This window comes from Lederbergia citrea, from assembly GCF_018343525.1.
In the GTDB taxonomy this organism is placed as follows: Bacteria; Bacillota; Bacilli; order Bacillales; family Bacillaceae_C; genus Lederbergia; species Lederbergia citrea.
The window spans coordinates 346,027-403,697 of the sequence record NZ_JAGYPH010000004.1 but is presented as its reverse complement, the minus strand read 5'-3'; the positions used below and the strand labels follow the sequence as shown (position 1 = coordinate 403,697).

At 38.8% G+C, this 57,671-nt stretch carries 56 protein-coding genes (2 of these 56 only partly in view); 44 read left to right on the top strand and 12 right to left on the bottom strand.

Features of this window, described 5'->3' with window-relative positions; all coding sequences use genetic code 11:
- From purN to KHA88_RS19000, 15 genes are all read left to right on the top strand, one after another.
- Positions 1–106 carry the final stretch of a phosphoribosylglycinamide formyltransferase gene (gene purN, locus KHA88_RS19070; protein WP_213099477.1) on the top strand. It extends 461 nt beyond the left edge of the window, so the window shows 106 of its 567 coding nt (coding positions 462–567); the start codon falls outside the window, past its left edge; the stop codon is at positions 104–106.
- Positions 107–132: 26 nt separating this feature from the next.
- A complete protein-coding gene (gene purH, locus KHA88_RS19065) occupies positions 133–1,665 on the top strand; it encodes a bifunctional phosphoribosylaminoimidazolecarboxamide formyltransferase/IMP cyclohydrolase (protein ID WP_213122635.1) in 1,533 nt (510 codons plus the stop codon).
- Positions 1,666–1,781: 116 nt separating this feature from the next.
- Positions 1,782–3,041 (top strand): phosphoribosylamine--glycine ligase, encoded by a 1,260-nt coding sequence (gene purD / locus KHA88_RS19060; RefSeq protein ID WP_213122634.1) that lies wholly within the window; start codon positions 1,782–1,784, stop codon positions 3,039–3,041.
- 177 nt (positions 3,042–3,218) lie between these two features.
- The gene (locus KHA88_RS19055; protein WP_213122633.1) at positions 3,219–4,961 is read left to right on the top strand and encodes an adenine deaminase C-terminal domain-containing protein; all 1,743 of its coding nucleotides are present in this window, start codon (positions 3,219–3,221) and stop codon (positions 4,959–4,961) included.
- Positions 4,962–5,024: 63 nt separating this feature from the next.
- On the top strand, positions 5,025–6,047 hold the full coding sequence (locus KHA88_RS19050) for a DUF3048 domain-containing protein (protein WP_213122643.1): 1,023 nt from the start codon (positions 5,025–5,027) through the stop codon (positions 6,045–6,047).
- A gap of 37 nt (positions 6,048–6,084) precedes the next feature.
- Positions 6,085–6,381, top strand: a complete 297-nt coding sequence (locus KHA88_RS19045) for a YerC/YecD family TrpR-related protein (RefSeq protein WP_213099481.1) — start codon at positions 6,085–6,087, stop codon at positions 6,379–6,381.
- A 125-nt stretch (positions 6,382–6,506) separates the two neighbouring features.
- Positions 6,507–7,190, top strand: coding sequence for a heptaprenylglyceryl phosphate synthase (gene pcrB, locus KHA88_RS19040; protein WP_213122632.1), 684 nt, complete (start codon positions 6,507–6,509; stop codon positions 7,188–7,190).
- 58 nt (positions 7,191–7,248) lie between these two features.
- Complete coding sequence (gene pcrA, locus KHA88_RS19035; RefSeq protein ID WP_213099483.1) at positions 7,249–9,459, top strand: DNA helicase PcrA; 2,211 nt, start codon at positions 7,249–7,251, stop codon at positions 9,457–9,459.
- A 43-nt stretch (positions 9,460–9,502) separates the two neighbouring features.
- A complete protein-coding gene (gene ligA, locus KHA88_RS19030) occupies positions 9,503–11,509 on the top strand; it encodes an NAD-dependent DNA ligase LigA (protein ID WP_213122631.1) in 2,007 nt (668 codons plus the stop codon).
- A gap of 15 nt (positions 11,510–11,524) precedes the next feature.
- Complete coding sequence (locus KHA88_RS19025) at positions 11,525–12,688, top strand: CamS family sex pheromone protein (RefSeq protein ID WP_213099485.1); 1,164 nt, start codon at positions 11,525–11,527, stop codon at positions 12,686–12,688.
- 187 nt (positions 12,689–12,875) lie between these two features.
- Positions 12,876–13,166, top strand: coding sequence for an Asp-tRNA(Asn)/Glu-tRNA(Gln) amidotransferase subunit GatC (gene gatC, locus KHA88_RS19020; protein ID WP_213122630.1), 291 nt, complete (start codon positions 12,876–12,878; stop codon positions 13,164–13,166).
- Between the two features lie 17 nt (positions 13,167–13,183).
- On the top strand, positions 13,184–14,629 hold the full coding sequence (gatA, locus tag KHA88_RS19015) for an Asp-tRNA(Asn)/Glu-tRNA(Gln) amidotransferase subunit GatA (protein ID WP_213122629.1): 1,446 nt from the start codon (positions 13,184–13,186) through the stop codon (positions 14,627–14,629).
- A gap of 14 nt (positions 14,630–14,643) precedes the next feature.
- Positions 14,644–16,071 (top strand): Asp-tRNA(Asn)/Glu-tRNA(Gln) amidotransferase subunit GatB, encoded by a 1,428-nt coding sequence (gatB, locus tag KHA88_RS19010; RefSeq protein WP_213122628.1) that lies wholly within the window; start codon positions 14,644–14,646, stop codon positions 16,069–16,071.
- 195 nt (positions 16,072–16,266) lie between these two features.
- The gene (locus KHA88_RS19005; RefSeq protein WP_213099489.1) at positions 16,267–16,818 is read left to right on the top strand and encodes a thioredoxin family protein; all 552 of its coding nucleotides are present in this window, start codon (positions 16,267–16,269) and stop codon (positions 16,816–16,818) included.
- Positions 16,819–16,845: 27 nt separating this feature from the next.
- Positions 16,846–17,646, top strand: a complete 801-nt coding sequence (locus tag KHA88_RS19000; RefSeq protein WP_249313322.1) for an arylamine N-acetyltransferase — start codon at positions 16,846–16,848, stop codon at positions 17,644–17,646.
- 219 nt (positions 17,647–17,865) lie between these two features.
- Here the strand turns inward: KHA88_RS19000 and KHA88_RS18995 are convergent, their stop codons facing one another.
- Both KHA88_RS18995 and KHA88_RS18990 read right to left on the bottom strand, forming a co-directional pair.
- The gene (locus KHA88_RS18995; protein ID WP_213122627.1) at positions 17,866–19,206 is read right to left on the bottom strand and encodes an ABC transporter permease; all 1,341 of its coding nucleotides are present in this window, start codon (positions 19,204–19,206) and stop codon (positions 17,866–17,868) included.
- A complete protein-coding gene (locus KHA88_RS18990; protein ID WP_213122626.1) occupies positions 19,203–19,892 on the bottom strand; it encodes an ABC transporter ATP-binding protein in 690 nt (229 codons plus the stop codon). The genes KHA88_RS18995 and KHA88_RS18990 overlap by 4 nt, the downstream gene beginning before the upstream one ends.
- A 155-nt stretch (positions 19,893–20,047) precedes the next feature.
- Between KHA88_RS18990 and KHA88_RS18985 the strand changes: the two genes are divergently transcribed.
- The 7 genes from KHA88_RS18985 (at position 20,048) to KHA88_RS18955 (ending at position 25,944) form a co-directional block, all read left to right on the top strand.
- Positions 20,048–20,839 (top strand): endonuclease/exonuclease/phosphatase family protein, encoded by a 792-nt coding sequence (locus KHA88_RS18985; protein WP_249306246.1) that lies wholly within the window; start codon positions 20,048–20,050, stop codon positions 20,837–20,839.
- 149 nt (positions 20,840–20,988) lie between these two features.
- Positions 20,989–21,531: an RNA polymerase sigma factor gene (locus KHA88_RS18980; protein ID WP_213099493.1), complete on the top strand. Its 543-nt coding sequence runs from the start codon at positions 20,989–20,991 to the stop codon at positions 21,529–21,531.
- The gene (locus KHA88_RS18975; RefSeq protein ID WP_213099494.1) at positions 21,528–22,028 is read left to right on the top strand and encodes an anti-sigma factor; all 501 of its coding nucleotides are present in this window, start codon (positions 21,528–21,530) and stop codon (positions 22,026–22,028) included. Before KHA88_RS18980 ends, KHA88_RS18975 begins: the two co-directional genes overlap by 4 nt.
- On the top strand, positions 22,021–23,112 hold the full coding sequence (locus KHA88_RS18970; RefSeq protein ID WP_213108678.1) for a hypothetical protein: 1,092 nt from the start codon (positions 22,021–22,023) through the stop codon (positions 23,110–23,112). The genes KHA88_RS18975 and KHA88_RS18970 overlap by 8 nt, the downstream gene beginning before the upstream one ends.
- Positions 23,109–23,999, top strand: coding sequence for a hypothetical protein (locus KHA88_RS18965; RefSeq protein ID WP_213099496.1), 891 nt, complete (start codon positions 23,109–23,111; stop codon positions 23,997–23,999). Before KHA88_RS18970 ends, KHA88_RS18965 begins: the two co-directional genes overlap by 4 nt.
- 115 nt (positions 24,000–24,114) lie before the next feature.
- Positions 24,115–25,029, top strand: a complete 915-nt coding sequence (locus tag KHA88_RS18960; RefSeq protein ID WP_213099497.1) for a diacylglycerol kinase — start codon at positions 24,115–24,117, stop codon at positions 25,027–25,029.
- Positions 25,030–25,224: 195 nt separating this feature from the next.
- A complete protein-coding gene (locus KHA88_RS18955) occupies positions 25,225–25,944 on the top strand; it encodes a ThuA domain-containing protein (RefSeq protein WP_213099498.1) in 720 nt (239 codons plus the stop codon).
- Positions 25,945–26,059: 115 nt separating this feature from the next.
- Here KHA88_RS18955 and KHA88_RS18950 read toward each other — a convergent pair whose 3' ends face one another.
- Complete coding sequence (locus KHA88_RS18950) at positions 26,060–27,649, bottom strand: DUF2339 domain-containing protein (protein ID WP_213099499.1); 1,590 nt, start codon at positions 27,647–27,649, stop codon at positions 26,060–26,062.
- A gap of 162 nt (positions 27,650–27,811) precedes the next feature.
- On the opposite strand from KHA88_RS18950, the gene KHA88_RS18945 reads away from it, so the two are divergent.
- Entirely contained in the window at positions 27,812–28,534 is a 723-nt protein-coding gene (locus KHA88_RS18945) for an NAD-dependent protein deacylase (protein WP_213099500.1), read from the top strand.
- Positions 28,535–28,738: 204 nt separating this feature from the next.
- On the opposite strand, the gene KHA88_RS18940 is transcribed toward KHA88_RS18945, so the two are convergent.
- Positions 28,739–29,479, bottom strand: a complete 741-nt coding sequence (locus tag KHA88_RS18940; RefSeq protein WP_213099501.1) for a YqcI/YcgG family protein — start codon at positions 29,477–29,479, stop codon at positions 28,739–28,741.
- 214 nt (positions 29,480–29,693) lie between these two features.
- On the opposite strand from KHA88_RS18940, the gene KHA88_RS18935 reads away from it, so the two are divergent.
- Complete coding sequence (locus KHA88_RS18935; RefSeq protein ID WP_213099502.1) at positions 29,694–30,713, top strand: Gfo/Idh/MocA family protein; 1,020 nt, start codon at positions 29,694–29,696, stop codon at positions 30,711–30,713.
- A gap of 44 nt (positions 30,714–30,757) precedes the next feature.
- On the opposite strand, the gene KHA88_RS18930 is transcribed toward KHA88_RS18935, so the two are convergent.
- The 3 genes from KHA88_RS18930 to KHA88_RS18920 are packed head-to-tail and all read right to left on the bottom strand — an operon-like array spanning position 30,758 to position 33,787.
- A complete protein-coding gene (locus KHA88_RS18930) occupies positions 30,758–31,564 on the bottom strand; it encodes a MurR/RpiR family transcriptional regulator (protein ID WP_213099503.1) in 807 nt (268 codons plus the stop codon).
- Positions 31,565–31,567: 3 nt separating this feature from the next.
- Positions 31,568–32,251, bottom strand: a complete 684-nt coding sequence (locus KHA88_RS18925; RefSeq protein WP_213099504.1) for an N-acetylmannosamine-6-phosphate 2-epimerase — start codon at positions 32,249–32,251, stop codon at positions 31,568–31,570.
- Positions 32,252–32,254: 3 nt separating this feature from the next.
- Positions 32,255–33,787, bottom strand: coding sequence for a PTS transporter subunit EIIC (locus KHA88_RS18920; protein ID WP_213099505.1), 1,533 nt, complete (start codon positions 33,785–33,787; stop codon positions 32,255–32,257).
- Positions 33,788–34,111: 324 nt separating this feature from the next.
- Here KHA88_RS18920 and rlmD point away from each other — a divergent pair, with 324 nt between their 5' ends.
- Entirely contained in the window at positions 34,112–35,485 is a 1,374-nt protein-coding gene (rlmD, locus tag KHA88_RS18915) for a 23S rRNA (uracil(1939)-C(5))-methyltransferase RlmD (protein WP_213099506.1), read from the top strand.
- A 239-nt stretch (positions 35,486–35,724) separates the two neighbouring features.
- Positions 35,725–36,735 carry a tRNA dihydrouridine synthase gene (locus KHA88_RS18910; RefSeq protein WP_346729012.1) on the top strand — a complete coding sequence of 337 codons (1,011 nt, stop codon included), beginning with the start codon at positions 35,725–35,727 and terminating at the stop codon, positions 36,733–36,735.
- 256 nt (positions 36,736–36,991) lie between these two features.
- On the opposite strand, the gene KHA88_RS18905 is transcribed toward KHA88_RS18910, so the two are convergent.
- Positions 36,992–38,083: a carbohydrate kinase gene (locus KHA88_RS18905; RefSeq protein ID WP_213099507.1), complete on the bottom strand. Its 1,092-nt coding sequence runs from the start codon at positions 38,081–38,083 to the stop codon at positions 36,992–36,994.
- A 326-nt stretch (positions 38,084–38,409) separates the two neighbouring features.
- Here KHA88_RS18905 and KHA88_RS18900 point away from each other — a divergent pair, with 326 nt between their 5' ends.
- The 8 genes from KHA88_RS18900 to KHA88_RS18865 all read left to right on the top strand — a co-directional run bounded on the left by KHA88_RS18900 (position 38,410) and on the right by KHA88_RS18865 (position 45,720).
- Positions 38,410–39,348, top strand: coding sequence for an EamA family transporter (locus KHA88_RS18900; protein ID WP_213099818.1), 939 nt, complete (start codon positions 38,410–38,412; stop codon positions 39,346–39,348).
- Positions 39,349–39,447: 99 nt separating this feature from the next.
- Complete coding sequence (locus KHA88_RS18895) at positions 39,448–40,542, top strand: PfkB family carbohydrate kinase (RefSeq protein WP_213099819.1); 1,095 nt, start codon at positions 39,448–39,450, stop codon at positions 40,540–40,542.
- The gene (locus KHA88_RS18890; RefSeq protein ID WP_213099508.1) at positions 40,543–41,460 is read left to right on the top strand and encodes a pseudouridine-5'-phosphate glycosidase; all 918 of its coding nucleotides are present in this window, start codon (positions 40,543–40,545) and stop codon (positions 41,458–41,460) included. It abuts the gene before it with no gap.
- 129 nt (positions 41,461–41,589) lie between these two features.
- Positions 41,590–42,771, top strand: coding sequence for a NupC/NupG family nucleoside CNT transporter (locus tag KHA88_RS18885; protein ID WP_213099509.1), 1,182 nt, complete (start codon positions 41,590–41,592; stop codon positions 42,769–42,771).
- A 23-nt stretch (positions 42,772–42,794) separates the two neighbouring features.
- Complete coding sequence (locus KHA88_RS18880) at positions 42,795–43,724, top strand: nucleoside hydrolase (RefSeq protein WP_213099510.1); 930 nt, start codon at positions 42,795–42,797, stop codon at positions 43,722–43,724.
- A 31-nt stretch (positions 43,725–43,755) separates the two neighbouring features.
- Positions 43,756–44,637, top strand: a complete 882-nt coding sequence (gene rbsK, locus KHA88_RS18875; protein WP_213099511.1) for a ribokinase — start codon at positions 43,756–43,758, stop codon at positions 44,635–44,637.
- 217 nt (positions 44,638–44,854) lie between these two features.
- Positions 44,855–45,148 (top strand): RNA polymerase alpha subunit C-terminal domain-containing protein, encoded by a 294-nt coding sequence (locus KHA88_RS18870; RefSeq protein ID WP_213099512.1) that lies wholly within the window; start codon positions 44,855–44,857, stop codon positions 45,146–45,148.
- Positions 45,149–45,423: 275 nt separating this feature from the next.
- The gene (locus KHA88_RS18865; RefSeq protein ID WP_213099513.1) at positions 45,424–45,720 is read left to right on the top strand and encodes an LSm family protein; all 297 of its coding nucleotides are present in this window, start codon (positions 45,424–45,426) and stop codon (positions 45,718–45,720) included.
- A gap of 59 nt (positions 45,721–45,779) precedes the next feature.
- Here KHA88_RS18865 and KHA88_RS18860 read toward each other — a convergent pair whose 3' ends face one another.
- Positions 45,780–46,418 (bottom strand): class I SAM-dependent methyltransferase, encoded by a 639-nt coding sequence (locus KHA88_RS18860; RefSeq protein WP_249306291.1) that lies wholly within the window; start codon positions 46,416–46,418, stop codon positions 45,780–45,782.
- A 194-nt stretch (positions 46,419–46,612) separates the two neighbouring features.
- On the opposite strand from KHA88_RS18860, the gene KHA88_RS18855 reads away from it, so the two are divergent.
- A complete protein-coding gene (locus KHA88_RS18855; protein WP_213099515.1) occupies positions 46,613–46,906 on the top strand; it encodes a hypothetical protein in 294 nt (97 codons plus the stop codon).
- A 214-nt stretch (positions 46,907–47,120) separates the two neighbouring features.
- Here the strand turns inward: KHA88_RS18855 and KHA88_RS18850 are convergent, their stop codons facing one another.
- Both KHA88_RS18850 and KHA88_RS18845 read right to left on the bottom strand, forming a co-directional pair.
- On the bottom strand, positions 47,121–47,261 hold the full coding sequence (locus KHA88_RS18850) for a hypothetical protein (RefSeq protein WP_430413720.1): 141 nt from the start codon (positions 47,259–47,261) through the stop codon (positions 47,121–47,123).
- A gap of 18 nt (positions 47,262–47,279) precedes the next feature.
- Entirely contained in the window at positions 47,280–48,437 is a 1,158-nt protein-coding gene (locus tag KHA88_RS18845) for an acyl-CoA dehydrogenase family protein (protein ID WP_213099516.1), read from the bottom strand.
- Between the two features lie 344 nt (positions 48,438–48,781).
- On the opposite strand from KHA88_RS18845, the gene KHA88_RS18840 reads away from it, so the two are divergent.
- The 9 genes from KHA88_RS18840 (at position 48,782) to KHA88_RS18805 (ending at position 57,343) form a co-directional block, all read left to right on the top strand.
- Positions 48,782–49,309 carry an RNA polymerase sigma factor gene (locus KHA88_RS18840; protein WP_213099517.1) on the top strand — a complete coding sequence of 176 codons (528 nt, stop codon included), beginning with the start codon at positions 48,782–48,784 and terminating at the stop codon, positions 49,307–49,309.
- Positions 49,299–50,336: a DUF4179 domain-containing protein gene (locus KHA88_RS18835; RefSeq protein WP_213099518.1), complete on the top strand. Its 1,038-nt coding sequence runs from the start codon at positions 49,299–49,301 to the stop codon at positions 50,334–50,336. The genes KHA88_RS18840 and KHA88_RS18835 overlap by 11 nt, the downstream gene beginning before the upstream one ends.
- A 343-nt stretch (positions 50,337–50,679) precedes the next feature.
- Positions 50,680–50,823 (top strand): hypothetical protein, encoded by a 144-nt coding sequence (locus tag KHA88_RS21080; protein WP_249313332.1) that lies wholly within the window; start codon positions 50,680–50,682, stop codon positions 50,821–50,823.
- Positions 50,781–51,476 carry a DUF1835 domain-containing protein gene (locus tag KHA88_RS18830; protein WP_249313330.1) on the top strand — a complete coding sequence of 232 codons (696 nt, stop codon included), beginning with the start codon at positions 50,781–50,783 and terminating at the stop codon, positions 51,474–51,476. Before KHA88_RS21080 ends, KHA88_RS18830 begins: the two co-directional genes overlap by 43 nt.
- 20 nt (positions 51,477–51,496) lie before the next feature.
- On the top strand, positions 51,497–51,922 hold the full coding sequence (locus KHA88_RS18825; RefSeq protein ID WP_249308727.1) for a YhfM domain-containing protein: 426 nt from the start codon (positions 51,497–51,499) through the stop codon (positions 51,920–51,922).
- A gap of 158 nt (positions 51,923–52,080) precedes the next feature.
- Positions 52,081–53,454 (top strand): MDR family MFS transporter, encoded by a 1,374-nt coding sequence (locus KHA88_RS18820; protein WP_213099519.1) that lies wholly within the window; start codon positions 52,081–52,083, stop codon positions 53,452–53,454.
- Between the two features lie 565 nt (positions 53,455–54,019).
- Positions 54,020–55,333 carry a branched-chain amino acid transport system II carrier protein gene (gene brnQ / locus KHA88_RS18815; RefSeq protein ID WP_213099520.1) on the top strand — a complete coding sequence of 438 codons (1,314 nt, stop codon included), beginning with the start codon at positions 54,020–54,022 and terminating at the stop codon, positions 55,331–55,333.
- A 221-nt stretch (positions 55,334–55,554) separates the two neighbouring features.
- A complete protein-coding gene (locus tag KHA88_RS18810; protein ID WP_213099521.1) occupies positions 55,555–56,151 on the top strand; it encodes a hypothetical protein in 597 nt (198 codons plus the stop codon).
- A 478-nt stretch (positions 56,152–56,629) separates the two neighbouring features.
- Positions 56,630–57,343 carry a GDSL-type esterase/lipase family protein gene (locus KHA88_RS18805; RefSeq protein WP_213099522.1) on the top strand — a complete coding sequence of 238 codons (714 nt, stop codon included), beginning with the start codon at positions 56,630–56,632 and terminating at the stop codon, positions 57,341–57,343.
- Between the two features lie 105 nt (positions 57,344–57,448).
- Here KHA88_RS18805 and KHA88_RS18800 read toward each other — a convergent pair whose 3' ends face one another.
- A protein-coding gene (locus KHA88_RS18800; RefSeq protein ID WP_249306240.1) for a hypothetical protein crosses the window boundary here: on the bottom strand, positions 57,449–57,671 show its 3' portion. It continues 182 nt past the right edge of the window; 223 of the gene's 405 nt are visible here — the last part of the coding sequence; its start codon lies beyond the right edge, outside the window; the stop codon is at positions 57,449–57,451.

Sequence of the window (57,671 nt, the reverse complement as noted above, 5' to 3'; positions counted from 1 at the left end):
GATCGAATTGACAGAGGAAGATTTGCTCGAAGATGTAGAACGAAAAATTCATGAAATTGAGCATGTTTTTTATCCCGAAACATTGCAAAAATTGCTGGGAAAATAGTGAAATCAAAAGGGGGAACCTTCAAGATGAAAAGAGCGCTAATCAGCGTATCCGATAAAACGGGTGTTGTTGAATTTACGAAAGAGCTTGTTAAGCTTGGCTTTGAAGTTTTGTCGACGGGCGGCACGAAAAAAGCATTAGAAGATAGCGGGGTTCCGGTAAAAGGCGTGGAAGAAATAACGGGCTTCCCTGAAATATTGGAAGGGCGTGTCAAAACACTTCACCCATTCATTCACGGCGGACTATTAGCGAAACGTAATGAATCCAGCCACTTGAAACAGCTTGAAGAACAAGGAATTCAACCAATTGATCTTGTATGCGTGAATTTATATCCATTCCAGCAAACAATTTCAAAGCCTGATGTGACACCTGAAAACGCAATAGAAAACATTGATATTGGCGGCCCTGCAATGCTAAGGGCATCCGCAAAGAATCACGACCATCTTACTGTAGTGGTAGATGCAGCTGATTACGAAAATGTGCTTGCTGAATTGCGTGAAAGCGGCGAAGTGCGTAAAGAAACGAAGCGCAAGCTTGCTGCAAAGGTTTTTCGTCATACTGCGGCATATGATGCTCAAATTGCAGAATATATGACCGAGCTTGCTGGTGAAGAGCAGCCCGAACGACTAACATTTACATATGAGCTAAAACAAAGCTTACGATATGGAGAAAATCCACATCAACAAGCAGCTTTTTATAAACGTCCGTTAGGTTCAGAGTTTTCGATTGCCCATGCAACTCAGCTTCATGGCAAAGAACTTTCCTACAATAATATTCATGATGCAGATGCTGCTTTGCAGCTGGTAAAGGATTTTGATGAGCCGGCAGCTGTAGCTGTAAAGCATATGAATCCTTGTGGTGCAGGAATAGGTGAGAGTGCTTCAGATGCTTTTAGAAAAGCGTATGAGGCAGATCCAACATCTATTTTTGGCGGAATTGTTGCTTTCAATAGGGAAGTGGACGGTGAAACAGCTCGTCAATTGAATGAAATCTTCCTTGAAATCGTCATCGCTCCAGCTTTTACAGAAGAAGCATTGGGGATTTTGACTGCAAAGAAAAATATTCGTTTATTGACGATTCCGTTTAATCAAGGAAACAAGCGTGAAAAAATGCTCACGTCGGTTGAAGGCGGATTGCTCATCCAAGATCAGGATTCTTACACGTATGAGAATGCAGACATTACCATTCCAACAAAACGTGAGCCGACGGAAGAAGAGTTGGCAGCACTAAAATTGGCATGGAAAGTTGTTAAACATGTGAAATCTAATGCGATTGTTGTCGCAGACAGCAATATGACACTTGGCGTTGGCGCTGGACAAATGAACAGGGTTGGGGCAGCAAAAATTGCGCTTGAACAAGCAGGTGAACGTGCTAAAGGTGCAGTGCTTGCATCTGATGCATTCTTCCCGATGAACGACACAGTTGAAGCAGCAGCACGTGCAGGCATTACAGCAATCATCCAACCGGGCGGTTCAATCCGTGATGAGGATTCGATTAAAATGGCGGACGAACATGGCATTGCGATGGTCTTTACGGGTGTAAGGCATTTTAGGCATTAATAAAAAAGCGGAAGCGCCTGTTCAGCGGTGTAGCATGACATTAATTTGATTGACTGTCCTCCTGAGGTCTGACTTCAGGAGGATCGTTTCATTACGAGAAATGGGCGGTGGATTTTATGAAAATATTAGTTGTTGGCGGAGGCGGCAGAGAGCACGCGATTTGTAAAAAAGTGAAGGAAAGCGAACTCGTCACCGAAGTATATTGTGCTCCTGGTAATGGCGGAATTGCAGCAGATGCAATCATCGTGCCAATCGCAGAAACGAATTTTGCAGATTTAATCAGTTTTGCTAGAGAAAACCGAATAGATTTAACAATCGTTGGTCCGGAAGTTCCACTTTCTGCAGGAATTGTTGATGAATTTGAAGCGGCAGGCTTAAAAATATTCGGTCCGAGGAAAAATGCTGCCATCATTGAAGGCAGTAAATCATTCGCGAAGGATTTAATGAAAAAATATCATATTCCTACGGCTGCCTACGAAACCTTCCATTCTTATGATGGTGCAAAAGCGTATATCGAAGAAAAAGGAGCGCCAATCGTCATTAAAGCGGATGGATTAGCTGCCGGAAAAGGCGTTGTCGTTGCAATGACGAAAGAAGAAGCACTAGCTGCCATAAAAGATATGCTGTTAGATGCTAAATTTGGTAAATCATCTGCAAGTGTCGTGATAGAAGAATTTTTAGATGGTGAAGAGTTTTCGCTCATGGCATTTGTGAATGGGGAAAATGTGTATCCAATGGTGATTGCACAAGATCATAAGCGTGCCTTTGACGGTGATCAAGGTCCAAACACTGGTGGTATGGGAGCTTATACACCCGTTCCGCATATTTCGGATGCTGAAGTTCAACGTGGAGTGGAAGAAATTCTGATTCCAACGGCAAAAGCAATGATCCAAGAAGGAAGACCGTTTACGGGAATCTTATACGCCGGGTTAATTCAAACCGAGCAAGGTCCAAAAGTGATTGAATTTAATGCCCGCTTCGGAGATCCAGAAACGCAAGTGGTCCTTGCTAGATTAGAAAGTGACTTGGTAAAGCTATTAAGTGACTTAATGGATGGAAGAAACCCTGAAATAACATGGTCGGACGATGCAGTCGTCGGCGTTGTCCTTGCTGCAAAAGGCTATCCTGGTGAATATAAAAAAGGTATCGCTTTGCCGAACCTTGAAATAATAGACCCGGATGTTTCGATTTTTCACGCAGGTACTACCCGCAGAGAAGAAGATGGAGCATATCTGTCTAATGGCGGTAGACTTCTCTTGACAACAGCCAAAGGCGATACAATTAAATCAGCCGTCGAAAAAGTATATAAAGAAATGAAAAAGATCGACGATAAAGAATTTTTCTATCGTAATGATATCGGACATAAAGCACTTTAATTTTTAAGAAAAACCATATGGGATGGGTTTAGATGAACCCCTATCCCATATGGTTTTTCTTTGTTTTTAAGCGTTTTCACAATTTGTTAATAATTTGCTGTAAACCTTTACTGCGTTAAATTAAATAATATGTTAGAATAATAACATGCAGAAAGTAGCTCCTCAGGAGGAATGGGTATGTTAAATCAAAAATATAGATGGAAGAATAAACAAATACGCGAGCAAGTAGCCGTTATGAACGGTAAAAAGTCGCCTACAATTCTATTAAAAAATGCACGTTTTTTACATTCAGTTTTAAAGAAATGGTTGATCGCGAATATTTGGATATATAATGATCGGATTATTTATGTTGGAGAGGAACTGCCGGAAAGCACAAAAAACTGTGAAGTGGTTGACTGCACTGGATTAACGCTTGTCCCTGGTTATATCGAGCCACATGTTCATCCGTTTCAGTTGTACAATCCACAATCGTTTTCCCGCTATGCAGCACAAACAGGTACTACGACAATTATTAATGATAACTTAGTCATGTTCTTACATTTAAACAAAAAGAAAGCGTTTTCCTTGTTACGGAAATTTAATGAATCTCCCGTAACAATGTATTGGTGGAGCCGATATGATTCCCAAACGGAATTGGAAAGCGAAGAAACGGTTTTTTCAAACGGAGATGTAAAATCATGGCTCGAGCATGATGCCGTTGTGCAAGGCGGAGAATTAACTGCCTGGCCGAGATTGCTCGCTGGCGATGATCTATTGCTTCACTGGATACAAGAAACGAAGCGACTTGGTAAAAAGGTAGAAGGGCATTTTCCAGGCGCATCTGAGAAAACACTGGCAAAAATGATGCTTTTTGGTGTCGATTGTGATCATGAATCAATGACAGGGAATGATGTGTATAACCGTTTAATGCACGGCTATACAGTCTCATTACGCCATTCATCGATCAGGCCTGATTTGCCTAATTTACTAAATGAAATGAAGGATCTTGGTCTTAATCAATATGAATCAATGGTTTTTACAACAGATGGCTCTACTCCAGCCTTTTATAAGCAAGGCATTGCCGACATGATGATCCGCATTGCAATTGAAAGCGGTGTCCCGCTGATTGACGCTTACCATATGGCTTCATATAATATAGCACGTCATTATAATATTTCGCACCACCATGGCATGATTGCAACGGGAAGAGTCGCTAACATCAATTTCCTTTCTAGCGAAAACGAACCAACCCCTATTTCTGTACTTGCAAAAGGACAATGGGTGAAAAAAGATGGTGTTGAAAAAATTGCTGATGAAGATATTAATTGGAGTGAGTATGGGCTTGAACCATTAAAATTAGAATGGGATTTAAATAAGTCTGATTTGCAGTTTTCCATGCCATTTGGGATTGAGATGGTGAATGATGTGATTACGAAGCCTTATTCAATCTCGATTGATTTGGCTACGGATGAGCTTCCGCAAAATCATGATGAATGCTTTTTTATGCTATTGGACCGTCACGGGAAATGGAGAATTAACACAATTGTCAAAGGATTCGCAAAAAGTGTAAGCGGTTTCGCCTCATCGTTTTCTAGTACGGGAGATTTTATTTTAATTGGAAAAAATAAAAAAGATATGATGCTAGCCTTCGAGCGGATGAAAGAAATTGGCGGTGGAATCGTTCTCACTGAAAGTGGTGAAATCATCCATGAAATGCAGCTTTCTTTATTAGGACTAATGTCTAATAAAAAATTGGAAGATCTTATTCAAGAAGAGGAAAGGTTAAAAGAATTGCTTGTGGAAAGGGGATATCCATTTGGGGATCCGATCTACTCTTTGCTTTTCTTTTCATCTACTCACCTACCATATATCCGGGTTACACAAAAAGGAATGTATGATGTAATGAATAAAACAGTACTTTTTCCAACGTTAATGCGTTAAAATAGTAGAGGAACAACATTTAGACTTAATAATCTAGGGGATGGGAATGTGTCAAAGGTAAGAATGCCGCTTCTATTTGCGGCCATGTTTATATTGTTTTTATCCGCTTGCAGCAAAAATCCACCAGAGGAAGCGAAGAAGAAAAATCCGCCTCCTACAGATCAGGTATCTGAAGATGAGGAAAATAAGGATTCTTTTCAATTTCCGCTTACTGGCATAGAGACCGATAAAGAGTCAGACCGAAGAGCGGTAGCGGCGATGATTAATAATCATCCTACGGCCCGACCGCAAAGTGGCCTTTCAAAAGCAGATATTGTATATGAAGTACTTGCCGAAGGATCGATAACTAGATTTTTAGCTATCTTTCAAAGTGAAATTCCAGATAATATTGGACCAATACGCAGCGCCCGGGATTATTTTATTGAACTGGCCGAAGGATATAACAGCCTCTATATTGCACACGGTTATAGCCCCGAGGCGAAACAGATTCTTTTATCGGGAAGCATCGATCATTTGAACGGCATGAATTATGACGGCACTTTATTTAAAAGAGCCACTTTCCGAAAAGCACCACATAATTCTTATATTACTTATGATAATATTGAAAAAGGTGCGGAAGCCCAAGAGTATGATATGGCAAAACCTCCTGCAAAATTGGAGTTTCTGAATGAAGATGAAGTGGATAAAATAAATGGTGAAAAAGCCGAAAGTGTAACTATCACTTATAACCCTAATTCTCGGCCTTCGGCAAAATATGAATTCGATCAAAAATCCGGGAAATACTTCCGTTATTCTGATGGCGAACAAACAGTAGAGTACGAAACCGAACAACCGGTGCAATTGGATAATGTGATTGTCATCGAAACGACTCACAGTGTCATTGATTCAGCGGGAAGACGGTCGATAGATTTGACGTCAGGTGGAAAAGCTTATTTATTCCAAAAAGGAATAATGAAAAATATAGAATGGAAAAATCAGGACGGCCGTGTTCTTCCATTCGAGGATGGCCAACTTGCAAAACTTGTTCCAGGGAAAACTTGGATTAACATCGTCCCAAAAATGGAAAATGTTTCATACAGCGAATAAACATTCGTTCTATGAAAATAAAGGAGACAGTAGAAACATGCAAATCGAAAAGTTAAGAGGAAAAGGACTTGATCAGCTTTTTGAAGCAATCTTATCGTTAAAAGATGTAGAAGAATGCTATCGCTTCTTTGACGATTTATGCACAATTAATGAAATTCAATCGTTATCACAGCGTTTGGAAGTGGCCAGAATGCTACGAGAAGGTAAGACCTATCATAAAATTGAGACTGAAACTGGAGCAAGTACAGCAACGATTTCCCGAGTAAAGCGTTGCCTTAACTATGGAAATGACACTTATGAAATGGTGCTCGAAAGAATTCAGAAAGAAAAATAGTATATACGAAGAAACAATAGATTATTTTGTTAAGCCGCGGAATTTTATTCTGCGGTTTTTCTTCGGTGTAGTCATGCTAAATGTTATAATGGAAAATGGACAAGAAAAAATGGAGGATTTCAAGTATGTACGATGTAAAAGATTGGCGCCATGCTTTTAAGCTTGATCCGAACAAGGTGATTTCAGATGAAGAGCTTGAACTTGTTTGTGAATCGGGGACAGATGCCATTATTGTTGGTGGAACTGATGGGGTCACTTTGGAGAAAGTGCTTGATCTGATGGCGAGAATTAGAAGATACACAGTTCCTTGTGTACTGGAAGTAAGCAATATTGAATCCATTACGCCAGGATTTGACTTATATTTTATTCCTTCCATATTAAACAGCCGTGATATCCGCTGGCTGTCTGGCCTGCATCATGAAGCTGTTAAAGAATATGGGGAAATCATGGACTGGGATGAAATCCTTGTGGAAGGTTATTGTATATTAAACGAGCAATGTAAGGCAGCAGAGCAGACAAATGCGAATACGAATTTGGATGCTGATGATGTGGCAGCCTATGCGATGATGGCAGAAAAAATGTTCCATATGCCGATTTTTTATATGGAATATAGCGGCACGTATGGGGATCCACAGCTTGTTAGTCGAGTAAAAGATCAGCTATCAGAAACAAAGCTCTTTTACGGGGGCGGTATTAAAACTGCTGAACAAGCAAAAGAAATGGGCCAATTTGCAGATGTCATTATTGTTGGTAATGCTATTTATGAAAATTTAAAAGAAGCACTAAAAACTGTTACTGTTTTACAATGACAAGTATAGATGAATTAATGTATAATAGAACAAATGTTCTCGATGGGTGGTGGAGTACGTGCAATTTTTAACAAATCGTCTCCTTGAAGGATTGAATCCTGAACAAAAGGAGGCTGTCAAAACAACTGATGGTCCTTTATTGATTATGGCAGGGGCAGGGAGTGGAAAGACGAGGGTTCTGACTCACCGAGTTGCCTACTTAATGGTGGAAAAAGGAGTTAATCCATATAATATTCTAGCAATTACATTTACGAACAAAGCAGCTCGTGAGATGAAAGAAAGAATTGGTAAAATCATGGGTGGCGCTGCTGAAGAAGTATGGATCTCCACTTTTCACTCCATGTGCGTCCGTATTTTACGGCGCGATATTGATCGGCTTGGCTATAACCGCAACTTTACAATCCTCGATAGTACCGACCAGCTCTCCGTAATCAAAAATATATTAAAAGATCAAAATATTGATCCGAAAAAATTTGAACCGCGAGCTATTCTCGGATCCATTAGCAGTGCGAAAAACGAGCTTGTCACTCCGGATGAATATGAGAAACAAGCTGCTGGCTACTATGCTAAGGTGATTAGTGATGCATATAAAGAATATCAGCGCCGGCTCCGGAGAAATAATGCGCTCGACTTCGATGATTTAATCATGATTACAATCCAACTGTTTGATCGCGTACCGGAAGTGTTGGAATTTTACCAGCGCAAGTTCCAGTATATCCATGTTGATGAATATCAGGATACGAACCGTGCGCAGTATATGCTTGTAAAGCTCCTATCAGCAAGGCTGAAAAATTTATGTGTTGTCGGTGATTCAGATCAGTCTATTTATCGATGGCGTGGAGCAGATATTGCGAATATCTTATCATTTGAAAAAGACTATCCGAATGCAAATGTCATTTTGCTGGAACAAAATTATCGATCAACAAAAAGGATACTAGCGGCAGCAAATGAAGTCATTAAAAATAATGGTAACCGCAGGCCGAAGAACTTGTGGACTGATAATAACGATGGTCAAAAAATTGTATATTACCGTGCTGACGGTGAACAAACGGAAGCGCAATTTGTAGCAGGAAAAATAAAAGAAATGACAGCAGACAGCAATCGAAAGCTTTCTGATTTTGCTATTCTTTACCGAACAAATGCCCAGTCGCGTGTGATTGAGGAAGTTTTACTAAAGTCGAATATCGAGTACAACATCGTCGGCGGAACAAAGTTCTATGACCGTAAAGAAATTAAAGATTTGCTTGCTTATTTACGACTTATTGCGAATCCTGATGATGATATTAGCCTTCTCAGGGCGATAAACGTGCCAAAACGCGGTATTGGTGCCACTTCATTGGATAAAATCTCCCGTTATGCGCAGGAGCATGATTTATCTTTATATCAGGCACTTAACGAGATTGATTTCATCGGTTTAAGCGGCAGAATTGCCAATGCTGCTTCTGAGTTCCATGCATTTATTCGCAACTACACCCAGATGCAGGAATTTCTCTCTGTGACTGAACTTGTAGAGGAAGTAATAGAAAAATCGGGTTATAGAGCGATGCTGATTGCAGAAAAGTCGCTTGAGGCAGAAAGTCGTCTTGAAAATATTGATGAGTTTTTATCTGTTACGAAAAACTTTGAAGAAGGTACCGATGATAAGAGCCTCATTGCATTTTTAACGGATTTGGCGCTTGTTGCAGACATTGACAAGTTAGATGAGGATGGGACACCTGGAGATGCGATTACGTTGATGACCCTCCACTCTGCAAAAGGATTGGAGTTTCCGGTTGTGTTTTTAATCGGGTTAGAGGAAGGCGTTTTTCCACATAGCCGTTCATTAATGGAAGAGGAAGAAATGGAAGAAGAGCGCAGGCTTGCGTATGTAGGAATTACCCGTGCTGAACAGGAATTATTCATTACAAATGCTCAGATGAGAACACTATACGGGCGGACGAATATGAATCCTGTTTCCCGGTTTATTGGAGAAATTCCTGAAGAGTTGCTTGAAGTTGCGCAAACTGAAAACAGACGATCCATTTCTTTCGGTGGATCTCCGGTTGGACAAAAAAGAACGAAGCCGGTTTTTCGTCCAACTCCTGTTTCACAAGGTGCAGGCAAAGCCTCCTGGAAGGTCGGGGATAAGGCGGAACATAAAAAATGGGGAATTGGTACGGTTGTAAGTGTCAAAGGTGAAAGTGACAGTATCGAACTCGATATTGCTTTTCCAAGCCCAACAGGCATTAAACGTCTCCTTGCTGAATTTGCTCCGATTACAAAGGTGTAATGCCATGAATGTAAGTTGATTAATAGTAGAAAGGGCTGTTTCTATGGATAGTAAGGCAGCTGAAAAGCAGTTAAAAGAACTGTACAATTTATTAAATCAATATAATTATGAATACCATGTCTTGGATAACCCATCCATTCCAGATGCAGAATACGATCGTCTTATGCAGCAATTAATAAAGCTTGAAAAAGAACATCCAGAAATGATTGCCCCTGATTCCCCAACACAGCGCGTAGGCGGTGAGGCTCTTTCCGCTTTTGAAAAAGTGCGGCATGATACGCCTATGCTAAGTTTGGCCAATGCTTTTTCTGAAGCCGACTTACGAGATTTTGACCGTCGTGTCAGGCAGGCAATCGGGGATGAGTTCACTTATATATGCGAATTGAAAATTGATGGACTAGCTGTTTCCCTGCGTTATGAAAATGGCGTCTTTGTAAAAGGTTCTACCCGCGGAGATGGAACTGTTGGTGAAGATATTACAGCCAACTTGAAAACGATTCGCTCCATACCGCTAAAGTTAAATGAATCATATTCAATTGAGGTACGCGGCGAGGCGTATATGCCTAAAAAATCATTTTTGAAATTAAATAAAGCAAGAGAAGAAAACGAGGAAATGTTGTTTGCAAACCCAAGAAACGCTGCTGCAGGATCATTGCGGCAGCTAGATCCAAGAATTGCAGCTTCCCGAAATCTTGATCTCTTTCTTTATGGCATTGGCGACTACGGCTCAACGGGCGTGACGACGCATAGTGCGGGCCTTGATTTACTTGAGAAGTTAGGCTTAAAAGTGAATAAAGAACGTAGAAAATGCGAGTCGATTGAAGATGTCATTAAATATGTTGAACAATGGACGGAAGGTCGTCCGAACTTGGACTATGAAATTGACGGAATTGTAATCAAGGTTGATTCGCTGGATCAGCAGGAACAGCTTGGCAATACAGCTAGGACCCCGCGCTGGGCTATAGCTTTTAAGTTCCCAGCTGAAGAGGTAGTGACCAAGTTAATAGATATTGAATTAAGTGTTGGAAGAACTGGTGTAATCACACCAACCGCAATACTTGAGCCCGTCCTTGTAGCAGGAACAACCGTCCAGCGGGCATCTCTTCATAATGAAGATTTAATTCGCGAGAAAGACATTAGGCTTGGCGATTGGGTAGTCGTAAAAAAAGCGGGAGATATTATTCCAGAAGTGGTGAATGTTCTTGTTGAGAGACGAAGTGGTGAGGAATTAGCATTTGAAATGCCGTCTCATTGCCCGGATTGCAATAGCGAGCTCGTCCGTCTCGAAGGAGAAGTGGCACTCCGCTGCATTAACCCGAAATGCCCCGCCCAAATACGCGAGAGCCTTATTCATTTTGCATCGCGAAATGCGATGAATATTGAAGGTCTTGGTGAAAAAGTAATCGGTCAGTTATTTTCTCATCAATTGATTAGGGATGCTTCAGATATTTACTTTTTGACAAGAGAGCAATTACTTCAGATGGAGAGAATGGGGGAGAAATCTGCCTCCAATTTACTTTCTGCAATTGAAGCTTCGAAAGCTAATTCCTTAGAAAAGTTGTTATTCGGTCTTGGTATTCGCCATGTCGGAGCAAAAGCGGCAACAACTTTAGCAGAGCATTTTGAATCGATCGACAGGCTTGCGTCAACTTCTCGAGAGGAATTGCTGAATGTTCCTGAGGTAGGAGAAAAAATGGCTGATGCCATTGCTACATTTTTTGAAAATGAGGAATTTGAACAGTTAATTTCTAAATTAAAGCTGGCTGGTATTAATATGCATTATCTTGGTCAAAAACGTGCTACGCTTGAAAACATAGATTCTTATTTTACAGGTAAGACAGTCGTCTTGACCGGTAAGCTAGAGAAGCTGACTCGTAACGAAGCGAAAGATAGGATTGAAGCACTCGGTGGTACTGTAACTGGAAGTGTAAGCAAGAAAACGGATCTCGTCATCGCAGGTATTGATGCCGGATCGAAATTAGCTAAAGCAGAGGAGCTCGAAATTGAGGTATGGGATGAAGTTCGGCTTCTGGATGAACTTGAGGAGTAAAGGTGGAAGAACGGCATGAAAAAATGGTTGGCAATGCTTTTGGCAGCAACCCTTTTAACAGGGTGTGCGCCGGCATTTGAAAAAAATGATGAAGTTGTACAGAAAAAAGATGATAAGAAAGAAACATCGATTATTCCAAATTACCAAATTTCAGAATCTCACTATCGATCAATCATCCCTTTCCAGCCTAGCCAAACAAGAGGGATGGTTGTATCTAATCTCCATTCAAAATATGATATTAACGAATTTGAAACTGGATTAATGCGAGTGGCAAAAGAAAATTTTTCAACAGATAAATATGTATTTCAAGAAGGTCAAAAAATAAGTCGTGATACGGTAAGCGGATGGTTAAAAAGAAAATATACGAAACAACAATTAAAAGAATTGAAAATGGATGCAAGCGAAAATATTGGCTTAAATCCTGCAAACCCTGAGACTGGTACGGTGGAAGAACAAAATGAAAAGTATCCGATCTACTTGGCCCATGTACTCGAACATAATTATTTAATTAAAAATGATAAGACAGTCAAACTTGGGGGAATAGTCATTGGGCTCGCATTAAATTCAGTCCATTATTATCAAAAGGAAAAATACGGTGCAACATTCCAACAGGAAATACCTCATGCAAAGTTAGAGGAAGAAGGTAAGAAAATGGGACAGGAGATAGTGAAGCGACTCCGTTCCATGAACGACATTGGGAATGTTCCAATTACGATTGCCCTCTTTGAACAAAAAAGTAAAAATGCAGTAATCCCTGGAAACTTCTTTGCGTATGCTCATGCTAGTAAAGGGAGCACTACTCTTGGAGACTGGAAAAAAGTAGATGAGGAATATTTTCTGTTCCCTTCCTCAGATGCAGAACAAGCTCATCGAGATGATGTTGCATACTTCTTAAGATTTAAAGATGATGTCGAAAAATATTTCCCGAATTATAACGGTGTAATTGGAAGAGCCTTTTATAAAAATGGACAATTAATGGATCTTGCTATTGATATTCCAATTCAATTATACGGTGAAGCAGAAATAATTGGTTTTACCCAATGGGCGGCATCCCTTGTCATGGATCATTTTCCAGAATATATTAAAGTGGAAGTCAGCGTTACATCTGTTAACGGAGCGGAATCATTAATCGTCAAAAACGCCGGCGAAAAAGAACCTTTTGTTCATATATATAAGTAGAAAAGCGGCTGGCGCCCGGAGCTGGACAAGTAGAAAAGCGAAAGGTGCATACGCTGAAAAAAATTAGGGGGGGTCAGGCTCTTGAGCATCTGGTTGCCAAGGGCTTGACCCGCTTGCGTTTGCCTGGCTTTTTCTGATATTATCAATAGTATTGCTAGTGTTCGATTAAACACGGAGGTGTATAAAAATGTCTAGAATATCAAAAGATGAAGTGCTTCATGTAGCACACTTAGCCAGACTTGAAATAAATGATGAGCAAGCGGAGTTTTTTACAGATCAGATTGGCCGTGTCATCAAAATGGCAGAGGAGCTAAATGAATTAGATACAGCAAATATCGACCCGACTTCACATGTTTTTGCACAGAAAAATGTCATGCGTGAAGATGTAGCGGAAAAAGGTTTGCCGCTTGAAGAAGTATTGAAAAACGTACCGAACCACCAAGATGGACTAATTAAAGTACCAACGATTTTGGAATAAGGAGGGGAACCCACCACATGTCACTATTTGATCATAAAATATCGGATATTCATGAACTTTTACATAAAAAAGAAATAACGGTTTCAGACCTTGTCGATCAATCATTCAAAAGAATCAATGAAGTTGATGGAAAGGTGAAAGCATTCTTGACATTAGATGAGGAGAATGCACGAAATAAGGCGAAAGAACTTGATGGACAAGTTGGGGAAAATGCACTATTCGGTATCCCAGCTGGAATCAAGGATAATATTGTCACAAAAGGTTTACGTACAACATGTGCGAGTAAAATGTTGGAAAACTTTGATCCAATTTATAATGCAACCGTTATGGATAAACTTGATAATGCTAACACGGTTACAGTTGGAAAATTAAATATGGACGAGTTTGCAATGGGATCCACTACTGAAAACTCTGCTTTTCAAATCACACGTAACCCTTGGAACCTGGATGCCGTCCCTGGCGGTTCTTCAGGTGGTTCAGCAGCAGCTGTTGCAGCTGGTATTCTTCCATTTGCACTCGGTACAGATACAGGTGGTTCCATCCGCCAACCTGCTGCTTTTTGTGGTGTGGTTGGTTTAAAACCTACATATGGACGCGTTTCTCGATATGGAGTTGTCGCTTTTGCTTCATCTCTTGATCAAGTCGGACCAATCACAAGAACGGTTGAAGATAATGCGCTTGTTTTACAAACAATCGCTGGACTTGATCCGAATGACTCCACAACTGTTAATCAAGAAGTACCTAACTTTGTGGATGGCTTGACAGGTGACATTAAAGGATTAAAAATTGCAGTTCCGAAAGAGTATCTTGGAGAAGGGGTAAGCGAGGCTTCCCGCCAGTCAGTGCTTGATGCGCTTAAAGTACTCGAAGGACTCGGTGCGACTTGGGAAGAGGTATCTTTACCACACTCAAAATACGCAGTAGCCTCGTATTATTTACTATCTTCATCAGAGGCTTCTGCCAACCTTGCCCGTTTTGACGGCGTTCGATACGGCTACAGCACACCAAATCCAAAAAACCTAATGGACTTATATTTAAAGTCCCGATCCGAAGGCTTTGGAGAAGAAGTAAAACTACGTATTATACTTGGTACATATGCGCTCAGTTCAGGCTTTTACGACGCTTATTACAAAAAAGCGCAGCAGGTCCGTACATTAATTAGACAAGATTTCGAAGATATTTTTGCGAAATATGACGTAATTATCGGACCGACTACCCCGACAACAGCGTATAAAATCGGTGAAGTCGTTCACGATCCGGTAACAATGTACGCAAGAGACTTGTTGACTATTCCAGTTAACTTGGCTGGACTTCCGGGCATTTCCGTACCTTGTGGATTTACAGAAGGTCTTCCACTCGGCTTGCAAATAATCGGCAAGCATTTTGATGAACAAATGGTTTACCGTGTTGCTCATGCATATGAGCAGGCAACGGATTACAATACGAAAAAACCACAATTGTAAGGGGTGAAAAAAACATGAACTTTGAAACGGTGATTGGACTAGAAGTCCACGTGGAACTAAAAACAGAATCAAAAATATTTTCACCAGCACCAAACCATTTTGGAGCTGAACCAAATGCGAATACGACCGTGATTGACCTTGCGTATCCGGGAGTTTTACCTGTATTAAATAAACGTGCAGTAGAATTTGGTATGAAAGCTGCAATGGCATTGAACTGCCAAATCGCAACGGAAACGAAATTCGATCGCAAAAACTATTTTTATCCAGATAATCCAAAGGCTTATCAAATTTCTCAATTCGATAAACCGATTGGTGAGCATGGTTGGATTGATATTGAAGTAAATGGTGTGAAGAAAAGAATAGGTATTACTCGCGTGCATCTGGAAGAAGATGCAGGTAAATTAACACATACAGCCGATGGCTCCCTTGTTGACTTAAACCGGGCAGGTACGCCTTTGATTGAGATTGTATCCGAGCCAGATATCCGTACTCCAGATGAGGCATATGCATATTTGGAAAAATTAAAATCAATCATTCAATACACAGGCGTTTCTGATTGTAAAATGGAAGAAGGCTCACTGAGATGTGACGCTAATATTTCATTACGTCCAATTGGACAGGAGAAATTTGGAACGAAGGCTGAATTGAAAAACTTAAACTCATTTAACTATGTCCGCAGAGGATTAGAGTTTGAACAAAAACGCCAAGAAAAAGTACTTCTTTCAGGTGGAGTCATCCAACAGGAAACACTGCGATTTGACGAAGCAACTGGTGAAACAATCTTAATGAGAATTAAGGAAGGTGCCGATGATTACCGCTACTTCCCTGAACCAGATCTCGTTCAACTGTATGTTGATGATGAGTGGAAAGAACGTGTTCGTGCAGAAATTCCTGAGTTGCCGGATGCACGCCAAAAACGCTATGTAGAAGAGCTTGGTCTGCCTGCGTATGACGCGATGGTTCTGACATTGACAAAAGAAATGTCTGATTTCTTTGAGGAAGTTTTAGCTGTTGGTGCCGATGCAAAGCAAGCGTCTAACTGGCTGATGGGTGAGGTATCAGCTTATTTGAATGCTGAGCAAAAAGATTTGCATGAAGTTGCTCTAACGCCAGCTGGTCTTGCTGGGATGATCAAGCTCATTGAAGATGGCACAATCTCTTCCAAAATAGCGAAGAAAGTATTCCGCGAGCTCATCGAAAAAGGCGGCGATGCGGAAACAATCGTTAAAGAAAAAGGTTTGGTGCAAATTTCTGACGAAAGTGCACTTATTCCGTTTGTTAATGAAATATTGGATGCAAATCAACAATCCATCGAAGATTATAAAAATGGTAAAGGCCGTGCCCTTGGATTCCTTGTCGGTCAAATCATGAAAGCAACAAAAGGCCAGGCCAACCCGCCAATGGTCAACAAATTGCTTGTGCAAGAAATGGATAAGAGATAAAAAGAAAAGCTGAAGCGCCTGTTTATGGGCGCAGAAGCTGGACAACGAAAAAGGACGGTAGAAGCATAAAATATGCTCTACTGTCCTTTTTTAGTGGGTCCTCGATCGATTTTTAATAACGGAGGCGTCCAGAATGAAGGTTATAGTGATGTAGTATATAATAGATAGCAAGAAATCTTGATAAGGGGTGAGGTTGTGAATCTAGAAAACTGGTTTGAAAAAGGCATGACTGCAAACGAGTACATAGATGCCATGGAAAAGCATAAGGAAAACCTTCAATTGATTCTAAAGTCTTTTGAGGTTCCAGCTGAAGATGAAGAGTTTTTTGCCAATTTGAGAAATAAACAACTTCGTGCCATTGCAATCACTGAGGATTGGTGCGGTGATGCAATGCTAAATGTTCCAATTTTATTAAAATTGGCGGAAAAATGCGGGATAGAAGTAAGAATGCTCCTCCGTGATCAAAACTTGGAGCTCATGGATCAATATTTGACGAATGGAACTTCGCGGGCGATCCCTATTTTCATTTTCCTTGATCAGGAAGGAAATGAGCATGCAGTATGGGGACCAAGAGCTGAAACAGTGCAACGATATGTCGAAGAGCAGCGTTCGAAGCTACCTCCGAAAGATGACGAAAGTTTTGCCGATAAACAAAGAGAAATATACGGACAAATGCATGATAAATACTTATCGGATCAGTCCGTTTGGAACGATGTATACCAGAGTATTAAGCAAAAGCTACGATAAAGGAAAGGCTTAAAAAGGAGGTGTTGAATGATGGAGCAAGTTGTTAATCAGTATTTGAAATGTTTACGATTAAACAAAGAAATCCCTAGTATTAATTATTTACAGCGCCTCATTCAGCATCACTTATCACTTATACCATATGAATCGTTCAGTAAATTTCATTATTATTCACTCGCTCCAGACTATATCCCACCACTTCCTTTGTTTGTGCAAAATTTGGTGGATAAGGGATGGGGTGGTACTTGTTTTACGTTGAATATGAATTTCGCCCGACTTCTTTCCGAATTAGGTTTCGATTGTTCGCTAGTTAGAGTGGAACCAGGTCATCTTGCGATTATGGTTGAGATTAGCGATAAAAAACTTTATGTGGATGTGGGCTATGGTTCACCAATTATGAAACCGGTGGAACTTGAGGCAAAGCCCCGGCACATTATGCACGGATTTGGCGAAGAAATTATTTTTACAAAATTAAGTGCTGATATATATGAAATTGACCGACGAGCAAATGGGAAGACATTTGTAAAAAAACAAATAAAATGGAAACCTTTATCTGAATTTGATATAAGGGATGACATTCGTTCCTCTTATATTGACAGCGATGAAAACATTACAATGAGAAGAATTACCGCTGTCCGATTTAATGGCCATCAATGTTTTTATTTACGTAATCGCTCGATGAAAGTAATGACATTCCGTAATATTAGCGAAATTCAAATGAATGATCGAAAAAAATGGGGCAAACTTGTCCAAGAAATATATCAAATTGAAGCCGAATCATTAGTCGAATCACTAGACTTTTTAGAGGAAAGAGGCATCCAGTTATTCTAGAGCTAGACGAAAACTCACCTGTTTGCAGAATGAACAGGTGAGTTTTCGTTTATGAATCTAAATATTTTTGTTATAACATTCAACTTTCAGCCAGTATCTAGCTCCAGCGCCTAGCCCCTCGAGGTCACAAGCCGATTCCCTGTGGTGGCTGAAAAGCTGCCTCCTCGGGAATCGTCTTGTGCTTGTCGTGGCTGATCAAGGCGCCTCCGCTTTTAAGTATTAAACTTCTCTTCTCATCGCTTTCAAAACATCTACCCTCGTAGCTCGCTCCGCTGGTCTCCATCCGGAGAAAAGCGTGACGATTAGGCAAATGGAAACACTGATCAATGTTAATGACCAAGGAATATGTGAAAGGACAAGCCCTTTAGGAGGGGTTTCCTCAAAAACAGCAGTCAAAACTAACGGCAAAGCCAAGTTTACGATATAGCTAATTCCATAGGCAACAACCGTTCCAATTAACGCTCCAAGGAAGCCAATATAGCTGCTCTCTAGCAGGAAAATATTTTTTATTGTTTTCGGATTGGCGCCAATGGCTTTCATAATTCCAATATCAGGCGCACGCTCGGTTACAGCCATGGTCATCGTATTATAAATGCCAATGGATGCGATAATGAGGGCAATCGTACCGATAAAGATTAAACCCACTTTCATAATCGTAAAAATCATATTGATTTGTTTCAGTTCATCAGCGATTGAGTGTGCAGCATATTGATCCTTCTTTAGCTGTTCAGATATAGCAGCTACAGATTTGACGTTATCTGCATAGAGGTTTACATTATCGTATGTTCTCTCAGTTTTCGGTTCATTAGCTTCACCACCAGGTTCTAGTGATCCGCCTCGGGTCCCTGTGTACGCTTCAACCTGTTTCAAAACTGCTTCAGAAATAAATACGTCTGTAATTTTCAACCATTCCCTGGACGGTGCTTTTGCAATCCCGACAATCGTAAGTGGAATTGCTTTTTTTACTTCCTTTCCATCTTCCATTTTAATCACTTGCATGTTGATTGTTTGATCGATCAGTTCACCTTTATAGGCGTATTCTTCTTTTAATGTCCCATCCTCATTGTACGGTTCATCAACTTTTGATAAATCCTTTGATATAGTTTCTGGAAAGGCTGAACCTACCACAATTTCATTATCTTTCTCAGGTAAGCGACCTTTAGAAAGCTCAAATCCTGCTTTTATTTCTTCTGGGAAATAGGTGACAAGGGTATTGGAATTTATTTTATAGTCATCAAGCTGAAATTCTGGCCATTGCTGCAGCGTTTGTCTCCGAGTCACTGCTTTAACGTTTTCAATCGTTTCAAAGTATTCTATATCAGTATCCGTAAGCTCGTGAAATGCCCCTTTATCATCTGTTTTTCCGTATAATGTAACCTCTGTTACAAGGCGATTTTCCATCATTTCTCCAATGATCGATTTATGAAGCCCAAACCCAACCGAAGCAAGCACAATTAAAAAAGTACAGCCAATCGCAGTAGCTAAGATTGTCATAAATAGTCGCGTTTTATTTTTTTTCGTGTTTTGCCTAACAAAACTGAATTGATCTTTAAAAGTCATATGAGTACACCCTCCAATACTTTCCCGTCTGCAATTTCAATTGTTCGATGCCCGATATTGGCTACTTTTTCATCATGAGTAATAATTAAAAAAGTGATGCCTAAGTCTTGATTAAGTTCTTTAATAAATCGAAGCAAATCAGTTTCTGTTTCACTGTCAAGGCTACCAGTCGGTTCATCTGCTAAAATAAGCGGAGGATTTACAACAAGTGCTCTCGCGATACTGACCCGTTGCTGCTGCCCTCCGGACAGTTCACTTGGATAATGGTCTTTATACTCAAGCAGGCCGACTTTATTTAAGGTTTCTTCAGCCTGTCTTTTTCTTTCCTCTTCATTTATACCTTTAAATACAAGCGGCAGTTCGACATTTTGGAATGCAGTCATGCTTGGAATGAGCTGGAAATTTTGAAAAATAAATCCGAGGTTTTGCAAGCGGAAATCGGCAAACTGAGCCTCATTAAAGTCGCTGACCATTACTTGGTCGATCCACACTTCTCCTTTATTCGGTTTTATAAATCCGCTGATAATATTAAGCAGCGTCGATTTTCCAGAACCACTGCGCCCAACAATCGTTACAATCTCTCCCTTTTTCACTGAGAATGATATATCCTCCAATACAGGAATAATATTTTTTTGTCCCTTTTTACCAATCTCAAAAGCATGGCTTATACTTTTTACTTCTATCAATTTTTCTCCCACCTTTTTATAATCACTACTCTATTAGACGACTCAGAAATAAAAATCACTACAAGAAATATGAAAATATATTATTTTTTTATATTAAAAGGAAAAGTTCGGCTATTAGTAGAAGATGGATACGGATGAGAAAGGAGTTAATAGCGATGAATAATCAAAAGAGTCTCCGTATCATGACTTATAATGTGAGGTTTGATGTGGATAGTCCGCCGAATTCATGGGAGGAACGCAAAAAGTTAATCGTTGAATTAATCCAGCGCGAATCTCCCGATATCATTGGAACCCAGGAATGTTTATATCACCAAGTTCAAGATTTAATTACTTTAATGCCGGAATACGATTGGGTTGGTTTAGGCAGGGAGGGGGGAAGTAACGGGGAATACGCGGCGATTTACTTCAAAAAAGATCGGTTTAATGTATTGGAATATGATCATTTTTGGTTGTCGGACACGCCTAATGTCATAGGTTCCTATACTTGGGGAAATGACATTCCGCGGATGGTCAGCTGGGCTCGATTTTTGGATGCAAAAACAGGAGATCAATTTTATCATCTGAACACACATTTTGATCATATTTCCGAAAATGCTAGATTTAAAGGCTCACAATTAATTATAGAAAGAATAGCCTCACTAGACCCTGTTGTCCCTATTATTTTAACAGGTGACTTTAATACTGGGGTGGATACGGAGCCACATCAAGCATTGTTAAAGAAGGGAAATCTTATTGATGCATGGGATGCAGCGGATAATACGACCAACGACCACTTAGGAAGCTTTAACGGCTTTAAGGACCCTTCCGGTGGAAAAGAACGAATTGATTGGATTTTATTCTCAGGAAACATTCAAACTGCAAGCATCAAAATCGTCGATGATCAACCAAATGGATTATTTCCAAGTGACCATTTTCCAGTTGTAGCGGAAATGAGAATTGGAAAATAAATAAAAAATATAGGCAGGCAGTGTCGTAGAAAAAAGCGACCTGTCTCTTTTTTTTACGGTAAAATAAAAATATTAAATAAAACTGTAGGGGTTAGACAAAAGCTTGACGTCTATATAGGTGTCGGGCTTGAAAGGGGGGGAGAGAAGTTTTGGATGATGTGCTCATTGAAAAAATAAAGAGTGGGAATGACCATGCGTTTCGAGTGCTTGTTGAAAAATATCGGAACACGGTTTTTCACACTGTATACGGTGTACTTCGGAACGAAAAAGATGCAGAAGACGCCGCACAGGAAGTGTTCATAAAAATCTATACTTCTCTCCCCCAATATGAGAAGCAAGGATTTAAGACATGGATTACGAGAATTGCGGTCAATCATGCGATTGATATAAAAAGAAAACAGGTAAGAAGGCAGGAGGACCAAAGAGTTGAGTATGAAGAAACAGATCACTCTCCGCCTGCTGATAGCGTGGAATTACTCGTGATTAAAAGAGAGAAACAGTTTTTAATTAGAAAAAGGCTTGAAGAAATGCCAGATAATTACCGTGAAGTCGTTGAAGGCTTTTACATACTGGAGAAGTCATATCAGGAACTAGCGGAAGAACAAAATGTCCAAGTGAAAACAATTGAAACGAAGCTATATCGAGCAAGGCAATGGATGAAAAAGCACTGGAAGGAGGATGACTTTTCATGACTAACAACCATAAGACATTTGAAAATTGGCTTCAATACGTGCAAGAAGAATTAGAAGAAAAGACACGTTTAGAATATGAAAACCATCTTTACAGCTGCGATCATTGCCTGGAACTATATGTAGCAGCTCTCGAGTCAAATGAACGAAATCTACCAAAGATGGAAGACGAATGGGCATTTACTGATGCAATTATGCAAGGGATTGAGAAGAATCAAGATGAGGTAACGACAAATGACCGAGTTGCAGCAGTAAAAATCGAACCGAACCAGAAAAAGAAACTGCAACAAAAAACAATGTTTAACTATATTTTGGCAGCTGCGATGACGCTATTACTCATGTCGACTGGAGTATTCTCACAATTGATGAATGTGATCCAAACCTTTGAAAGCTCCAGCACGCGGGCAAATACTTCCTTCGTTGCTCAAATCATGGATAAATCAGCTTCACTCACAACTAAAATTGAAAAAAATGTTCAGGAGGGAAAATACAATGAATAAAAAGAATCCCATTATCGCCTTTTTACTCGCCTTTTTTCCGGGCGGAGGGCTCATGTATCTTGGGAAAGTATTACGAGGGCTATTTTATACCGCAGCTGTTTTCGGTATTCCTATATTATCGATTGCAGCTGTATCAATCACAGCCTTTCAAGCATTTATCGTATTCGGATTAGGGGGCGGCCTGCTCTTATATATCGTCAATCTGATAGATACAGCCGTGACTGCTTCAAAGCTTTACAACCAATCAGACACGGTGAAGGATGGAATCACGGTCGAGAAAAACCCGGATTCGGAACGATTTTTTACGATAATCCTTTCATTTATACCAGGCATGGGCCATTTCCAACTAGGGCTCGTTTATCGAGGAATGACCTTGCTCGCCGCATTTTTCGGGCTTGGCGTCATGGTTGTATTTGTGACGTTTCTGTCACATCGCAGTGAATTCCTTATCTTCCTAGCATTACTGCCAGTAATTTGGATTTACAGCTTTTTCGATGTTATGCAGCAATTAGCCTTGAAGCAAAAGGGAAAAGAACTTGTGGATAGATCTATACTAGAAGATCTGGAAACACGGAGAACAGATGGAAAGAAGAGTAAGTCGATTGCTGCGCTTTTATCGATCGTACCAGGTGCAGGGCATCTATACTTAGGACTACAAAAACGGGGTATCCAGTTGATGGCTGCCTTTCTGTTCTCCATCTATATTTTAGATGTAATGAGGCTCGGTATATTCTTATTTCTCGTACCGATTATCTGGTTTTATAGCTTTTTTGATGGATTACAAAAAGCATCAAGACAAGGAGATGAAGAACTCGAAGATATACCGATCGTCTCTTACTTAATCAATAACCAGAAGTGGTTAGGCATTGGTCTCATTGCTCTCGGTCTATATTATTTAACGTCAAATATCTTTTTACCAATTGCCGCACCATATGTTCGAAATTTAATCGATATCGATCTTCAATATTGGTTTTATCAATATTTCCAAACAGGGATCATTTGTCTTTTATTAATAGGTGGAGGAATTAAATTGATGACGGGAAGAAAAGCGAAACAAATGGTAGAGGAAGGTGAAGCTGAATGAGAACATGGAGAGTTGGTTCAATTTCGATGGGGGCTGCACTTGTTTTGCTCGGCGTTTTCCTTCTTTTAGCGCAAGTCTTAAGCTGGGATCCGGCTATTGCGATGATTTCATGGTGGCCATTGCTGCTCATTATTCTTGGTGTTGAAATCCTTGTATATTTAAATTGGAAAAAAGATGAGCAACAGCATGTGAAATATGATTTTATTAGCATTATTTTCATCGGTATCATTGGTACATTTGGACTTGGAATGACGATGTTAAATGCCACGGGATTATTAGATATCGCAAGCCAAGCAGTGAGTGCGGAAGTGCGAACTTTGGACTTGCCTAAATATGAAGAAGTAATGACAGATGATATTAAACGAGTATTTGTGGAAACAGGGAGATACTCTGCTAATATAGAGGCTTCTCCAGGAAAAGAAACGGTCATGTTTGGAACATATAGAGGGGAAATGAGAAAAGATGTTGCTGTAAAAGATGTTTCTGATTACGCTCTAATTGAAAAGCAAGGAGATACATTATTTATCAAGTTGAAGGAAATGCCAACGAGCCGGCTGCTGAATGATGGAAGTGAAATAAACGCTACCTTGCTCATACCTGATAATGTGAAGCTTGAAGTTGTCGGAAATGGCAATGATGTCAACATAAAGACGCGAAACCTCAAAGCGGATTGGTCTGTTGCAAGTATGAGCAATGTTAAACTTGATGTGCCAGAAACTTCGAATGTAAAAATCGAAGCCATTGATATGCAGGAACTCGGAGACGAAACATGGAAAAACGTGAAGAGAAATGAAGACGTAGATAAAGTATCAGGAAACCTCACCTACGGAAACGGCGCACATACCCTACAAATCCAAAACAGCTACACACTCCAAATCGGGCGGTGACAGGCACCACCCGATTTTTGTCGAATTGGATTTTGGAGTTAAAAAGGGGTATGATAGGGGAATAAACTGTAAAGATAAAGGCTATTTCTTGATTTCAAGTGATAGGGTGATGAGAATGAAGAGAGCACGTATTATATACAATCCAACATCGGGCCGTGAAATTTTCAAGCGAAATCTTGCGGACGTGTTACAAAAACTAGAGACTGCCGGTTATGAAACTTCCTGTCATGCTACTACGGCTAAGGGTGATGCCATTAAGGCGGCAAGAACAGCTGTTGAGCGGAAGTATGATATTGTTATCGCAGCTGGAGGCGACGGGACAATTAATGAAGTCGTCAATGGACTAGCTGAACAGGAGTATCGACCGAAGCTAGGGGTAATACCAACTGGCACGACCAATGATTTTGCTCGTGCGCTTAATATTCCTCGTGACATTGACTCCGCAGTAGAAGTAATTTTAAAAAACGATACGATTCCCGTAGATATCGGACGAATGAATGATCATTATTTCATTAATATAGCAGGTGGGGGCCGACTAACTGAGCTAACGTATGAGGTACCAAGTAAACTGAAAACCGTGTTAGGCCAGCTTGCATATTACTTAAAAGGCATTGAAATGCTGCCATCCATCCACGCAGCGGAAGTAAGCATTGAGTACGATGGTAAGTTATTTGAAGGCGAAATCATGCTATTTTTAATTGGTTTAACGAACTCTGTCGGTGGGTTTGAAAAACTGGCTCCGGATTCTTCCGTGAACGATGGATTGTTTACATTAATGATTTTGAAAAAGACGAATTTAGCAGAGTTCATCCGGGTCGCATCTCTTGCCCTTCGCGGAGAGCATATTAACGATCCGAATTTAATTTACGCGAAAGCCAACTATATTAAAGTTAAGTCTAAAGAAAAAATGCAGCTGAACATCGACGGAGAATACGGCGGTCTTCTACCAGCAGAGTTTTCTAACTTGTATCGCCATCTAGAAGTTTTCGTACCAATCGATAATATAAGACCAGAAGATAAAGTTGAATAAAATTGGAGAACAGCTCTTTTTTATGAAAAGGGCTGTTTTTTCATGAGAAGAATTCACCTTCTTGATAATACTTGTCCGTTGTTCTATTTGTTGATATATTTGATTTGAGAAAGAAATGTAAAAATAAAGAAAAATGCAAACGATTTAATCTCTAATTAAGGAGTTTAAATAAATACACACAGGGGAGAGATATTGATGAAAGTAACAATTTGGAATGAAAACCGTCACGAGAAATCAAATCCGGTTGTCGCTGAAATTTATCCAGAAGGCATCCATGGCGCTATTGCCAATGCGCTTGCCGAAACTGGCTATGATATAAGCACAGCAACGTTGGACGAGCCTGAGCATGGTCTAACTGAAGAAGTTCTTAATGAGACAGACGTTTTATTTTGGTGGGGACATCTTGCACACCACGAAGTGTCTGATGAAATTGTAAACCGTGTACATGAACGTGTACTGCAAGGTATGGGGCTTGTTGTTCTACATTCTGGACACTTCTCTAAAATTTTCAAAAAGCTAATGGGTACTTCTTGCGATTTGAAATGGCGTGAAGCGAATGATAAAGAGCGTCTTTGGGTAGTAGATCCTTCACACCCAATTGCAGAAGGCATTGGCGAATACATCGAAATTGAAGAAGAGGAAATGTATGGTGAGCATTTTGATATCCCTGCTCCAGATCAGCTTGTTTTTGTCAGCTGGTTTACAGGCGGAGAAGTATTCCGTTCCGGTTGCACATACCAAAGAGGAAATGGCAAGATCTTCTATTTCCGACCTGGCCATGAAACATACCCAACATACCACAACGAAGACGTTCGCAAAGTTCTCGTCAACGCAGCTAAATGGGTAAGCCCTTCAAACCGCCCATATCCTAAATATGGAAACGCAAAACCATTAGAAGAAATGCCAACAAAATAAAATTCGACAGGTGACAGGCACCGCCCGAAATATCTCGAAATGTGTCGGAAAATAATAAAGCGAGGATTAACTATGTGTTGGTTAATCCTCGCTTTTTGCTATCTGAAATAATTGGTTATTTTTTATCGTACGCTCGTGACACGATGAGTCCGACGATACCTAATAAAATAAACATCATTGCTCTTACTGCGATTGACACAAAAGGAATATCAACAATGATAATTTTCGCTAATGTAAAAAACAAAATTCCAGCACCCACATACTTACCTTGGCGGATGGAAAGAGGCCGGCTCAGAACCATAAATAAAACGGCAATCGCAATCCAAAGGGTGCTCATGATGAACCGCTCCGTATTTTCTCCAGCGTTTCCTGCCAAAAGCTCTGAAAGTAATGTCGTAAACATAAGCAGGAGAATAGCTAAATAGGGAACCCCGAAATTGTAAATGATCCTACCATCCTTCTTCTTCGTAGAAACAAGAAAGTGGAGGGCATAGCCTGTTGCTGCTATAAACACAGTCCAGTGCAGCATTTCCCATGATATCCAAGCAGTAATGGATTTGTCGAAAACTAAGAAGAAGGCGATGATATAGGTGAATCCACTCAAAAGAGCATGGAAAAAGCTCTTGTATTTTTTTGAAACAAACATGTATACGATGCTAGATCCAATAAGTACTTCTGGTGTGAGATTGTCTGCTAGCATCTCAACGAACAATAGAAAGCCTATTAATCCATTCGCAATATAAATTGGCGCCCGTTTGACGTCAGTTATATTTAAATAATAGCAAGCCGCATAAAGCAATGCGATTGCGGCGAACACAATCGATGATTCTTTGTCAGTGAAAGCGGCTTGGACCCACAAAGAGGTGAGGATTATGCTAGAACATAAAGTGTAGGCCTGCTGTTTTAAAAAATGATGCGACTTTAAAAATCCTGAAAGTAGTGCGAATTGCTGAAAGATAATTGGTGAAACGGAAATCCATTTGTATTCCTCAGGTATGTTCACAGTGATAAAGAAAAGAAGAAGTGCGATGTTTAAAAATACAGCAGAAACATAGTAAAGAATAGTGTAACGTTGCCGTAATGCAAGCCAAATAAAGAATACGTAAAGAATCGTCTCGTAGAAAACAAAAACCGGGATATTTGGAGAAGTGCTTTCTATCAAAAATGGAACAAATACTCCACCGACAGAAGATACAATTCCGATACCTTGTGATTTATATTTAAAGGTAAAATATAATCCAAGCCCAATCCACAAAACGTTAAGGATGAATGAAAATTCAGGACCCGTGATGTCATAAAGCTGATGCATCGCAAACGTCGTTAACATGAGGATGGGGATGGAACCACCCAATAGTACTTGACCTAACACAGTCCGCTTTTGTTTTAGCTGCAACATACCTAGGAAAATTAGAGCTGCGGCAACGAAATAGCCAAGTGCGACTTTTACATTTTCCGTTAAAAACCCATAATCTGAAGCAGCTTTAAAGCCCCAAAGCACTCCAATGATAAAAACTAAAATAAATAACCGTGGCAAGATCTTGTGAAAAATAAGAACATCCCATTCGATGGACTTCTGAAGTTTGGATGGATTGACTGTTAATGTTTCTTTAGAATCTGGACTTATTATATCAAGCTTTTTTTCAAGGTGACGCACACGATTTTCCAAATGTTGCACCCGTTCTTCTAGAGATGGTTTACTCTCCATATATTTCCCGCCTTTCATAAAGATCGATAGCCCTATTACTTATATATTAGTAAAATAATGTCAATTCCCTCTATTTCACCTTTAAATATGGTAGAATTTAATCGACAAGTGACAGGCACCACCCGAAATATGTCGAATGAATTTTAGAAGGAGTGTTGATCTTTGTTATCCAATTGGTTAAAGGAATCGCGTTATACGGTTGTGTTAACCGGAGCTGGTATGTCCACGGAAAGTGGCCTGCCTGATTTTCGCTCGGCTGGCAAAGGTATGTGGACGAAAGAAGATCCGAGTAAAATTGCAAGTACGGAAGCATTGAATCGGAACGTAGAGAGGTTTTTTGAATTTTATCGTCATCGTGTTCTAGGATTGAAGGATTGCCGGCCTCATAAGGGGCATGAACTTCTTGCGAAATGGGAAAAAAAAGGCGTGATTAAGAGTATCATTACGCAAAATGTTGATGGCTTTCATGGGAAGGCAGGCAGCGAGAACGTACTAGAGTTACATGGCACATTGCAGCGGGTGCATTGTCAGACGTGCGGAAAAGAATATGGTAATGAGACATACGCAGAAGAAAGGTTTCACTGTGATTGTGGAGGAAAGCTTCGCCCATCTGTTGTCCTGTTTGGTGAAATGCTTCCCGAGGATGCGCTTATGAGGGCGGCTGAGGAAAGCGAAAAGGCTGACCTGTTCATCGTTCTCGGTTCATCCTTGACAGTTACACCAGCGAATCAGTTTCCACTAATTGCTAAACAAAACGGCGCCAAGCTTGTGATCGTAAACATGGAGCCAACCGAATTTGATATTTATGCTGATCTTGTTATCAATAATCGGAAAATTGGCGAGGTACTGCAGGAAGCTGATAAAAACTTATCACGGAAAAAATGAAAAAAAGAGCCGCTACGCCTATCATTGGGCAAGCGGCTCTTTTATATTAAGCAAAACTTCTTCTAGGTTTACTGAGAAACCCTTAAAAAGCCAATTTCATTAAGTTCGCCAATTTTCCAGTATTGTCCATTTTCTATTCGACAAGTGACAGGCACGCCCCGAAATACCTCGAAATATGTCGGATGATTTAGACTTTTTTTGGGGTCATAGGATAGCTTTATTCTGGAAAGGACATTTTCCTTCAATTGGTTTGGTGTCGTCACCGATAAAGTATTGTTTCCATTCACGATGCTCGGGGTCCCCGTAGTGGCTGATGTTTGGATGCTTTGGCAGCTGATCCCACTTTTCCACACGGGCTCGCACTTTTTCGCGAGACATACTCCCGCCTTTAGATGTTCCTTCCAATCCTTCAAATATTCTTCTTGGCTGGAATCCGAGAATCATGCTATTACCGAGATCTCTTGTTTTTCTCTGTTTATAAGCAGGAGTATTGCCGAAAACGAAAAAGGGTTCCTCCGCAAATGAAAAGTTCCATAAATGGTGATCGGGATCTTCAGGTATATCCTCTGGCCATGGCTTTTTGTCTACATCGTGCAAGTACTGAAGAATCTTCCAAAAGTATTCACGGTAATAATCAAGGGATTTCTCTTCTTTTTCAGGTTCTACGAAAAGGAAAAAACCATGCCGGATCAACTTATCCGACTCATCGAACAAGGCAATAAATTCTTCTACTGCATACGGGAGACTAGACCAATCGTCGTGGGATATATATGAATAGCGCAGTTCTCCTTTTTTCTCCGCAGCCATTCCAAACGTACAAGGAAATGTTTTATTTGTCACAATTTCATTAAATGTTTTATATTCTCTAATTACCCAATCGGGAACTAGATCACTATTAGCCATGTCTTCTTTCGTTAACAAGTAGTTCTTGTTCGTAACATTCATCACATTCACCTCGAAATGAGCTATGTTAATTTTTTTACCCGCGATTTTTAGCATTAAACAAATAGGCCGGATAAAAGTTTTATTAAAATATAAATCTCATAACTTTTAATTTTGGGAAAATTTTCGTACAATTGAATTTGGAAGGGTTTTCAGTAGGCGTGATTGCGGATAATAAATGAACCTATCTAACTATTTATAAAAAGGAGTGTTTTTATTGATTAATGTTGCTTTATTAAGTAGATGGCATGTACATGCTGATGATTATGCAAGGAATGCGCGGGATAATAGCAATATTTCTATCCAACTAGTTTGGGATGAAGAGGCAGAACGTGGTAGAAAATGGGCGGAGGAATTGGGTGTAACTTTTGAGGAAAGTTTAGAAGCAGTTTTATCAAATCCAGCTATCGACGCGGTCATTGTTAATACGCCAACTAACCTGCATAAAAAGGTCATCATTGCAGCTGCTAAACATAAGAAACATATTTTCTCGGAAAAAGTGTTAGCGTTTTCTGTGGAAGATTGTAATGAAATATACGATGCTGTTGAAGAAAATGGTGTTCACTTAATGCTCTCATTACCAAGATTGACTGAAAGTTATTACTTATATGCACAGGAAGCATTGGATTCAGGGAAGCTAGGAAAGCTAACAACGATTCGCTGCCGCATGGCGCATAACGGGGCTGTAGTAAGGGAAGGAGAAGAAAGTGGATGGCTGCCTGACCGCTTCTATAATAAAGAACAAGCTGGCGGTGGGGCGTTGATTGATCTCGGTGCTCACCCGATTTATTTAACAAATCGGTTAGCAGGACAAGCTCATTCGGTTCAAGCCACATTGCAGCAAACGAATGGTCTAGGTGTGGACGATAACGCAGTAGTTTTAGTAGATTACAAGTCCGGAGCGCTGGGCATTATTGAAACAGGCTTTTTATCACACGGAAGCCCTTTTCAGCTAGAACTATACGGAACAGCGGGCACATTATTAATCGAAGACGGACGCATCCGAATTACGAGCAGTAAATTTGAAGAGTCTGGCTGGCAAACTCCAGAAAATCCTGAAGCATTGCCAATGCCTATGAATCAATGGGCGACTGCTATTATCAATGGAACTATCCCATCTATTACAAAAGATGATGCGATTCGCTTAACACTAATCAATGAAGCGGCTGCACTTTCTCATCAAGAAGGAAAGAGAATAAATTTAAAAGACGTTTCGAGTATCGTTCAAAATATATAATAGGACATAAAATTAGCCGCTGATTCTATCAGCGGCTAATGATACTATTCCTTAATATGTGCCTCAGAGGAAATTGCAGAAACGGTTTCTTGATAAATTTTTAGTCTTTCTCTATCCTCTAAGAAAAATAAACTAATGAGATCGATGAGATAAAGTGCACTCAAATCTAAACCTGTGGATATATATCCAGTCCGTACAGGATGTAAGGTCCATAAAACAGCATCAGATAAATTTGTAAGTGGAGTATCTCCAAATGCAGTAAATGAAACAAGTTTAGCACCATTACTCTTGGCTTTACTCACAGATTTTAATAAATCCTTGGTTTGTCCCGAACGAGAGAAAGCTAGAAGTAAATCGCCATCTCGGAATAAAGCACTTCTGATGATCATTAAATGTGGATCGGTCACTGCCTCAGATGCAAATCCCATTCTGCTTAAACGATAATTTAATTCTTGGGCTGCGAGTCCTGAACTACCTAATCCATAAATGTAAATATTCTTGGCGCCTTGAAGAAGTTGCAGGGCTTTTTTCAATGATTCTTTTCCACTAAGTCCCTGGATGTCATGCAACATTTCCTCATATTGGAGCTTTAAATAATGATCAACGCTATCGCTATTTTCCTGATGCGCTTCTCGAGCTAGCTTCATTTTCATTTCAACAAAATTTCGGCAGGAAACCTTTTTACAAAAACGAGTAATCGTTGCAACGGAAACATCAGTCTTAACCGCAATATCCTTTATATTGCTTTTTGAGGCTTCAATTGGCATAGAAAGTAAATAATCCGCCAAGTTTCTTTCTTTATCAGAGAAGGAAGAATATCTAGTCTGTATTTCCTTCAAAAGCGTAACCATCGATTACTCCCCTTTAATGGCCTCTACAAACCGGCTTGTAATTTGCTGTGGTCTCGAAATGGCTCCGCCTACTACGACAGAATATACACCAAGAGAAAGGACTCTTTTCGCCATTTCAGGTGTAACCACATTACCTTCAGCTATCACCGGGATGTTAATATTATCTAAAATAATCTTAACAAATTCAAAATCATTATCATATAGTTTATTTCCGCTTGTTTCGCTTGTATACCCGTAAAGCGTTGTTGAAACACAGTCAAATCCTAAACGTTCTGCTTCAAGTGCATCTTCCAATGTAGAAATGTCAGCCATCAATTGAACATGTGGATGATTTGTTTTTACATACGAGACAAGATCAGCTACTTTTTCGCCATTTGGGCGCTCTCGAAGTGTGGCATCCATCGCTATCATTTCACAACCGGATTCGATTAACTCGTCCACTTCTTTTTTAGTAGCGGTAATGAAAACATCGCTATCTGGATAATCACGTTTTACAATTCCAACAACAGGGAGTGAAACTTCTTTTTTTATCGCTTGAATGTCTTGTTTGGAATTTGCCCGAATTCCGACAGCTCCGCCTTGCATGGCTGCCAACGCCATTTTCGCCATAATAAAAGAACTATGAAGAGGCTCATCTTCAAGAGCTTGACATGATGCAATCAGTCCATGTTCTACTTTTTTTAACACTGATTATTCACCTACAATTTCTGAGATTTCGTTTTTAATGATTGTTACATGTGGTCCATATATGACTTGGACTCCTTTTCCTTTCGTAACGACACCCTTTGCCCCTGTTTTCTTTAATAGATCTTCATCCACTTTTTCCGGATCATTGACACTAACCCGCAAGCGAGTAGCACAGCAATCCACATTGGTTAAATTATCAGCGCCACCTAAGGCAGCAATGATTGTTTCAGCCTGTTCACTTGAATTTTTAACCGTTTCTACGGTTTCTTGATCTTCACGGCCAGGTGTTTTTAAATTGAATTTTTTAATAAAGAATGAGAATAGGAAGAAATAAACAAAGAACCAAGGAATCCCGATTAATGGTACGATAATCCAGTTTGTTTTAGCATTTCCTTGTAAAATTCCAAATAGGACGAAGTCGATGAATCCTCCAGAGAAGGTTTGCCCGATTGTAATTTGGAAAATATGGGCCATCATAAAGGCTAATCCATCTAAAAATGCATGTAAAACATAAAGCATTGGAGCGATGAACAAGAAAGAAAACTCAATTGGTTCTGTAATCCCTGTTAAAAAGGATGTTAATGCAGCTGAACCCATTAATCCAGCAACGACCTTTTTATGCTGAGGTTTTGCAGTACGATAAATAGCATAGGCTGCACCAATGAGCCCGAACATCATTGTAATGAATCGACCTGACATAAAACGAGATGTTCCAATATAGAACTTTTCAACAGTCGGATCTCCAAGCTGAGCAAAGAAAATTCGCTGTGTACCTTCAACAAGTTGGCCATCTACGACGAGAGAACCACCTAAGCTTGTCGTCCAGAACGGCATATAGAATATATGATGTAAGCCGAAAGGGCCTAGTAACCGTAAAACGAAACCGTAAATGAAGGTACCAATATACCCTGTGGCTTCAACAAGTCCACCCATTTTGAATATTCCTGCTTGTACAAAAGGCCAAACAAGATACATAAGAACACCTAGAAAAATAGTAGCAAATGAAGAAATAATGGGTACAAAACGTGATCCGCTAAAGAAACCTAAAAACGGAGGGAGCTGTTTCTTATTATATCGATTATGTAGCCAAGCAACCAATATACCTACTACTACCCCTCCAAAGACTCCTGTTTCTAAAGTGTGAATACCAAGCACCATGCCCTGACCAACAGATGCTGGATTTTCTGAATTCATACTTCCTGTAATCGTCAATAAAGCCGAAATCGTTGCATTCATAACAAGGAATCCAAGCATTCCAGCTAGTCCTGCTGTTCCTTTATCACTTCTAGCTAAACCAACAGCAACACCAATAGCAAATAGCAAGGCAAGATTAGCAAAAATAACACTACCTGCACTAGACATAATAGTGAAGATGGACTGAAGCCAAGAAACCTCCAAGAATGGATAAGCTTTTATCGTATTTGGATTGGATAAAGCGCCGCCAATTCCTAGTAGTAAACCAGCTGCAGGTAGAACAGCGATAGGCAGCATAAAGGATTTACCAAATTGTTGTGCTTTTTCGAAGAAAACACTCATCAAACAATACCTCCAAATGTAAATTATTTTCATCGATAATTATAAAAAGATAAAACAAATAATGCAAGAAAAAATTTTAAGCTCTTTCATAAATTATTTGTTAGATAAAGAAAGCTATTCAAAAATGCAGATAGAATCAACAATGAAGTGAGATGGGTGGAAGTTGTAAGATCAACAAATTTAAAGGTAGTACTTTTTGGAAATTGCTAATGCTTGTAAAGAGTAAAGCATATGTTTCTTCCAGGATTTTCACTTAACTTCGATAAATCTAATCAGTATGTTACAATCAATGCAGTAAAATCAGCATGGAAAAGGACGAAAACAATGAGTAAATTTCAAGCACCAATCAAAAAAAATGATTATATAGATGTCACTTTTGAGGACTTAACCCATGATGGTAATGGCGTTGCAAAAGTGGATGGGTATCCGTTGTTTATTCCGAACGGATTGCCCGGTGAAAAAGCTAAAGTAAAAGTTGTGAAACTAAATAAAGGCTACGGCTTCGGACGTCTAATTGAGATTTATGAAGAGAGTAAATTTCGAGTAGAACCAGAGTGTTCCATTTATAAGGAATGTGGTGGCTGCCAGCTTCAGCATTTAAGCTATGAAGGGCAATTAAAGGCCAAAGAAAAACAGGTTCGTGATGTATTAGAACGGATAGGAAAATTAGAAAATGTTAGGGTTCATCCAGTTCTTGGCATGGACGATCCGTGGCGCTATCGTAATAAGGCTCAAGTGCCAATCGGCGAGCGCGAAGGGGGACTGATAGGTGGGTTCTATCAGCAACGATCACATGACATCATCGATATGGATGAATGTTTAATCCAACTTGAACAAAATGACCTTGTTCTACGAAAAGTAAAAGAGATTTGCGGAAAATATGGAGTGCGGGCTTATAATGAACAAACGAATAAAGGCACCCTCCGACACGTGATGGCACGCTACGGAAAAAAGACAGGCGAGATCATGGTCGTACTCATTACACGTACGCAAGATTTGCCAAATCAGAAAAAAATTATTGAAGAAATTTCCCGAGAGATACCGGGGGTTAAATCCATTGTGCAAAACGTAAATCCGAAGCGCACAAATGTGATTTTTGGAGAGCAGACAAAAGTACTTTGGGGAGAAGAAGTCATTTATGACTATATTGGTGATATCAAATTTGCCATTTCAGCCCGTTCATTTTACCAAGTGAACCCTGAGCAAACGAAAGTTCTTTATGATAAAGCGCTAGAATATGCAGACTTGAGTGGTAATGAAAACGTCATTGATGCTTATTGTGGCATTGGGACCATTTCCTTATTTCTTGCCCAAAAAGCGAAAAAGGTATACGGGGTAGAGATTGTTCCGGAAGCTATCGAAGATGGAAAAAAGAATGCAGAGCTAAATGGCATATCAAATGTAGAATTTGAGGTAGGGGAAGCAGAAACAGTGATTCCCAATTGGTACAAACAAGGCATTAAAGCTGATGTCCTCGTCGTCGACCCGCCTCGCAAAGGCTGCGACCAAGCACTTCTTGATACCATCATCAAAATGAAGCCGAAAAAAGTCGTCTACGTATCGTGCAATCCAGCAACATTAGCGCGTGACCTTCGGATTTTGGAAGATGGCGGATATAAAACTGTGGAAGTGCAACCTGTCGATATGTTTCCGCAGACAATGCATTGTGAGGCGGTTGCGTGGTTGGAGTTGGTATAATAGAAAAGCAGTTGATATAGAAAAAATCTATACCATCTGCTTTTTTGTTTATAAAGATACCATTCAGGACCGATTTTCGTTAAAATAAACATTGCCGATTTTCACAATAGTTTTTCACACATTATTAATGTCTAAATGTACTTGTGTTGATAATAAGTTATTAAGCATGATATAAGTGTCAAAGAAGTGGAACATTTGGCTTTATATTTTTTGAACGAGAGTTTGAAGTTGTATCCATAGTGAGAGGATTTGAGTTTGAAATGATAGATAATTTTTGGCGTGATTTACCACGACCATTTTTTGTGCTTGCGCCAATGGAAGATGTGACAGATGTTGTTTTTCGTCACGTAGTAAGTGCAGCCGGTCGACCGGATGTATTTTTCACAGAGTTTACAAACTCGGATAGCTATTGTCATCCAGAGGGCATGAAAAGTGTGCGTGGCCGTTTGATTTTTACAGAAGATGAACAGCCAATGGTGGCACATATTTGGGGGGATAATCCCGAATATTTCCGTCAAATGAGTATTGGCATGGCAGAGCTAGGATTTAAAGGCATTGATATTAATATGGGCTGCCCTGTACCGAATGTAGCATCGAGAGGGAAAGGCAGTGGTCTTATCCTCCGTCCAGATGTTGCGGCAGAACTTATTCAAGCAGCAAAAGCGGGCGGACTGCCTGTCAGCGTGAAAACACGACTTGGCTATACGGATGTAAATGAGTGGGAGGAGTGGCTAACGCATATTTTAAAACAGGATATTGCGAACCTTTCTATTCATTTACGTACAAGAAAGGAAATGAGCCAGGTAGATGCGCATTGGGAGCTAATTCCAGAAATCAAAAAATTACGTGACCGGATTGCACCAAATACGCTACTAACCATCAATGGAGATATTCCTGACCGTCAAACTGGGCTGCAGCTTGCTGAACAATATGGTATTGATGGCGTTATGATTGGGCGAGGTATTTTTAAAAATCCTTTTGCTTTTGAAAAAGAGCCAAAAGAGCATAGCAGTAAAGAATACCTTGATCTTCTAAGACTGCAGCTTGATCTTCAAGATCAATATGCGGAAGCACTGCCACGTTCAATCACAGGGCTTCATCGCTTTTTCAAAATTTATGTCAAAGGATTCCGTGGAGCCGGTGAATTAAGAAATCAATTGATGAAAACGAAATCAACAGATGAAGTGCGTGCATTGCTTGATAACTTTGAAAAAGAATGTTGCTGGGACGGGGACAGTGAAAGGGTCTAATTGAGAATCAAGGTTATTTCTGCGAACTCTAGTACGGAAGAATCCAAAGATTTACATGACATTATTGTTATATGACATGAGGAGGAAATCTCAGAAAAGAAGATGTTAAGGCTAGACAAGTTAAAGCTGGTACGGAAATTCCTCAATTTAATAATAGAGACACAGCAAAATAGAGCATCTGCTTTCGCACAAGCAGATGCTTTTCTCCTGTAATCAAAAGGCGATCTTTCGCCGAAAAAATTTAAATGTGATTTTTTTAAGAAAATTCCTTTACCATTTCATGAATTTTTTCAGGTTTTAAAAATGGTGAGATTGATTTTTCAGTTTGAAGGGTAAGGGCAGCACCGGCAAGTCCTAATTGGCACGCACTGACTAGCGACTCTTCGTTCATGATGCCATATATTGCACATGCGGCAAATGCTTCACCAGCCCCAGTGGCATCGACAACATTCGCTTTGAATGGAGGCAAATGCCCCGATTCCTCATTGGATGAATAATAAACTCCCTGATCCCCAAGAGTAATCATCACTTTTTGAACGCCGCGTTGCCTGATTTTTTCACAGGCTGTTTGACAATCCTCGATTGAGTCGATATTTATTTCAGCAAGCTTCTCTGCTTCTTCCAGATTTGGAAACAGTATTTCTACGCCATCAAGCCGAAATGGAAGCTTTTGAGCTTTGGCTGAAGAAACAGGGTCAATATAAATCGGGATGTTTTCATCGTTGCAGCGTTTAATGATATAACCTATGCATTCCTTAGGAAGATTCGTATCCAGAAAAACAGCTTGTGAGCCCGCAACATAGGACCATTTTTCTTCTAACATAGAAATGGTCACTTTTTCGTACAAACTCATATCAGCCATGGAAACAATATTTTCACCATTCATATCCAATAAAGTGGTATAAGTTCCGGTCTGTTCCGTTGGCAACACCCATACCAGACTAACATCAACACCTTGACTTTTCGTTTCTTTCAGTATCCAACTGCCTTCTTTGTCGTTACCGACACACGTCATAAGCGAGGCACTAAGCCCTAATCGACTTATACTTTCAGCGAAATTGCGTGCCACCCCGCCATAAGCTTCGGTAATTTTCACTGGATTGGATGAATACAAACGAACCTTCTGATTCGATTTCGCTTTCCGGTCGATGTTTGCTCCACCGATACAGATAATCGACGATTCTTCCCGGAGGATATAGCCACGTCCTTTAATTTCACCGCGTCTAGTCAAGTTCGCAATATAATTCGCAACCGCAGGTCGAGATAAACCGACTTTGCTTGATAATTCTTGCTGTGAAATGTAAGGATTCATTTTTATGTGATGTAAAATTTGTTTCTCTTTATCCATAAAACAACCTCATTTCTCCTTAAACAATAGTTTAACTAACAAACATTTATTTGTAAACGCTTATATCAATTCCTTCAAGACAGACAGTATTTCGGAGTTAAAGGGCTTTCTTCAAAACTACTCAAATTTGCTCATTATACTCTCAATGACTCTATTATTTTACACAAAAAAATCCATTCAAGCCAAAAAAAAATGATTGATAAAAAGTCTATCAGTGATTTATATTGGAGATTGTGATTTTTTTTTGTTCCCTAAGAAACTATTTGAAAATCATAATGAGATTCGATTCATAATGAAAAATTTTAGGAGGTAGTCGAACGATGAAGATGTATATATATCCTTTGTTGGTAGTGATCGCAGCAAGTAGTTATGGTGTCGTTTCAACCATCATAAAACTTGCCATGCAGAGTGGATTTTCGGCCTCAGAAGCCGTTACAAGCCAGTTTTTTATCGGATTTTGTATCGCAGTATGTATTTTCCTTGTTACGAACCGCACAAAATTAAGCTTTAAGGGAGTTAAACTTCTGATCCTCGCAGGTGTGTTTACTGGGTTGACAAATATTGTCTATGGGCATTCTTTAAATTATCTGCCTGCTTCTTTGGCTGTGGTGCTTCTGTTTCAATTTACATGGATCGGTATGTTGATTTCCTGTATCACAAAACGCCAGCTTCCAAGTCGAATGGAATTGATCTCTTTAATCATATTGATTGTGGGAACGATACCAGCCGCCGGTTTGATTGATGTTGACTTATCGCAAATCCCGTTTCAAGGGTGGTTATGGGGGTTAGCAGCCGCTATTTGTTACTCTCTGTTTTTATATGTTAATGGGAAGGCAACGGAAAATATGAACACCTCTAACCGATTAGTATTGGTTTCTTTCTTTGCTTTTATGATGTCAGCTGCTTTTCAGTCACCAGAAATTATTTGGAATGGCACTTTGTTTAGCGAAGGACTTTGGATGTATGGTTTGGCCTTGGGGTTATTTGGCCTAGTCATTCCAGTTTTCTTGTTCTCGATCTCCGTTCCCAAAGTTGGATTGGGCATGTCCTCTATCTTGAGTGCAATTGAATTGCCGATAGCGGTGATGGTCTCCGTCATTTTACTTAGCGAAACGGTTACCTCGCTGCAAATTGCCGGCATCGTCATCATTCTTCTCGGGATGAGTTTGCCGACAATGCTGAATAGAAATATCTTTCGAGGAAAGAATAAGGCTTTCAAAACAGTAAGCAAACATGACCCCCATTTGTTGAAAAAAAGTTCATAAAAAAAATTGTTGACACATTTCGACATGGAAGCGTATACTAAACATGTGTTTAAGAGATAAACATTTGTTGTGCAAGGAGGTGTCAAGATGACTAATCAAATGAATGAACAAGAAGAATTAGTTTTAGGGATGATCAAAGAAAATCCGTTTATTTCTCAAGAAGAGCTATCAGAAATAATTGGATTATCTAAATCTTCCCTTGCAAATATTATTTCTAGCCTGATCAAAAAAGAATATGTTTTTGGCAAGGCTTACGTTCTAAATGAAACAGCTCCAATCATTTGTATTGGGGGAGCAAACATAGACAGGAAATTCTATGCACAAAATGAAATTACAGCTGAAACGTCCAATCCGGTAAAATCTTCGAGAGCGGTTGGAGGCGTAGCAAGAAATATTGCGGAAAACTTAGGTAGATTAGGTGAGGAAGTTACTTTACTTTCAACAGCCGGCAACGATTCAGAATGGGAAGAGATTTATGATTTATCGTCACCATTCATGAATTTGGAGCATGTCGCTCACTTTGAACATTCCGCGACAGGTTCATACACAGCCGTTTTGGATCAGAACGGGGATTTGAACATTGCTTTGGCTGACATGGACGTTTTTGAACATATCACACCTGAGCTGCTAATAAAAAACAGCAATATCCTTAGAAAAGCTAAATGTATCGTAGTAGATTTGAATTGCCCAAGTGAAACAATTGATTTCCTATTTTTCTTCACATCGAAACATAATATTCCATTAGTCATTATCCCGGTTTCGTCTCCAAAAATGAGTCGACTCCCAAAAACGTTGAATGCAGTAAGCTGGCTCATCGTCAATAAAGATGAAACAGAAACCTTTATGAACGTTAAAATCAACGACGAGAAAGACTGGGAAGATTCTGTCAAGAAGTGGTTGGATCTGGGAGTAAAAAATGTAATTGTCACAAATGGATCAAAAGGTGTCATGACAGGGAGAGAATATGGAGAAATTCGTTATTTTCCGGCTATCGAGACACCAATGGTTGTTGATGTGACAGGTGCAGGAGACTCATTTTGCGCAGCAGTGATATACTCCTGGCTGCAAAAGAAAGACACCGATTACATTATCAAATCCGGTTTGGTCAATGCCCATAAAACGATTATGTCAAAGTATACGGTTAGACAAGAATTATCACAAAAACAATTCATGTTAGATATGGAGGCAATATAAATGAAACAATATCTTGAATTTTCCGCAGAGGTACAAAAAGCAAAAGAAGAAGGCAAAGCAATCGTAGCATTAGAATCAACGATTATTTCTCACGGTATGCCTTATCCACAAAACGTACAAATGGCTCGTGAGGTTGAGCAAATCGTTCGTGAAAACGGTGCCGTCCCTGCAACTATTGCGATCATTGACGGGAAAATTAAAATTGGTCTAACAGATGAAGAGTTAGAGCTATTTGGTAAAAGCTCAGATGTTGCCAAAGTATCAAGACGTGACTTAGCGCAAATTGTTGCGACAAAAAAACTTGGCGCCACAACTGTTGCTACAACAATGATCTGTGCTGAATTAGCTGGCATCAGCATCTTTGTAACTGGCGGTATCGGCGGCGTTCATAGAGGCGCTGAAACAACTATGGACATCTCAGCTGATCTTGACGAATTAGCGCAAACAAATGTAGCCGTCATTTGTGCGGGTGCGAAATCAATCCTAGACCTTGCTCTTACTCTTGAGTACCTTGAAACAAAAGGTGTTCCTGTCATTGGATACGGAACAGAGGTCCTTCCAGCATTCTACACCAGAAAAAGTGAACATAAATTAAACTTCTCTACTGATTCAATCGATGTCATCGCTGAAACATTGAAAACGAAATGGGAATTAAACCTTAAAGGTGGAGCGGTAATTGCTAACCCAATCCCAGAAGAGCATGCAATGGATGAAGAGTATATTAATGGAATTATTGCTGATGCTGTTAAACAAGCTGAAGAAAATAACATCATTGGTAAAGACAGCACACCATTCCTTCTTGGAAAAATCAAAGAATTGACTGGCGGAAAAAGCCTTGTTGCCAATATCGAATTAGTAAAACACAATGCAAAAGTAGGAAGCCAAATTGCAGTTAGTTTCAACAGCAAAACAAAATAATAATAGACTGCGTTCGTAATTTGCAAAAACACAACTTCTATAAAGGGAAATTACTCACATTAATGGACCTTATAGAAGTTGTTTTTCCAAATATGTGAAAACGCTCACATCTAAGAGGAGAGGGACTAGATGAATTTTATCTTCTTGCTAACAGGAATACTGCTCGTTTTTGTCATTGGTTTTTTAGTTAGTAATGATAGAAAAAACATAAAATATAAACGAATTCTGACCATGTTGATTGTGCAAATCCTTTTAGTTTTCTTCATGATGCACACGAATATCGGTCTGATTGCCATTACCAAAGTAGGCGTGTTTTTTGAAAAATTAATGAAAATCGCTAATGCAGGCATTGAATTTGTCTTTGGCGGCATCTTAAATCAAGGGGAATTTTCGTTCTTTCTTGGAGTGTTATTACCTTTAGTATTCATGTCCGTTTTAATAGGGTTACTAAACTATATAAAGGTATTGCCATTCATCATCAAGTATATAGGGTTATTTTTAAGTAAAATCACCGGAATGGGGAGACTAGAAAGCTATTTTGCCGTTTCTACTTCTGTACTTGGACAACCTGAAGTATTCTTGACCATTATCAAACAAATTCCAGTCCTATCGCAAAAAAGGCTGTACACCATCTGTACATCCGCAATGAGTGCGATAAGTATGGCGATGGTTGGCGCTTATATGACTATGCTGGAGCCGAAATTTGTTGTAACCGCTGTCGTATTGAATATTTTTAGTGCACTTATCGTTTCAAATATTATTAATCCGTATGATTTAGATGAAAAAGAGGATTTAGTTCAAATTGAAGAAAATGAAAGACTCCCTTTCTTCCAAATGATTGGCGAAAGTGTCATGGATGGATTTAAAATTGTCATCATCGTTGCCGCCATGCTATTAGGATTCATCGCCCTGATGGAGTTGATCAATGTGATGTTCCTAGGGGTATTCCAAGTTTCCTTCCAAACCGTTATTGGTTATCTGTTTGCACCAATCGCTTTCTTAATGGGTGTTCCATGGGCAGAAGCGGTCCAGGCAGGTGGAATTATGGCTACTAAGTTGATCACGAATGAATTTGTGGCCATGCTGAAATTTGGAGAAATTACAAAACATCTTTCTGATAAAACAATTGCCATTGTATCCGTTTATTTAGTCAGCTTTGCAAACTTCGGAACCGTGGGTATTGTTTCGGGATCAATCAAATCAATCAGTGAAAAACAAGGAGCTTATGTTGCAAGATTCTCGTTGAAACTATTGTTAGGCGCGACATTGGCATCCGTCATTTCTGGAACAATGATGGGCCTTGTATTATAAATATGATTTAGAGGTGAAATCGGATGACGACTAGAAAAATTATTATGGATTGCGATCCAGGACATGATGATGCAATTGCGATTATTTTAGCCGCTGTACAACCGAAATTGGAGATTTTAGGAATTACAACGGTTTCAGGAAATGCAGAAATCGAAAAAACGACTGATAATGCCTTGAAAATTTGTGATTTAGTTTCATTAAATGATGTGATTGTTTCCAAAGGGGCGAGTGAGCCATTGGTTCGCCTTCGCGAAACGGCGCCAGGCATCCATGGAGATTCAGGCTTGGATGGCCCGGAGCTGCCAAAACCATCCCGCAGCTGGAGCGAAGAGCATGGGGTGGATACAATCATAAGGCTAGTAAAAGAGTCGAAAGAGCCTGTTACCATTCTTCCGACAGGACCATTAACAAATATTGGTCTAGCTTTAACAAAAGCACCAGAAATCAAGAACAATATTGAAGAAATTGTCCTTATGGGCGGCGGAACATTTGGCAACTGGACGCCAACTGCTGAATTTAATATTTGGGCCGATCCAGAAGCGGCTAAAAAAGTATTTGACAGCGGCCTCCCAATTGCAGTTATGGGACTGGATATCACCCATCAGGCGTTAGCAACAAAAGAAGTGATCGAACAAGTGAATCAAATCGATAATAAGGTTGCTAATATTGTGGGCGAATTATTAGTATTCTTCGCCTCAACCTATAAAGAAATGTTCGACTTTGATGGAGCGCCGGTACATGACGTCTTAACAGTGGCCTATCTTGTTGCGCCAGAATTGTTCAAGATGAAAGATGTTAACATTACAGTGGAAACGAAAGGCGAGTTCACTGCAGGAACAACATCGGTGGATCTGCACGGGGTCACTGGCAGGAAAGTCAATGCCAAGTTCGGATTGGAACTGGATGTCGAAGGTTTCTGGAAACTTATGATTGAAGCCCTTAAAAAATACTAGAACGCAATAAAAAGCGAATTAAGGTGATAATGTGATTACCGTAATCGGCAGCATTAATATGGACTTGGTTATTCAAACAGATCACGTCCCCGAAAAAGGAGAAACAAGGTTAGGAAGCACCTTTACCACTTTTTTCGGTGGAAAAGGGGCCAATCAAGTCGTATCAATTGCAAGATTGGGGAAAGAGGCACAAATGATCGGTGCTTGCGGTACCGATGAATACGGAAAGATGGCACTTGAATCATTAAAGAAAGAAAACATAAAAACAGATCATGTATTTACCTTTCCCGATGAAACAACAGGTATTGCCACTATCATTGTATCCAATGGCGATAATCGAATCATTGTCGTTCCCGGGGCAAATAACCGTTTGACACCGAAAGAAATAGAACTTGTTAAAAATGAGATTATAAACAGCGAAATGGTCGTCATACAATTGGAAATACCAGCTAATACCGTTCACACAGCCTTGAAAATATGTAATGAACACAATATTCCGATTGTATTGAACCCTGCACCAATTGACCGTTTTAAACCCGAATTTATTGAGTTGGCCACTTATATTACACCAAATGAAATGGAATGCATCAGCATGTTTGGTGAAAATATTGAACAAGCTTTGGAACACTATTCGAATAAATTAATCGTCACTTTAGGCGATAAAGGTGCCCGTTTTTATGACGGTAAACAACATATATTCATTGAAGGATTTAAGACGGACCCGGTAGACACGACAGGTGCTGGTGATACGTTCAATGGGAGCTTTGCTGTTGCATTAACAGAAGGAAAAAATATTGAAGAAGCAGTAAGATTTGCAAATGCAAGTGCATCTTTATCAGTTGAGAAAAAAGGTGCTCAAAGTGGTATGCCTTCATTTGAAAGAGTTTTAAGAAGGTTGAATTTGGAGATATAAGATAATCTAGGGATCCTCTCATATACTTATGGGAGGGTTTTTTTCATAAATACTAAGAAATACTTTAAAATCTAGTCATTACTTAGTCGGTCAGGAATTTAAGTAATAATTGGATATGACTTTAAGGTAATGTTTAAAATATTGCTATTCATATCGATAAATCAGCTGAGTGGATGTCATAATGTATAAAAGTAATTCATAAGAAAGGAGATATAAAGTGGCAATTTCAAAGCAAAGTTTAAGGGTTTGCGATAAAGGACACAAATATTATAAAAGTAGCGACTGTCCAGTCTGTCCGATATGTGAACAAGAACGGAAACCTGAAAAAGGATTTCTATCACTATTATCGGCACCAGCTAGACGGGCTTTGGAAAACAATAGGATAACCTCTTTAGAACAGCTATCAAACTTTAGTGAAGTAGAGATCTTGCGTTTTCACGGTTTGGGACCAAGTTCTTTACCTAAGCTAAGGACCGCTTTACAGGAAAAGGGGTTATCATTCAAAAATTAAATATTAATATCAATGAAAATAAATATTGGTTTTGTAGAAGGGTATTTGAGGGAGCTGCTTATGGTTTCATTGCAGTAACTATCCTTATAATAATTGGCAAAATCAATAAGGCTGATCCCATATTAAAAGGAGCTTGGATGTCCAAGTTCTTTTTATTTGCTCAAATGATTGAAATCCGTTAGGGAGATCTCCTCAGTTATTTTAAAATCCCGGAACACAAAGGCCTATTTAAGAATATTTTGTAAATGTATGTGAAATAGAGGAGGTAAACCATAATGGAACAAACTGTCGATCCGCAAAGAGATATGAAGCATTTCCATGATAAGTGTAAAAGAAATTTGTATCAATTTATTCAAGTTGAGTTAAACGATGGCTCTGTTTATCAGGGTCTCCTTCACAGCTATGATCATGATAAAATGTATGTCATCATGCCAAAAACGCATCATCATCATATGGAAATGGAAACAGAAGATGAAAGCCGCTTATTTCCCTTCTACGGGCCATTTGGATTATTCGGCTTCCCTTTCTTTGGAGTAAGAGGATTTGGTCCGTTTTTCCCATTCTTTATCTAAACTTCAGTACCAAAAAAGGCATGCAGTATATGTTTTGCAAGCCTTTTTTTATTATAACTTTATTTAGTGCATGAAAAAATTCTATAATCCAAAGCCCCTTCATACTTTGCTATCATATTAAAATGCTCAATCATTACCATAAAAAGTTCAGGTTCAATATACTCTGAGTACTGATATTCAGGAATTTGATTATTTTGGACAATAGGATATTTTTGCGGATGAATTTCAATGTTTTTAAACCCTGTCTGTTCAAAAAAATCTATCCATTCGGTCTCTAGAAGGGAAGAATCAAATCCGTAAAATTGTTTTATTTCCTCCTTGTTAGATGTATCGAGCTGATAATTAATGGTAAGTTCATTTGCAATGAACCGGCCACCACTCTTAAGTAACCGATATATTTCTTTAAGAGATTTAGGTGCATTCACAAAAGCAAGAACGGATTCGGAAATAATAAAATCAAATTGATTATTCTCTAACGGACAATTCTCTATTGACCCTTGAATAATTTCTACTGGTAATTGGTATTTTGTCACTCTATTTTTGGCTTTTTCCACCATTATTGGATTAATATCCATACCCGTTACTTTTGCTCCGTATTGGGCAGCCAGATAGGCAGCTGTTTGGCCAGTGCCGCATCCTACATCTAAAATGTGGTACGTTTTGTTAATTTTCTCTGTTAGGAAAATTTCCTTTGTCAAATCAAAGCCTCCAGGGTGTGCACTGCCAATACCGAATTTGGATAAAAAATCCAAATATTTCGAATGTGTAATTGGAACCACCTTCTTTACTCATCTATTTGCATGATATGAAAAAAAAATAGGATGGTTCCGCATATGTACTAAGTCTTCATGATAGGTCCTTATCATTACTGACATTCGGGACGTTTTTTATATTGCAACATTTTAAGGGGGCGGTGGAAATGGGTGATATCCAAAGGTGGACAAAGGTACTGCTAAAACCAAATCTACCTGGCTGGTACGTGATAGATACATTCGGTCACCGCAACATCAGCCATTCGGGTGGCTATCCGAACGGCTTTCGTAACTACATTGCCAGATATATCGACGATGACCTGACCATTATTGTGTTGAGCAATCAGATGGAAACCGATTCGAAAGGACTACCGAGAGAATTAGCTTCCATTGTATTTGGAAAAGGCATATGGTTTTGGCAAAAGTATATATAGAAGTAAAGGCGAAATTTCAGCTGTAAATCTTGGTATGAAGATTTGGAATCAATATAGGGAAGAGGAAGAGTTTGTACATTAATAAATATGGAATTAAAAAGACAGTTAAGTTTTGTTTAGGAGTAGGTGCAGGTGCAGGTTTCTTTGTCATCACAAGGGTAGCTTAAAATGGGGTTACATTTCCCTTAATAGCTACCCTATTTATCTAGTAATCCTAAATAGAATAATCATAATCTCCAATAATTCTTCTTAAGAACTGCGTTCGAATTTCCTTCGGGTTCACGAATATTTCTTGAGGCGCTCCTTTCTCGACAATCACTCCACCTTTATATTTAATATCATAATAGACAACCATGAGTGTAAATTCTGATATTTAAACATCTTTATCTTGTTCAATTGCTGTCAAAGCTAATTTTTTGATCGTCATGTCATCCATTGGTGGATTATGCAATCCTGCTCTTACATCACGATAGTAACGTTGTAAAGGATTGCTCCGTTGTAGACTTTTTGCTCCTACGACTCTCATTGCTTTATCGACAATCATAATGGCCGAATTTGTAACAGTATGTTTTACGACGCCAAGCTCATTTGTGAGCAATCCTTTTCTCGATTCATCATTATAGATTGCTGCAACGCTATAGATCAGATGCCTTGCTTTTATTAACTCCAAATCAATTTCACCTAGATGTTGTTGAACATTAGGTAATTGGCTAATCGGTCCGTTAAGACTATTTGGCGCATGATGATTGGCAAAATGAACTGCATAGTCACGCGCCGCCTGTGCAATTCCGAGATAAACAGCAGGAATATGGAGATTCCAACCACTTAATTGTCCTCCAGGCGTATCAGGAAGTTCCACAAGCTTTGACTCATCAACTTTTACATGATCAAGAACAAGGTCATGGCTTCCCGATCCCCTCATAGAAATGACATCCCATGTCTCATCAATAGTTAATCCTTCCAAATCTTTATGTAGGAGGAAAAAACCGACCTTTTGCTTTTCCTCAATCCAGGCAGATGTTAAAAAGTAAGTTAAAGCAGGTGATGCCGTCGTAAAAGTTTTACGTCCTGATATAACCCAATAATCCCCTTTTTTGACTGCATGTGTTCCAGGGCGACCACCTCTACTTGGACTTCCTGTTTGTGCCTCACTAACTGAGCGGTTCACTAACGCGCCATTAAGAATTTCCTCGGCAAAAAACTCCAATTTCTCATCAGGCCAAAGCTTTTTTTCGAAAAGTTCACCGATCACTCCGAGGTTCCAACCAATGGATAGTGCTGTAGTAGCATCATAACTAGCCAAGGTTTCTTGAAGGAGGACCATGTCATAAATCGATAATCCTTTTCCACCATAAGCTTCTGGCAGCGTAATACTAGAATATCCCATATCAACCAAATCTTGAATATTTTCTTTTGGAAAAATAGCCAGTTCATCAATTTCAGCTGATTGATTTTTGAATTTTGTTTCTATATCTTGTAATCTTTGTAACCATATTTTTTGACGTTCCGTTTTTACAAATAAACTAATCACATTTTCCCTCCTAGATTTGTAAATGGCTATTATATTAATATAATAAATCACATTGGATTGGTAGGCATTAATGATAAGCGAGGGCAAATTGTGTTGTCAAGACCGTATTTTACATTCAGGAATAAAGACTTGTCTTTGAATTTCGATGAAGCTTTACAACCATGGTCTTCAAGTGTAAATTTCTTATTGGTATAACTTAACCAATGGTATTCCGAATTTAACAGGTAGTATATTTATGAAGTTAACAAATCCTATTTAATTATTTTAATTCGATGCAACTAATCGATATGTTCCCGTATCTAATATATTGAAAAGTAAATAAGAACTAGCGAGGAGGTGCCTTAATGAAATCATTAAAAGCTTTAGTAAAAAAGGCGAAAAGGGGTGATGGAGAAGCATTTGTTTCTCTTGTAAAACAATATGAAGATGTATTGTACAGGACAGCCAGCAGATTGTTAAACAATGATGAAGATGTGGCTGATGCAATGCAGGAAGCGATTATTTCAGCCTATGAAAGATTACATACTCTGAAAAATGATGAGTACTTTAACACTTGGATTTGTAAAATCCTAATCAATAAATGTAATAGTTTACTCAATAAAAATAAAAGTTTTTCAACAGTTGATGTGCATGTCCTCCCCGATCAAAATAATGATGATTTTCAAAAAATAGAGTTAGAGGATGCGCTTAATAGTTTAAATAAAGATTATAGATTAGCTTTCATCTTATACTATATAGTCGGTTTGAACATTAGAGAAATGAGCGAATTTTTAAAAGAGCCAGAAGGTACGATTAAATCAAGACTCTCTAGGGGTAAGTCGATATTGAGAAATAATTATTATAGAAAGGAAGCGATTGTAAATGAATACTAAATTTGAAAAAGAATTTGATCAGGTTATGAATGAAAAGAAAGAAATGCCTATAAATGTAAGACAGTCTTTAGATAAATCCTATGATATTATTCGAGCACGATCGAAAAAAAAGAAAAATAGTTTCATTTGGAAAAGAATAACTGCAGCAGCCTGTGCTCTTATCGCAACCGGTATTGTCCTCTCTAATGAGCATGTCATCGCAAGTATAAATAATTTCTTTAACTTTGGTGATAAAGGCATAGAGCGTGCCGTAACGGAAGGATTCACACAAGAAAGTAATAGTACGGATACCGATCAGAATATTAAAATAACGTTAAAACAACATTTTTCAGACTCAAATAAATTAGGAGTGAGTTTTCAGTTAGAATTTGAAGATCCTACAATCCTTAAGAATGATGTGAGAGAAATTTCAATGGACTATCGATTAAAAAATGGAGATGGGGAATATATTGTAGAATTTATTCCTGATACAAAATCTAAGAAAGGCAATAGCGGCTATATTTCTAGCCTTGAAGATCAAAATCCTATACTAGATGTAAAAACAGGGAAGGTTCAATATGATGTTATAATAGATTCCAATAAAGGCGTTATACCAAGTTTAAATGATGCTGTTATAGAAGTAGAAAGTGTCAATGTTTTTTACGTAACTGAAGGATTAAAGAAAATTGATGGAAAATGGGATTTACCAGTTGCTAATAAGGAAAAGGGCAAATCAATAGCAATCACTGAATTCACAATGCATGATCAATCGTCTAACATTCACGTCTCATCCGCCAAGGCAAATCCAACATCATTAAATCTAACATTTTCGGTGAATAAGGTTTTTGAAAATGAAAGTCCTTTCGTGGAAAAAATGAAAATCATTGATAAAGAAGGTAATGAATATCACCCTGATGGATTTAGTATCGAAACAAAAAATAATAAAACAATTATTTCAACCAACTTCCCGATAACTTCTTATAATAATTCTAAAAAGCTGAAATTAATTGTAGAGGATATAGGAGAAGTGGAGCTGCTCAAAAAGTAGATGGAACGTAATGACCATTAGTAATTGAATAACAATTCGATTGTTTAACTGAATATCAACAAGACAAGTTTGGTCTAAAAATGTTGTTGTTGAGATTATTGTGAATTAAAGAACATAAAAAAAGCGATCATATCGGATCGCTTTTTTTATTTTCTCAATTTAACCAAGCGGATATTTTTTGTAAGGGATAGTTGTATCTGTTTATAAAAATGTGATAATGAAAGGAATCGTCTTTGGAGAAGTCCTGTTAAAAGTATTACAGCATTAAATCGAGCTTAAAATCACCAAAAGGCACCAAAAGGGTAGGTTCTACACCATTCAGTTTAAATATGGAGGAAATGAGATGGATATAGAGGAACTGAAAAAGGCTGTTCAAGGGCTACAAGAAGATGAAGTAAAATCATTACTTTTTCAGATATGTTTTCTATCGGTCCTATTTGGCAATTGCACGAAAGAAAAGGAAAACAAGAGAGATTTGAATGGTTAAAGATTAGAATGAATGATGAATTTGACGAATATAAACTTAGATTTGAAAAAACTATTAATGAAATTAAATCTATTCCTGAAGGCGTACCAATAACAATATGGATTGCCGACAATGCACATGAGCAAACAGGTTTACGATATGTAATGCATCTATTAAAAGGCAAAAACAACGATATCAATCTGATCAATACAACAAAGGTGTACGGAAAACTTTTTAATGCAAAAAAATACACCATATTATTACATTTACATTCAGGTGAAATTCCTCCTGAAAAACTGCACTTAATCTATGAAAATGGTTGGAGACCACCTTTAACACAGCGTGAAAGAGAGGAATTGGAAAAAGAATGGCTAGAGCTTGCAAACAGTCGCGATACATTGCGAATTTGGCGGAATGATAGGATTGCGATCGTTTCGGAAGACTATTATGATCAATATATGATCAATACGGCGAAAAAACTATATCGTCATTGTAATCCAGATGAATTTATTATGTCTGCAAGATTAATTGGTGAGGTGCTCGGACATTTAGACCAATATGTAGGTGACCAGTTCTTGGAGTATCGACTGAGGCAGCTAATAGAAAAAGGTGTGTTCGACATGGAAGGTAGCCTCAAAGCGATGAGGTTTTATCGTATACGATTAAAAATATGACAACATGGGAGAGAGGTCAATTGAGAGCAAGTCTGGCAATGTTAGTTATTTTAGGAATAGCTTTTTTAGCAGGGTGTCAATCACTGCATGGAGAAACGATGGTTTTATTAGAAGAAAAGATAGCAGCTGTGAATATTTCAAAATCAAACGGATTTGATGATATGAACGTAGACATTCTCCAATCCTTCACAGATGACGAATCTATCAGAACTTTTAAAAATGCGATTACAACGGCTCAAAAACAAATGGGAAAGGTCGATGTGTCGGAGCCGGAGTACGATGTAATGGTTGAGTACGAAAACGAATTACCAACACATGGTATTCATTTATGGCTGGGGAAAGAAAGTGAGAAAAGTATGTTTATGTACATCGGAGATGATGAAGTTTATCTGACCTCGCCAAAAACAACTGGGAAGTTGAGAGCGTTAATCATTTCGGGAGAATAATAAATGCCAAAAGGAAAAGTCCTAAATGCCGTTTTTAGGGCTTTTTTTACCTCGAGAAATAGCGGATATAAAGAGCTCCATTTGCTCATATGGTCATATTCGAAGCCCAAGGAATTTGCTATAATTAATAAAGCTTATGCAATAAAAGGGGAGAGAAAATGAAGAGAGAGACAAATCGAAAATCCGTTGTCATTGCGTTATTAATATCTACATTTCTGATGGCAATAGAAGGAACGATCGTCAGTACGGCAATGCCGAAAATTGTCGACGATTTAGGCGGAAGCCATTTATATACTTGGGTCATTTCCATATATTTATTAGCAGTTGTAATTAGCACGCCTATTTTTGGGAAAATGGCAGATTTATATGGAAGAAAATTAATGTTTACGATTGGAACAGTCATATTTTTAGTAGGATCTATGCTTTCTGGCCTTTCCCAATCGATGGAACAACTCGTGATCTTTCGGCTCATTCAAGGGATTGGTGCGGGAGCTTTGGCAACTATACCTTTTACCATTATTGGGGACGTGTTTGAATTTGAAATGCGTGCAAAAATGCAAGGATGGATGAGTAGTGTTTGGGGAATAGCTGGTATTTTTGGTCCGCTTGCTGGTGGCTTTATTGTAGACACAATATCATGGCATTGGATTTTCTTTATGAATCTACCTTTTGGAATCTTTTCACTAATTCTATTATGGATGGCTTTACACGAACATGTAGAAAAGAAAAAACAAATTATTGATTATGCGGGTATTTTTTCATTTACGGTTTGTATGAGTGCCTTTTTATACGCATTAACTTTAGTAAAAGAGTATAAACAGATAACAAATCAAATTTTTATTTTATTTTTAGTGGCCTTCATTGCACTTTGCTTATTTATTTGGATTCAGGCTAAAGGAAAAGAACCAATGCTTCCGCTTTCCTTATTTAAAAATAAATTTATTTCAATCTCAAATATTGCAGGATTTCTATTAGGGTTTATCCTTGTAACCGTTACTTTTTATATCCCATTATGGGTGCAAGGCGTCACAAATTTAAATGCAACCTTTTCTGGCATTGCCATGCTTCCCATGTCTTTAACATGGCCACTTGGTGCCGTTTATTCAGGGAGATGGATGAGCAAGAAACCAATAGCCCACATTACATTAATCGGGATTGCGATTATTATTATCGGCTGCATCGGTTTAGTATTTTTCAAAGCTGAAACATCTCTTACATGGATGATGGTAATTACGGCTATTTTAGGATTAGGTTTTGGTTTAACGTATACTGCATTCACTGTTGCAGTTCAATCAGCTGTAAATTGGGATATGCGCGGGGCAGCGATGGGTTCGCACAATTTATTGAAAAATCTCGGGCAAGCAATTGGCATTGCGGTGTCGGGATTATGGTTAAGCGATGAACTAAAAGGAATTGCCTTAGAATCTAGTTTGCAATCAGTGTTTGTTCTGCTTTTCATCCTCGCAATATGCTCTTTTGCTGTTACAGGAATGTTACTTAGCAAAAAAGGGAAATCCTTTGTTGTGGAATAATTATAGATTAATATTAAATCATACTATAATTAACGTATGACAAAGGGCCTGGGGATTGATTCCAGGCCCTTAAATAATAGAGAAAAACTCACTTAATAACTCATCTCCTATTTTAAAGAAGGCTACGTATCTGAGTTCATCCTCGATGTTCACATCAAATTTGATCCTTTTTTTCTAAAGTTATAACTCACAGAAGTTTTACTTTTTCACTGAATTTCCACTTTAACGAATTATATGATATATTAGAAAAATGTTTACCTAACAAAATATTTTTCATATGAATGACCATAGTAAAAACATCCAACAGGTCATTTGGACGCTAGATAACACCGTGCAGCGACCTACCCGGTGGTTAATCAGCGTAGCAAACAGGTGATGTGTATCTAGATATTTCTGAAAAGGGGGAATTATTAATTTGCTCACATAGAATACCCAGTCTTAAACACTGTTTTAACGATATTTGCTATTGTTACTCGTTAAAAATAGTAGATGAGAAATAATGTGTACTACATAGAAAACTAATTCAATCAAATGGTTATATAAAAAGAGAAGGGCTGATTTACATATGAAAAGACCTGTAAGAGACAGTATTATTATTGGGCTTGCACTTTTTGCAACATTTTTTGGGGCAGGGAATTTAATTTTTCCACCATTTTTAGGGTTACAGTCGGGTACCGATTGGCTTAGCGGCAGCATGGGATTCATTATTTCAGGGGTCATTTTCCCTATAATAGCGATTTATATTATTTCTCATGCAGGCGGTACTGTAGATCAATTGACTAAAAAAGTGCATCCTAAATTTTCACAATGGATACTACTAGGCATTATGTTATTTTCAAGCTTTATCGCCATTCCAAGAACAGGGGCGGTAACACATGAATTAGGTATTCAGGCGGTTTTCCCATCGATTCCGGCGGCACCAATCGTCATCATTTTCTTTGCGTTAACATATTATTTTGTAAATGACAGGAACAATGTCATCGATAAATTGGGAGCCTTTTTAACACCTGCATTAGTGATCATTTTAATAGCTATCATCATAAATGGAGTCATAACGCCGGTTGGGGAACCGGTGGACACAGATATTTCGAGTAGTTTTGTTAATGCATTTCTTGGCGGATATCAAACAGGCGACTTATTAGTAAGTTTTATGGTTGCAAGTGTGTTTATTTCACATATTGTTGGCAAAGGATATCGATCTGAAAAGGAAAGAAATAAGATGACCGGATTTGCAGGGCTCATCGCCTTTTCCTTTTTAGTTATAATCTATTCCGGGCTTTTATATTTAGGGGCTTCTGGCAGTGGGATATATCCGCAAAACATGGATAGATCCGAACTATTACTAGCGATTGTAGAAACGATATTAGGCAAAGGCGGACTATATGGATTAGGGATCGTGGTGGCATTAGCATGCTTGACAACTGCGATTGGCTTGACCACAGCTGTTGCTCAATTTTTTGATAGTTTAACAAATGGGAAGCTAAGTTATAAAACAACCGCGGGCATCGTTTGCGCACTAGGCATTGCCATTGCATTATTAGGTGTAGATCGAATCGTATTTATAGCAACACCCCTTTATCTGGCAATATACCCCATTTGTATCGTAGTAATATTGGTTGGGATATTCCATAGGCACTTACCAAACACTGCCTCCTTTCAAGGTGCCGTGTTATTTACAGTGATTATTAGCGTAGGTGAAGCTATGACAGCAGCCGTAAACATACCATTTTTATCTAGTTTAATTGGGATCATTCCATTGAGCAGTTATGGGTTCGCGTGGTTTCTTCCGGCAATGATTGGATTCGTTGGCGGTGCAATGATTGGAAGATTTAAAGAGAAGGAGAAAGGTAAGGCCACAGAGCATTCGATTGTTAATTAAGTTTTTAAAATAAATCATTGGTACTCTTTTGCACTAAGAGAAGAGGGCCAATGGTTTATATTCTTATCGGCTGTCAAGGTACTAAACCTTGATTGGATAGCTGGGCAGAAATCGTCTGCTACAGCTATCTTTTTTATTTTTTCCAAATGGGAATTTAAAAATATTGATAAAAATGTGATAATAAAGAGAAAAAATCTTTAAGGGGAAGGCATGAAATAAGTATGAAAAAGAAGTTTTTTAGATTAGGGATATTAGTTTTAGCGGCATTTTCATTAATCGCCTGCACAAATAATAATAAGAAATCAACAAATACTGTTTCTCCATCTAAATTAACGGAAAGAGAACAATCACTTCTTTTTGCAATAACTGATCAGTTGTTTGTATTTGATTTTAATGTAGATCAATCATATGAACAAATCTCTGTTTGGGTAGACAAATATGAATTTGGTAAAAAGGTCGAAGCACCAATTATTGATATGAGTTCGGGAGTAAAGGATAAAGGGACAATCGTCTTCACTACAGTCAATACGACTGAGGACAACAAATCGATATTTAATGTGAGTGTTAATAACGCTGAAGGAATGTCTAGCGGCAGTAATTTAGAAAAAGTTTTAACAAATGTCTCAATTATCTCAGGAGATATTCAAGAAGAAAATACTCCAATTGCAGGCCAGATGGTTTTAGCAAGCATGGTTTTTGCAAAAGGTGAAAAAGTTAAGGATACGATTTCACAAGATTTTTATCAAGATGTAAATGGCCATATTGACCAGATTAAAGATTATGATGTTGTTTACCTGCTAATGTGTGAATTTAAATGAGGAAATCAAGTAAACAGCAATGGACTTGATAGAGACAGAAGAGGATAGTAAATATCGGAAAAAATATATGTCTGTATGGAAATGACTCGTGTGAATAGAAGATATCAATGCCATATTATATTCACTTCTTGTGTGAAATTAGAGTGCTTGAAAAAAAGCCCTCTAATTTATTCAAAAAAACAAGAGAATTATATGAGGAAATGCCTAACGGAGATATACTTCTCCGTAAATACCCTTATTTTGGTTGGTGCAACGCTCGTTCTTTACAAAATAGATGTTCGGAAATTTCACAAAGAGACAGATGGCTTGTTTGGCAGTTTAGGAATTCTAGTATTAATATTTTTCATTCCGATCATCACCTTTATCAACTTCTATATACTTGAATTTGTAAGAAACAGAGCAATAAAGAAGTGATTGCGAGAGTATTTTTTCTATGATAAAATGAAAGTGTGCGTTATTAAGAACGAGGGGGGATTTAATGGAACGGGGTAGAAGGCTTTCTAGTTTACTATTGGTGTTCATATTGCTTGTAGCTTTACCGGGCATTTCGTTTGCAAAACCAGCGAAGAAAGTCATCGATTATGTGGCTTTAGGGGACTCGCTAGCTGCTGGACAAACACCCGACCGTAAAATCAGTTTAGGCTATGCTGATTATCTTGTGAGCCGTTTTGAGCAATCACAATATACAGTGAGCTTCACAAATTTTGGAGTTTCCGGCTATACGTCTGATCATTTAAAAAATGATGTTTTATTTAAGCAGAATGTAAGAGACCAAATTACAAAGGCCCAGTTTATTACTATTGATATCGGCGCAAATGATTTACTGAGCAAGCTAAGTAATCCCGCGCAGATTCCCGGTGCAGTTGCCAATTTGACCATGAATTTAGATATAATCCTTAAAACCATCGATTCATTAAATCCAAATGCAAAAGTTTATGTAATGGGCTATTATAACCCATTTCCCTATTATCCAGAGGAACAGCAGCCAGATCTTTTACAACTATTGGCTACATTAAATCAAACGATCGAATCACGGGCTACTGCTAATGGCGATACTTATGTACCGACCGAAAAAGTCATCGAGAAACGCTACGAAACTTATCTTCCAAATCCACAAGATATTCATTTAAGCCTAGAGGGATACCAATTAATCGCTAAAGAATTTTGGAAAATGATTGATAAGAGTAAATAAAAAAGAAGAGTGGACCGGTGTGTAACGGTTCACTCTGTTTTTATTGACTCATTTTTTGCTATGAATTATTTGGAATAACTATCACTTATGTTTAGTAATTTACCATTATCTTGGGGTTATAGACTTTACAGATATCGCTGGAGAAGATGTCGTTATTATACAGCCATCAAGGTCTTTTTCATGTAAAAATCCTAAATTAAGTGCGGACTTAATTTTAAGGGCATCTGGTTTTTTTACGATTTGAATAAGATCATTCATTTTTAAATCTTCTAATCTTTTAATCGTTACTTCTTCATCAAATTTTTCTGTTTTTCTGATTTGCCTTTGC

Coding starts and splice junctions, on each gene's coding strand:
- purH (WP_213122635.1), top strand. CDS start 133: ATGAAAAGAGCGCTAATCAGCGTATCCGATAAAACGGGTGTTGTTGAA.
- purD (WP_213122634.1), top strand. CDS start 1,782: ATGAAAATATTAGTTGTTGGCGGAGGCGGCAGAGAGCACGCGATTTGT.
- KHA88_RS19055 (WP_213122633.1), top strand. CDS start 3,219: ATGTTAAATCAAAAATATAGATGGAAGAATAAACAAATACGCGAGCAA.
- KHA88_RS19050 (WP_213122643.1), top strand. CDS start 5,025: ATGCCGCTTCTATTTGCGGCCATGTTTATATTGTTTTTATCCGCTTGC.
- KHA88_RS19045 (WP_213099481.1), top strand. CDS start 6,085: ATGCAAATCGAAAAGTTAAGAGGAAAAGGACTTGATCAGCTTTTTGAA.
- pcrB (WP_213122632.1), top strand. CDS start 6,507: ATGTACGATGTAAAAGATTGGCGCCATGCTTTTAAGCTTGATCCGAAC.
- ligA (WP_213122631.1), top strand. CDS start 9,503: ATGGATAGTAAGGCAGCTGAAAAGCAGTTAAAAGAACTGTACAATTTA.
- KHA88_RS19025 (WP_213099485.1), top strand. CDS start 11,525: ATGAAAAAATGGTTGGCAATGCTTTTGGCAGCAACCCTTTTAACAGGG.
- gatC (WP_213122630.1), top strand. CDS start 12,876: ATGTCTAGAATATCAAAAGATGAAGTGCTTCATGTAGCACACTTAGCC.
- gatA (WP_213122629.1), top strand. CDS start 13,184: ATGTCACTATTTGATCATAAAATATCGGATATTCATGAACTTTTACAT.
- gatB (WP_213122628.1), top strand. CDS start 14,644: ATGAACTTTGAAACGGTGATTGGACTAGAAGTCCACGTGGAACTAAAA.
- KHA88_RS19000 (WP_249313322.1), top strand. CDS start 16,846: ATGATGGAGCAAGTTGTTAATCAGTATTTGAAATGTTTACGATTAAAC.
- KHA88_RS18995 (WP_213122627.1), bottom strand. CDS start 19,206: ATGACTTTTAAAGATCAATTCAGTTTTGTTAGGCAAAACACGAAAAAA.
- KHA88_RS18985 (WP_249306246.1), top strand. CDS start 20,048: ATGAATAATCAAAAGAGTCTCCGTATCATGACTTATAATGTGAGGTTT.
- KHA88_RS18975 (WP_213099494.1), top strand. CDS start 21,528: ATGACTAACAACCATAAGACATTTGAAAATTGGCTTCAATACGTGCAA.
- KHA88_RS18970 (WP_213108678.1), top strand. CDS start 22,021: ATGAATAAAAAGAATCCCATTATCGCCTTTTTACTCGCCTTTTTTCCG.
- KHA88_RS18965 (WP_213099496.1), top strand. CDS start 23,109: ATGAGAACATGGAGAGTTGGTTCAATTTCGATGGGGGCTGCACTTGTT.
- KHA88_RS18960 (WP_213099497.1), top strand. CDS start 24,115: ATGAAGAGAGCACGTATTATATACAATCCAACATCGGGCCGTGAAATT.
- KHA88_RS18955 (WP_213099498.1), top strand. CDS start 25,225: ATGAAAGTAACAATTTGGAATGAAAACCGTCACGAGAAATCAAATCCG.
- KHA88_RS18950 (WP_213099499.1), bottom strand. CDS start 27,649: ATGGAGAGTAAACCATCTCTAGAAGAACGGGTGCAACATTTGGAAAAT.
- KHA88_RS18940 (WP_213099501.1), bottom strand. CDS start 29,479: ATGAATGTTACGAACAAGAACTACTTGTTAACGAAAGAAGACATGGCT.
- KHA88_RS18930 (WP_213099503.1), bottom strand. CDS start 31,564: ATGGTTACGCTTTTGAAGGAAATACAGACTAGATATTCTTCCTTCTCT.
- KHA88_RS18920 (WP_213099505.1), bottom strand. CDS start 33,787: ATGAGTGTTTTCTTCGAAAAAGCACAACAATTTGGTAAATCCTTTATG.
- rlmD (WP_213099506.1), top strand. CDS start 34,112: ATGAGTAAATTTCAAGCACCAATCAAAAAAAATGATTATATAGATGTC.
- KHA88_RS18905 (WP_213099507.1), bottom strand. CDS start 38,083: ATGGATAAAGAGAAACAAATTTTACATCACATAAAAATGAATCCTTAC.
- KHA88_RS18900 (WP_213099818.1), top strand. CDS start 38,410: ATGTATATATATCCTTTGTTGGTAGTGATCGCAGCAAGTAGTTATGGT.
- KHA88_RS18895 (WP_213099819.1), top strand. CDS start 39,448: ATGAATGAACAAGAAGAATTAGTTTTAGGGATGATCAAAGAAAATCCG.
- KHA88_RS18890 (WP_213099508.1), top strand. CDS start 40,543: ATGAAACAATATCTTGAATTTTCCGCAGAGGTACAAAAAGCAAAAGAA.
- KHA88_RS18885 (WP_213099509.1), top strand. CDS start 41,590: ATGAATTTTATCTTCTTGCTAACAGGAATACTGCTCGTTTTTGTCATT.
- KHA88_RS18880 (WP_213099510.1), top strand. CDS start 42,795: ATGACGACTAGAAAAATTATTATGGATTGCGATCCAGGACATGATGAT.
- KHA88_RS18865 (WP_213099513.1), top strand. CDS start 45,424: ATGGAACAAACTGTCGATCCGCAAAGAGATATGAAGCATTTCCATGAT.
- KHA88_RS18850 (WP_430413720.1), bottom strand. CDS start 47,261: ATGGTTGTCTATTATGATATTAAATATAAAGGTGGAGTGATTGTCGAG.
- KHA88_RS18840 (WP_213099517.1), top strand. CDS start 48,782: ATGAAATCATTAAAAGCTTTAGTAAAAAAGGCGAAAAGGGGTGATGGA.
- KHA88_RS18835 (WP_213099518.1), top strand. CDS start 49,299: ATGAATACTAAATTTGAAAAAGAATTTGATCAGGTTATGAATGAAAAG.
- KHA88_RS21080 (WP_249313332.1), top strand. CDS start 50,680: ATGGATATAGAGGAACTGAAAAAGGCTGTTCAAGGGCTACAAGAAGAT.
- KHA88_RS18820 (WP_213099519.1), top strand. CDS start 52,081: ATGAAGAGAGAGACAAATCGAAAATCCGTTGTCATTGCGTTATTAATA.
- brnQ (WP_213099520.1), top strand. CDS start 54,020: ATGAAAAGACCTGTAAGAGACAGTATTATTATTGGGCTTGCACTTTTT.
- KHA88_RS18810 (WP_213099521.1), top strand. CDS start 55,555: ATGAAAAAGAAGTTTTTTAGATTAGGGATATTAGTTTTAGCGGCATTT.
- KHA88_RS18805 (WP_213099522.1), top strand. CDS start 56,630: ATGGAACGGGGTAGAAGGCTTTCTAGTTTACTATTGGTGTTCATATTG.